General features: G+C 61.8%; 45 protein-coding genes (1 of these 45 running past the window's edge). 28 read left to right on the top strand and 17 right to left on the bottom strand.

Annotated features, from left to right (window positions below; genetic code table 11):
• Together HX805_RS10375 and HX805_RS10370 are read left to right on the top strand one after the other, a co-directional pair.
• Window positions 1-503: the end of a cytochrome c gene (locus tag HX805_RS10375; RefSeq protein ID WP_177116853.1), read on the top strand. It extends 940 nt beyond the left edge of the window; only the last 503 of its 1,443 coding nucleotides appear in the window; its start codon lies beyond the left edge, outside the window; the stop codon is at window positions 501-503.
• A 149-nt stretch (window positions 504-652) separates the two neighbouring features.
• Window positions 653-1,738, top strand: coding sequence for a pyridoxal phosphate-dependent aminotransferase (locus HX805_RS10370; protein WP_177116852.1), 1,086 nt, complete (start codon window positions 653-655; stop codon window positions 1,736-1,738).
• Between the two features lie 122 nt (window positions 1,739-1,860).
• Here the strand turns inward: HX805_RS10370 and HX805_RS10365 are convergent, their stop codons facing one another.
• The 4 genes from HX805_RS10365 to HX805_RS10350 all read right to left on the bottom strand — a co-directional run bounded on the left by HX805_RS10365 (window position 1,861) and on the right by HX805_RS10350 (window position 4,933).
• Entirely contained in the window at window positions 1,861-2,565 is a 705-nt protein-coding gene (locus HX805_RS10365) for a hypothetical protein (RefSeq protein WP_003216395.1), read from the bottom strand.
• 73 nt (window positions 2,566-2,638) lie between these two features.
• A complete protein-coding gene (locus tag HX805_RS10360; RefSeq protein ID WP_177116851.1) occupies window positions 2,639-3,136 on the bottom strand; it encodes a hypothetical protein in 498 nt (165 codons plus the stop codon).
• A gap of 69 nt (window positions 3,137-3,205) precedes the next feature.
• On the bottom strand, window positions 3,206-3,691 hold the full coding sequence (locus HX805_RS10355; protein ID WP_177066640.1) for an N-acetyltransferase: 486 nt from the start codon (window positions 3,689-3,691) through the stop codon (window positions 3,206-3,208).
• 39 nt (window positions 3,692-3,730) lie between these two features.
• Entirely contained in the window at window positions 3,731-4,933 is a 1,203-nt protein-coding gene (locus HX805_RS10350; protein ID WP_177116850.1) for a pyridoxal phosphate-dependent aminotransferase, read from the bottom strand.
• 223 nt (window positions 4,934-5,156) lie between these two features.
• On the opposite strand from HX805_RS10350, the gene HX805_RS10345 reads away from it, so the two are divergent.
• Entirely contained in the window at window positions 5,157-7,181 is a 2,025-nt protein-coding gene (locus HX805_RS10345) for a c-type cytochrome (protein WP_177116849.1), read from the top strand.
• Window positions 7,182-7,323: 142 nt separating this feature from the next.
• Here the strand turns inward: HX805_RS10345 and HX805_RS10340 are convergent, their stop codons facing one another.
• The gene (locus tag HX805_RS10340) at window positions 7,324-9,342 is read right to left on the bottom strand and encodes a TonB-dependent receptor (RefSeq protein WP_177116848.1); all 2,019 of its coding nucleotides are present in this window, start codon (window positions 9,340-9,342) and stop codon (window positions 7,324-7,326) included.
• Window positions 9,343-9,720: 378 nt separating this feature from the next.
• Here HX805_RS10340 and HX805_RS10335 point away from each other — a divergent pair, with 378 nt between their 5' ends.
• Together HX805_RS10335 and HX805_RS10330 are read left to right on the top strand one after the other, a co-directional pair.
• Complete coding sequence (locus HX805_RS10335) at window positions 9,721-9,957, top strand: VF530 family DNA-binding protein (protein WP_003216406.1); 237 nt, start codon at window positions 9,721-9,723, stop codon at window positions 9,955-9,957.
• A 1-nt stretch (window position 9,958) separates the two neighbouring features.
• Window positions 9,959-10,600: a Pr6Pr family membrane protein gene (locus HX805_RS10330; protein WP_177116847.1), complete on the top strand. Its 642-nt coding sequence runs from the start codon at window positions 9,959-9,961 to the stop codon at window positions 10,598-10,600.
• Window positions 10,601-10,671: 71 nt separating this feature from the next.
• Here HX805_RS10330 and HX805_RS10325 read toward each other — a convergent pair whose 3' ends face one another.
• Window positions 10,672-11,421: a siderophore-interacting protein gene (locus HX805_RS10325; RefSeq protein ID WP_003216410.1), complete on the bottom strand. Its 750-nt coding sequence runs from the start codon at window positions 11,419-11,421 to the stop codon at window positions 10,672-10,674.
• Window positions 11,418-11,966, bottom strand: coding sequence for a PadR family transcriptional regulator (locus HX805_RS10320; RefSeq protein ID WP_003216412.1), 549 nt, complete (start codon window positions 11,964-11,966; stop codon window positions 11,418-11,420). The genes HX805_RS10325 and HX805_RS10320 overlap by 4 nt, the downstream gene beginning before the upstream one ends.
• A gap of 540 nt (window positions 11,967-12,506) precedes the next feature.
• Between HX805_RS10320 and HX805_RS10315 the strand changes: the two genes are divergently transcribed.
• The 9 genes from HX805_RS10315 to HX805_RS10275 are packed head-to-tail and all read left to right on the top strand — an operon-like array spanning window position 12,507 to window position 20,176.
• Window positions 12,507-13,028: a fimbrial protein gene (locus tag HX805_RS10315; protein ID WP_023659208.1), complete on the top strand. Its 522-nt coding sequence runs from the start codon at window positions 12,507-12,509 to the stop codon at window positions 13,026-13,028.
• A gap of 51 nt (window positions 13,029-13,079) precedes the next feature.
• The gene (locus HX805_RS10310) at window positions 13,080-13,640 is read left to right on the top strand and encodes a fimbrial protein (protein WP_023659209.1); all 561 of its coding nucleotides are present in this window, start codon (window positions 13,080-13,082) and stop codon (window positions 13,638-13,640) included.
• A 16-nt stretch (window positions 13,641-13,656) separates the two neighbouring features.
• Window positions 13,657-16,269, top strand: a complete 2,613-nt coding sequence (locus HX805_RS10305) for an outer membrane usher protein (protein WP_158213531.1) — start codon at window positions 13,657-13,659, stop codon at window positions 16,267-16,269.
• Entirely contained in the window at window positions 16,266-17,018 is a 753-nt protein-coding gene (locus HX805_RS10300) for a fimbria/pilus periplasmic chaperone (RefSeq protein WP_003216420.1), read from the top strand. The genes HX805_RS10305 and HX805_RS10300 overlap by 4 nt, the downstream gene beginning before the upstream one ends.
• Window positions 17,019-17,039: 21 nt before the next feature.
• Window positions 17,040-17,621 (top strand): fimbrial protein, encoded by a 582-nt coding sequence (locus HX805_RS10295; protein WP_003216422.1) that lies wholly within the window; start codon window positions 17,040-17,042, stop codon window positions 17,619-17,621.
• Between the two features lie 10 nt (window positions 17,622-17,631).
• Entirely contained in the window at window positions 17,632-18,129 is a 498-nt protein-coding gene (locus tag HX805_RS10290) for a fimbrial protein (protein WP_177116846.1), read from the top strand.
• A 14-nt stretch (window positions 18,130-18,143) separates the two neighbouring features.
• Window positions 18,144-18,623, top strand: coding sequence for a fimbrial protein (locus HX805_RS10285; protein ID WP_003216426.1), 480 nt, complete (start codon window positions 18,144-18,146; stop codon window positions 18,621-18,623).
• Window positions 18,624-18,634: 11 nt separating this feature from the next.
• Complete coding sequence (locus tag HX805_RS10280) at window positions 18,635-19,168, top strand: fimbrial protein (RefSeq protein WP_087692798.1); 534 nt, start codon at window positions 18,635-18,637, stop codon at window positions 19,166-19,168.
• Window positions 19,169-19,204: 36 nt separating this feature from the next.
• Window positions 19,205-20,176, top strand: a complete 972-nt coding sequence (locus HX805_RS10275; protein ID WP_008435561.1) for a fimbrial protein — start codon at window positions 19,205-19,207, stop codon at window positions 20,174-20,176.
• 13 nt (window positions 20,177-20,189) lie between these two features.
• Here HX805_RS10275 and HX805_RS10270 read toward each other — a convergent pair whose 3' ends face one another.
• From HX805_RS10270 to HX805_RS10260, 3 genes are all read right to left on the bottom strand, one after another.
• Entirely contained in the window at window positions 20,190-25,295 is a 5,106-nt protein-coding gene (locus HX805_RS10270; protein ID WP_177080124.1) for an NEL-type E3 ubiquitin ligase domain-containing protein, read from the bottom strand.
• A 135-nt stretch (window positions 25,296-25,430) separates the two neighbouring features.
• Window positions 25,431-28,523 carry a biosynthetic peptidoglycan transglycosylase gene (locus HX805_RS10265; RefSeq protein ID WP_177080125.1) on the bottom strand — a complete coding sequence of 1,031 codons (3,093 nt, stop codon included), beginning with the start codon at window positions 28,521-28,523 and terminating at the stop codon, window positions 25,431-25,433.
• A 253-nt stretch (window positions 28,524-28,776) separates the two neighbouring features.
• Window positions 28,777-29,235: a transposase gene (locus tag HX805_RS10260; protein WP_032899435.1), complete on the bottom strand. Its 459-nt coding sequence runs from the start codon at window positions 29,233-29,235 to the stop codon at window positions 28,777-28,779.
• A 656-nt stretch (window positions 29,236-29,891) separates the two neighbouring features.
• On the opposite strand from HX805_RS10260, the gene HX805_RS10255 reads away from it, so the two are divergent.
• Window positions 29,892-31,304 carry an amino acid permease gene (locus tag HX805_RS10255; protein WP_003216436.1) on the top strand — a complete coding sequence of 471 codons (1,413 nt, stop codon included), beginning with the start codon at window positions 29,892-29,894 and terminating at the stop codon, window positions 31,302-31,304.
• Between the two features lie 45 nt (window positions 31,305-31,349).
• On the opposite strand, the gene HX805_RS10250 is transcribed toward HX805_RS10255, so the two are convergent.
• The 4 genes from HX805_RS10250 to HX805_RS10235 all read right to left on the bottom strand — a co-directional run bounded on the left by HX805_RS10250 (window position 31,350) and on the right by HX805_RS10235 (window position 35,509).
• The gene (locus HX805_RS10250; RefSeq protein ID WP_177116845.1) at window positions 31,350-32,474 is read right to left on the bottom strand and encodes an OpgC family protein; all 1,125 of its coding nucleotides are present in this window, start codon (window positions 32,472-32,474) and stop codon (window positions 31,350-31,352) included.
• A 143-nt stretch (window positions 32,475-32,617) separates the two neighbouring features.
• Window positions 32,618-32,914 carry a cupin domain-containing protein gene (locus tag HX805_RS10245; protein ID WP_003216439.1) on the bottom strand — a complete coding sequence of 99 codons (297 nt, stop codon included), beginning with the start codon at window positions 32,912-32,914 and terminating at the stop codon, window positions 32,618-32,620.
• Window positions 32,915-32,980: 66 nt separating this feature from the next.
• Entirely contained in the window at window positions 32,981-34,600 is a 1,620-nt protein-coding gene (locus HX805_RS10240; protein ID WP_003216444.1) for an FMN-binding glutamate synthase family protein, read from the bottom strand.
• A gap of 144 nt (window positions 34,601-34,744) precedes the next feature.
• Window positions 34,745-35,509 carry a LuxR C-terminal-related transcriptional regulator gene (locus HX805_RS10235; RefSeq protein ID WP_003216446.1) on the bottom strand — a complete coding sequence of 255 codons (765 nt, stop codon included), beginning with the start codon at window positions 35,507-35,509 and terminating at the stop codon, window positions 34,745-34,747.
• A gap of 93 nt (window positions 35,510-35,602) precedes the next feature.
• Between HX805_RS10235 and HX805_RS10230 the strand changes: the two genes are divergently transcribed.
• From HX805_RS10230 to HX805_RS10210, 5 genes are all read left to right on the top strand, one after another.
• Window positions 35,603-36,424, top strand: coding sequence for a carbon-nitrogen hydrolase family protein (locus HX805_RS10230; RefSeq protein WP_177116844.1), 822 nt, complete (start codon window positions 35,603-35,605; stop codon window positions 36,422-36,424).
• A 228-nt stretch (window positions 36,425-36,652) separates the two neighbouring features.
• Window positions 36,653-37,978, top strand: a complete 1,326-nt coding sequence (locus tag HX805_RS10225) for an APC family permease (RefSeq protein ID WP_177116843.1) — start codon at window positions 36,653-36,655, stop codon at window positions 37,976-37,978.
• Between the two features lie 100 nt (window positions 37,979-38,078).
• The gene (locus HX805_RS10220; protein WP_003216453.1) at window positions 38,079-38,351 is read left to right on the top strand and encodes a type B 50S ribosomal protein L31; all 273 of its coding nucleotides are present in this window, start codon (window positions 38,079-38,081) and stop codon (window positions 38,349-38,351) included.
• 182 nt (window positions 38,352-38,533) lie between these two features.
• Entirely contained in the window at window positions 38,534-39,880 is a 1,347-nt protein-coding gene (locus HX805_RS10215) for an HD domain-containing phosphohydrolase (RefSeq protein WP_177116842.1), read from the top strand.
• A 48-nt stretch (window positions 39,881-39,928) separates the two neighbouring features.
• Window positions 39,929-40,339 carry an NUDIX domain-containing protein gene (locus tag HX805_RS10210; protein WP_177116841.1) on the top strand — a complete coding sequence of 137 codons (411 nt, stop codon included), beginning with the start codon at window positions 39,929-39,931 and terminating at the stop codon, window positions 40,337-40,339.
• A 113-nt stretch (window positions 40,340-40,452) separates the two neighbouring features.
• Here HX805_RS10210 and metR read toward each other — a convergent pair whose 3' ends face one another.
• Together metR and HX805_RS10200 are read right to left on the bottom strand one after the other, a co-directional pair.
• On the bottom strand, window positions 40,453-41,370 hold the full coding sequence (metR, locus tag HX805_RS10205) for a transcriptional regulator MetR (protein WP_003216460.1): 918 nt from the start codon (window positions 41,368-41,370) through the stop codon (window positions 40,453-40,455).
• 96 nt (window positions 41,371-41,466) lie between these two features.
• A complete protein-coding gene (locus tag HX805_RS10200) occupies window positions 41,467-47,043 on the bottom strand; it encodes a dermonecrotic toxin domain-containing protein (protein ID WP_177116840.1) in 5,577 nt (1,858 codons plus the stop codon).
• A 203-nt stretch (window positions 47,044-47,246) separates the two neighbouring features.
• Here HX805_RS10200 and HX805_RS10195 point away from each other — a divergent pair, with 203 nt between their 5' ends.
• Together HX805_RS10195 and HX805_RS10190 are read left to right on the top strand one after the other, a co-directional pair.
• Window positions 47,247-48,266, top strand: coding sequence for an alpha/beta fold hydrolase (locus HX805_RS10195; RefSeq protein ID WP_032899419.1), 1,020 nt, complete (start codon window positions 47,247-47,249; stop codon window positions 48,264-48,266).
• Between the two features lie 62 nt (window positions 48,267-48,328).
• The gene (locus HX805_RS10190; protein WP_003216466.1) at window positions 48,329-48,982 is read left to right on the top strand and encodes a DsbA family oxidoreductase; all 654 of its coding nucleotides are present in this window, start codon (window positions 48,329-48,331) and stop codon (window positions 48,980-48,982) included.
• A 205-nt stretch (window positions 48,983-49,187) separates the two neighbouring features.
• Here the strand turns inward: HX805_RS10190 and HX805_RS10185 are convergent, their stop codons facing one another.
• Window positions 49,188-49,958 carry a MipA/OmpV family protein gene (locus HX805_RS10185; protein WP_177080127.1) on the bottom strand — a complete coding sequence of 257 codons (771 nt, stop codon included), beginning with the start codon at window positions 49,956-49,958 and terminating at the stop codon, window positions 49,188-49,190.
• 230 nt (window positions 49,959-50,188) lie between these two features.
• Between HX805_RS10185 and HX805_RS10180 the strand changes: the two genes are divergently transcribed.
• Genes HX805_RS10180 through HX805_RS10155 form a run of 6 tightly spaced genes read left to right on the top strand, consistent with a single transcriptional unit; the run spans window position 50,189 to window position 57,449 of the window.
• Window positions 50,189-50,893 (top strand): MtnX-like HAD-IB family phosphatase, encoded by a 705-nt coding sequence (locus tag HX805_RS10180; protein ID WP_008435530.1) that lies wholly within the window; start codon window positions 50,189-50,191, stop codon window positions 50,891-50,893.
• A complete protein-coding gene (locus tag HX805_RS10175; protein WP_003216473.1) occupies window positions 50,886-52,280 on the top strand; it encodes an aspartate aminotransferase family protein in 1,395 nt (464 codons plus the stop codon). Before HX805_RS10180 ends, HX805_RS10175 begins: the two co-directional genes overlap by 8 nt.
• Window positions 52,277-53,143 carry a carboxylesterase gene (locus HX805_RS10170; protein WP_003216475.1) on the top strand — a complete coding sequence of 289 codons (867 nt, stop codon included), beginning with the start codon at window positions 52,277-52,279 and terminating at the stop codon, window positions 53,141-53,143. The genes HX805_RS10175 and HX805_RS10170 overlap by 4 nt, the downstream gene beginning before the upstream one ends.
• Window positions 53,144-53,159: 16 nt before the next feature.
• Entirely contained in the window at window positions 53,160-54,284 is a 1,125-nt protein-coding gene (locus HX805_RS10165; RefSeq protein ID WP_177080128.1) for a GNAT family N-acetyltransferase, read from the top strand.
• Complete coding sequence (locus HX805_RS10160) at window positions 54,284-56,062, top strand: HAMP domain-containing sensor histidine kinase (RefSeq protein ID WP_177027747.1); 1,779 nt, start codon at window positions 54,284-54,286, stop codon at window positions 56,060-56,062. Before HX805_RS10165 ends, HX805_RS10160 begins: the two co-directional genes overlap by 1 nt.
• A complete protein-coding gene (locus HX805_RS10155) occupies window positions 56,052-57,449 on the top strand; it encodes a sigma-54 dependent transcriptional regulator (protein WP_003216481.1) in 1,398 nt (465 codons plus the stop codon). The genes HX805_RS10160 and HX805_RS10155 overlap by 11 nt, the downstream gene beginning before the upstream one ends.
• Window positions 57,450-57,671: the final 222 nt, after the last annotated feature.

Genomic DNA, 57,671 nt, shown 5'->3' with positions numbered 1-57,671 from the left:
CCTCACTGGCCGATGCCACTGGCCTGGATGGCGCACGCCTCTACAACTCGGCCTGCTCCAGCTGCCACGGCCGCGATGGCCAGGGCTCGGCTGACAAGTTCTACCCGTCCCTGAGCCTCAACACCGCGCTCAACGGCAACCAGGCCAACAACCTGGTGATGGCGATCATCGCGGGCATCGACCGCAAAGGTGCCGACGGCGCCGTGAGCATGCCGGCCCTGGGCGGTGACCTGAACGACGCGCAAATCGCCGCCATCGCCAACTACAGCCTGCACACCTTCGGCAACCCGGCGCTGAGCGTCAGTTCCGAAGAAGTCACCAGCCTGCGTCGCGGTGGGGATGCGCCGTTGTTGATCACGGCCATGCCGTACCTGCTGTGGGGCGGTGGCCTGGTGGTGCTGTTGCTGATCATCGTGCTGTTGCTGTGGCGCCGTCACCACCAACACCTGCGGGCAGTGGAGGCCAAGCGGATCGCGTTGAACCGGCGTTTTCATTCCAACTAGCCGGAAACGCAAAAGCCCCGCCTTCGGTATGAAGTGCGGGGCTTTTTGTTGGTTGGGTAAATCACCGGCTGTTTTCCTCGTCATACCCAATTGCAGGAACGGGGGCGAATCCCGCACCTGAAGCTGCGAGCCGACAAGGAGAGGTCTTCATGGTCAACGTGAGTCGTCGTTCCCTGATCGCACTGGGCGCGGCCTTGCCGTTGCTGGGTCGCCTGGACTGGGCTGAGGCAAGCCCCGCCGTGGCGGCGCCCGAGGTGCTGCTCAACTACAACGAAAGCCCCTACGGGCCCTCGCCGGCTGCGCGGCAGGCCATGCAGCGTGGTATTGCCGTTTCGGGGCGCTACCCGTACCCGGACATGTACGCGCTGGTCGAACAGTTTGCCAAACAGCAGGGCATTCTGGAGGAACAGGTGGCGGTGTTCGCCGGCTCCATGGCTGCGTTGCGCTACGCGGTGCTGGCGTTTACCAGCGAAACCCGCAGCCTGGTGATGGCCACGCCTTCCTACGAAGTTCCGCGCCAGGCAGCCGAGTCGTGCAAGGCCAGGGTGCATGAAGTGGACCTCACCGCCGATCACGCCCATGACCTTCCCGCCATGCTCACCGTGGACCGCCAGCCCGGCCTGATCTACCTCTGCAACCCGAACAATCCCACCGGCACCCTCACACCCGCCAAGGCCATCGAACAGGCACTGGCGCGCAAACCCCAGGGCAGCATTTTGCTGGTGGACGAGGCCTACATCGACTTCAGTGACGCACCCAGTTGTGTGGCGTGGGTCAAGGACCATGACGACTTGCTGGTGCTGCGCACGTTCTCGAAAATCTACGGCCTGGCCGGCGCACGCCTGGGGCTTGCGATCGGTCATCCGCAGCTGCTGGAACAACTGGCGGTGTTTGGCGGGGACAACGTGCCGGCGGCCGCCAGCCTGCTGGCCGCCCGCGCCAGCCTTGCGGATACGCAACTGGTGCCGGCGCGCAAGGCGCTCAATACCCGGTTGCGGGATGAGACGGTGGCCTGGCTAAAAAACCGCGGATTCACCTGCACGGCGTCTCACAGCAACTGCTTCATGATTGATGTGCGCCGTCCGGCGGAACAGGTCATCGAGCGGCTGGGCGAGCAGGGCGTGAAGATTGGGCGCGTGTGGCAAAACTGGCCGCAGTGGGTGCGGGTCACCGTGGGCAACGCTGATGAGATGCAGCGGTTTCGCGAGGTGTTTGCGGCTCAAGTCGTAGGCTGAATTCGCTGCGACGCAGGTCAAATGTGGGAGCGGGCTTGCTCGCGAAAGCGGAGTGTCAGTCAATGCATACGTGACTGACCCACCGTCTTCGCGAGCAAGCCCGCTCCCACATATAGATCGAGTTACTGCTGGGCGATGCTGTAGCCCTCAAACGCCGTCTGCTGCTGCAGCGCGGTGATGATGCTTTTACGCGTCAGTGGCTGCTCGGCGCCCGAGTTATCCACAAAGGTTTCAACTTCCAGTTCCGCCTCGTCACCTTCACCGACAAAGGTAAAGCCGAGGAATTCAAACGCCTCACGGTCCACGTTCGGCTTGGAGCGCGGCGAACGCAGCGGCAGGGTGACGCTGATGCCGTCCTTGCTGATGGCGAACACTTCCACTTCCTTCTTCGGGCGGGAAGCCTTGCCTTTGCCGGCGCTCGGGTTGCTGATGGCCTGGTGGGTCTGGTTCAGCACCTTGAGGGCCAGGCCGTAGACCAGCTCCTGGAACTCCGGGTCGTCCTTGAAGCTGGACAGGATGCGGCTGATGGAGAACTTGCTGTTCAGGTCTTCGAGGGCGGCGTTGTCGGCGGCTTCGGCGTCCTTGAGCTGCTTGAGCTCGCCCATCAGGTCGTAGGCCTTGTCGTCGTCGAAGGCGTCGTGGGCCTGGCGGATGGCCACGCGCAGCTCGCGGATCTGGTCGCTTTCCTTGGAGGTGTGGAACGCGTCCAGCACCATTTCACTGATGGTCTTGGCCGCCGGCACGTGCTGTGAAAGATTGATGGCGTTTTCGTATTCAGCTTTGGATTGCAAGGCGACTACGGATTCTTCGGTGCGGGAATCAGACATTGAAATTTCACTACTTCAGTAAACGGGGAGACGGGAAAAGCGTCGCGCATTTTCAGCGGGGAGGGGGATCAGGTCAAGGCAGCACAATGCCCTCATCCCGGTTGAATGACGCTAACGCCCGCTGCAGCTTGATCGCCCGCCCGCAAAACAGCCCAACGGTAAAACCCGAAGCCCCACCCGCCAGGGCCAGCATTGGCGCGGTGCTCGACAGCAACGGGTGCACGGCGTGCTGGTAACCGAGGTAGTACTTCACGCCGAAGAACAGTTGGGAGATCAGCAGGATTTTCCAGGTGCCGGGCAGCACCAGCGTGTGGCCATCGAGGCTTACACCCTTGGCGGTGAACATCGCCATCGCCAACAGGCAACCCACGGCGGCACCGCCCAGCCAGCAACCGATCGACAGCGTTGAATGCTCAATGGACAACAGCGACCAGATCACCAGCACCACCGGCAGGATAACCAGTGACCGGTGGTTTTCGCGGCTGCCGCCGATGGCTTTGATCCCGTACCAGCAGATCCACAGATAAACGGCGTACACCCAAAGGGGCGTGCCCTGAAGAATGTCGAGCATGGTCAGCGTCCGTGCCTGATGAAGTTGGGCGTCGATATTCGCCGGGCCGCGCGTGGCTTGTCCATCGATTTAACCGAGGCGCTTGCCCATTTCGAAGGCGCGTTTTTCGTAGCCCAATTCCTCGTACAGCCGCTGCGCCGGTTCGTTGAAGGCCCAGACGGTCAAGCGCAAATCCCGGGCGCCCTGGCGGATGGCCCAGCGTTCGGCGAGCGCCATCAGTTCACGGCCAATGCCCTGGCCGCGGTGCGCCTCCAGCACGCAGATCGAGCCGATCCTGGCAACACGCAGCGGCTGCAACAACGGGCTGGCGGTCTCGATGATTTGCGCGGTGATAAATCCAACACCAACGCCGTGCTGCTCGGCAAGAAACACCGCCTGAACCCGGCTGGTCAGGCAGGGCCGCCAATGGGACTGGTCGCGCTCCACCTGGTCGGTGGCGTCACGGTAGATATCGGGCCGTTCCTGGTGGTGCAGGCGGTTCAGCGGCTGGCCCAGTACGCACAGGGTGTGTAGGTCATCCTGGTGCGCCTGGCGATAGGTCAATCCTTGAGACATGGCAGTCCTTCGAACGGGGCAAAGGGCGTTTTATGCCCGTTATCGGCGATCACGTAAAGGCGCGGCGCTAGCCCCAAGCTCTTCGACGAAGCCGGCAATGCGCCGGCAAGCTTCCTTGAGGGTGTCATCGGCGACGGTAAACGAAACCCTTACAAACCCTTCGGCGCTGGCGCCAAAGGCCTGGGCATCAAGCACCGATACGCCGGTCTGGCGATACAGTTGCCAGGCGAATTCCCGGCCGCTGAGCCCGGTGCGGCGTACGTCCACCAGCATGAACATGCCCGCCTGGGGGACTCGGCAGTCCAGCTCGCTGATCGCACTCAACGCGTTCACCACCAGGTCACGCCGGCGCCGATACACCGCACGGGCATCGCTGACCACGGCCTCATCCAGTTCCAGTGCCTTGATCGCCGCCGCCTGGATAAACCCTGGCAGGCCGTAAATCATGCACAGCAGCAAGTTTTCCAGATGGTTGATCAATGTGGGCGGGCCGGCCACCCAGCCAACCCGCCAGCCGGTCATGGCGTGGCTTTTCGACAGGCTGTTGAGCACCACCGTACGCTCGGCCATGCCGGGTAATGCGCTGATGCTCAGGTGTTGATCGTCATAGATGAGCTGCCCATACACTTCATCGCAAATCACCCACAGGTCGTGGGCGCGTGCCACTTCGGCGACGGCTTCCAGCTCTTCGCGGCAGTAGACATTGCCGGTGGGGTTGCACGGTGTAGCGAGGGCGATGCCCCGGGTCTTGTCGGTAATCGCGGCTTGCAGCGCGGTACGGGTCAGGCGAAAGCCGTTGGCGGCCGGTTGTTCGACGGTTCTAATGCGTGCCCCCGAGGCTTGGACACAGGCCTCGTAGGTCAGGTACATCGGCTCTGGCACCAGCACTTCATCGCCGTGGCTGAACAGGCACAAGCAGGCCGCGAACAGGCCATTCTGCGCGCCGGCGACCAGGGCGATATTGTCGGCGTGCACCGCAATCCCTTGCAGCAGGCTCTGCCGGGCCGCGATGGCTTCCCGCAGTTTCGGGCGGCCGAGCACAGGGGTGTAGTGGGTGTCGCCGGCGCGCAGGGCGTCCACGGCGGTTTCACAGATCGCGCTGTGTGTGGCGAAATCCGGGTCGCCGACACTGAGCACAATCACGTCTTCGCCCCGCAGTTGGGCTTCGGCGGCGGCGTAGTGAATATCCCAGGCACTGACGGATTCGCCGCCAATGCGCCCCACAAAGGGTGAATAACGCATCCTTGCTCTCCTCGCCGACATCGATGCCCGCGTCAATTAGTCAATTTCAGTTCCACTGTAGAACATGCCGCCTGATCCACATCAAGGGCCGCGCGCAAAAAATCCGCTACAACGAAGCTGGGGCTGACCATGTCCCGGTTATCTGCCTGATGACCCAATAAAAACGATTGCAGACCTGCGCCGAGGGGACCGCCCCAGGCCGGGTTATTAAAGGAATAGTGCGATGATTTTTCCCCTGTCACGTCTGGGCCTTGTGGGGGTGGTGCTGTGCCTTTCCCTTCCCCTGCACGCCAACGAAGCCGACCCCACGCTGATCGAACAGGGCAAATACGTTGCCCAACTGGGCGACTGCATCGCCTGCCACACCGCCAGGCAAGGCGCGCAGATGGCCGGCGGGCTGGAACTGGGCACGCCGATGGGCACGATCTATTCGAGCAACATCACCCCGGACCGTGACACCGGCATCGGCCAGTACACCTTCGAGCAGTTCGACCGGGTGATGCGTGAAGGCGTGACGCCGGCCGGGCAGAACCTGTACCCGGCGATGCCTTACCCGTCCTACGCGAAGATGAGCGAAGGCGACATGCGCGCCTTGTTCGCCTACCTGATGCAGGGCGTGGAGGCGGTGAACAAACCCAACCTGGACGCCGAGATGGGCTTCCCGTTCAACCAGCGCTGGGGCCTGGCGTTGTGGAATTTGGCGTTTCTCGACAAGCAACCATTCGTGCCGGACCCGGCGAAGGATGACGTGCTTAACCGTGGCGCCTACCTCGTCCAGGGCCTGGGCCACTGCGGCTCGTGCCACACCCCGCGCGGCATCGCCTTCCAGGAAAAAGCCATGAGCGACGCGGGCCGCAGTGGCCGGCATTACCTGGCCGGTGAGACTGTCGAGCACTGGCGCGCCTTGAGCCTGCGCAACCTGTGGACGGTGGACGACACCGTGCAATTGCTCAAGACCGGGCAGAACCGCTTTGCCACGGTCGCGGGCAACATGGCGGATGTGATTCATCACAGTACCCAACACTTCACCGATGCCGATTTGACCGCCATCGCGACGTATCTCAAATCCCTGCCGCCGGGCAAGGACGACCTGCCGATGCCCGCCGTGGCCCACGAACCCGCCGCAGCGCCCAAGGACTTGTTCACCAGCCGTGGTGGCCTGGGTTACATGCAGTTTTGCAGTGACTGCCACCGCAGCGATGGCGGCGGGGTGAAAGGGCTGTTCCCGCCGTTGGCCGGCAACCCGAGCGTTGCCTCGAACAACCCGACGTCACTGCTGCACATCACCCTCACCGGTTGGGAAACCGCCGAGACCGCAGCCCATCCACGGGTCTACACCATGCCTGGGTTTGCGCGGTTGGCGGATCAGGAAATCGCTGAAATCCTCAGTTTCGTGCGCAGCAGTTGGGGCAACGAAGGCACGCCTGTCACGGCTGCCCAAGTGAAGAAAATGCGCGGCCAGCTCAACCCGGTCACCACCGATTCGTCAGCGTTTGAAACCCCACGCCTGGCCGAATTGTTGGCGGCGCCGAATGCCGATCAGGTGGTACGCGGCATGCGCCTGCACCTGCAGACCAAGGAACTGCTGCCCAATAACGTGGGCAACTCGCTGAACTGCACCAGCTGCCATCTCAACGCCGGCACCGTGGCGGATGGTTCGCCGTTTGTGGGCGTCTCGGCATTTTTCCCGAGCTATGCGCCGCGTGCGGGCAAGGTGGTGAGCCTGGAAGAGCGGATCAACGGCTGCTTCCGTCGCTCGATGAATGGCAAGCCGTTGCCAGCGGAATCGGCGGATATGCAAGCGATGGTGGCGTACTTCGACTGGATGAAAAACAACACCAGGCCCGAAGACAAAGTCGCCGGGCGCGGGGTGGGCAAGGTCGACCCGGCGATCAAGCCGGATATGCAGAATGGCAGGCAGGTCTACGCCAAGCAATGCGCGGTGTGCCATGGCGACAATGGCCAAGGGTTGACGCGGGCGGATGGCGAGTTGGTGTACCCGCCGTTGTGGGGCGAGCAGTCGTTCAATATCGGGGCGGGGATGGCGCGGCTGTACACGGCGGCGGCGTTCGTCAAACGCAACATGCCGATCGGTTTCCACGAGAAATTCCCGTTGGGGCAGGGCGGGTTGTCGGATCAGGAGGCGGTGGATGTGGCAGCGTACTTCTCCCAACAACCTCGTCCGGATTTCCCGGACAAGGTGAAGGACTGGCCGAAGGGGGGTAAGCCCGTGGATGCGCGGTACTAACCCCACCACCTGTTCGAAGTGGGCACAGTCAATGTGGGAGCGGGCTTGCTCGCGAAGACGGTGAGTCAGTCACCCATGTATTGACTGACACTCCGCTTTCGCGAGCAAGCCCGCTCCCACAGTTTTAACCGAGTGCAGTCAGTTAGAAGGTGGTGCGCAACCCAACCTGCACGCTTCGCCCCGGCGCCGGGGCGATGTCCCGCAGGATCGAGCTGGCATAGCGCACGGTCTGGTTTGTCAGGTTCTCGCCGTTGACGAACGCCAGCCACTGGCTGCCGCCGACATTGAAGCGGTAGCCGGCGCTGGCGCCCAACGTGGTGTAGCCGTCGGTACCGCTTTCGTTATCCGGCACCCGCCCCTGGCCCGCCGCGTGTTCAACGTCAATCCGCGCCTGCCAGCGATCCAGTTCCCACAAGAGGCCGCTGTTCAAACGCAACGGCGCAATGCGGGGCAACGCTTCACCCGTGTCCAGGTTGGTTGCACGGGTGTAGTCGCCCGACAGTTCCAGCGCAAACTTGCCGTAGGCACCTTCCCCCAGCTTGATGTGATCCTGGGCTTCAAAGCCTGCGAAACGCGCACGCACACTGGAATATTTGTACTCAGGGATGCCGCCGGCGTCTTCCTCGCCTTCGTCATTCAAGGTGCGACCGCTGCCCAGCAGGCCGATGTAATTGGAGAAGTGGCTGTAGAACACGCCGAAGCTGCCCTTGTGGGTGCCGTTGTCGAAGCGCAGCGCCAGGTCGCTGGACACGGCTTTTTCTTTCGACAGGTTGGCGTCGCCCAGTTCATAGGTGCCGGTGGCGACGTGAGCGCCGTTGGCATACAGCTCGTAGAAGGTCGGGGCACGTTCGGTGTAGCCGAGGGTGGCGGCCAGGGACCAGATCGGCGTGAGGGTGTACACCGCGCCGGACGATAGGCTGCCGGCGGTGAAGTCGGCGGATTTGTCGGCATTGGCGAAGCGTGCGTTGCCCTTGCCGTCCGGGTCGACGTTGGTGTGTTCCAGGCGCCCGCCGAGGCTCAGCTTGAGGCGCTCGGTGGCCTGCATTTCTTCGAGGATAAACAGCGCGCCGGCGTTGGTATCGGTCTGCGGCACGAAGGCTTCTTCACCCAGGGCCGAGAATTCATTACGACTGACTTGGGCGCCCACCACGCCGTTGAACGGCCCGATCGGCAAGTGTCGCGCTTCCACCCGGGCTTCGTAGCCCTTGTTCTTGAAGGTGGTGCCGGTCTCGCCGCCTTCGATTTCCATGTGCTTGTAGTCGGTATAGCCGGCGTCGAGTTTGACCGAGGTGAACGGGCCTTGCAGGTTGCGGATTTCGGACGCAAAGGCGTAGTGATCCTGCTTCATGCGGATGCGCACGTCCTGCTCGGCCGGGGAGCCGTAGTTGCTGTCGTAGTTGCTGTAGGACAGCCCGGCGTAGCCGTCGTCCCAAGTGTAGGAACCGCCGACTGCACCACCGTCCTGGCGTCCGTCGCTGTTGCCGAGGCGACCGTTCTTGCCTTCACCGTCGTCGCTTGGCGGTGCGTGACGGCTGCGGGCAAAACCGGGGATTTTCAGGTCGTTGAATTCCCGCGCGCTGGCGTCCAGGTGCAAGGCGAAGGTGCCGTTGCCGGCTTCCAGTTTGCCGGCGCTGCTGCGGGTGGTGTCGGCGCCGCCGTAGCGCAATTCACCAGCACCGTGAATGCCTTCGATGGCTTCGGTGGGGATGCGGTTGTCGAAGGTATTGACCACGCCGCCGATGGCGCTGCCGCCATAGAGCAGGGCGGCCGGGCCACGCACGATTTCGATGCGGTCGACGTTGACCGGGTCCAGCGGCACGGCGTGGTCATAGGACAACGACGAGGCATCCAGCGCGCCGACTCCGTTGCGCAGGAGGCGAATGCGGTCACCATCCTGGCCACGAATGATCGGCCGGCTGGCCCCCGGGCCGAAGTACGACGACGACACACCGGGCTGCTTGTTCAGGGTTTCACCCAGGCTGCCTTTTTGTTGCAGGGTCAGGTCATCGCCTTCCAGCACGGTGGTGGGAGAAGCGAGGGTTTCGCTGCCCAGCGGGTTGCCGGTGATGACTTGAGGTTGCAGTTCCAGGGCGTTGGCCTGGGAGGTGATCAACAGGGCGGCGGCCAGCGGGGTGAGGCGCCAGAGAGAAGAGAGGGACATCGGTCGTTCCTTGGCAAACGGCAAAAAGAGAAGGCTGAAAACGGTAAGGGATTCGATACCCTTTGATAGTTATAGTTACAATATAACATCACTTTTTTCCCTGCCAAGGGGAACTTTCCCAAACCCCGCTCGATCACTCCCACGCTGATCGTTCCCACGCTCTGCGTGGAAATGCATGCCGTGACGCTCTGCGTCACCATTGCGCAGGGTTAAAACTTGCGTCGACCGAGGGACGCAGAGCGTCCAATTCGGCATTCCCATGCAGGGCGTGGGAACGATCGAACAGTGGCCTATAGTGAAGGCAACGCTTCCACCCGCACGGCCCGTCCGCTAAGGTGCGCGGCTTCGTTTTCTTCTTTTCTGCACAAAAGGCCCGGCATGACCGCGACAAACAAAGACCCACTGCACGGCGTCACCCTGGAACAGGTCCTCACCGCGCTGGTGGCGCATTACCAATGGGAAGGCCTGGCCGAGCGCATCAACATCCGCTGTTTTTCCAGTGACCCGAGCATCAAGTCGAGCCTGTCGTTCCTGCGCAAGACCCCGTGGGCGCGGGAGAAGGTCGAAGGTTTGTACGTGAAGTTGATGCGCACCAAGCGACCGGTCGAGGATTGAGGTGAAACGTCACCTTATCGGCCTCGCAGCCCTCGGCGGTTGGGCCGGCCTGGCGCTGCAGCAGTACATCATTTTCTACTTCCGCTGGGTCGATGGCGCCAGCCTGTTGCCGGGCCTGGTGAATTTCTTCAGCTTCTTCACCGTGCTCACCAACACCCTGGTGGCGGTGGTGTTGACCCATGCGTGGGTGCAACGGCCAACTGCGGCGAGCCGGTTCTTCCTCGGGCCCGTAGTCAGCAGCGGGATTGCCGTGAGCATTGTCGTGGTCAGCCTCGCCTACAGCCTGTTGTTGCGCCACATGTGGCAGCCTGCGGGGGTGCAGTTTGTGGTGGACGAGTTGCTGCACGACGTGATGCCGTTGGTGTTTGTCGCGTATTGGTGGTGGTGCGTGCCCAAGGGCAGTCTGCGCCTCAAACACATCGGGCTGTGGGTGATTTACCCGGTGGTGTACTTCGCCTATGCGTTGTTGCGCGGGTATGTGTGGGGGCTGTATCAGTACCCGTTCATTAACGTGGACACTCTGGGTTATCCACAGGTGTTCATCAATGCCGGGGGGATTCTGGTGGGGTTTGTGCTGATTGCTCTGGGGGTGGTGGGGCTGGATAAAATCTGTAGGAGCGAGCTTGCTCGCGAAGAACGTTAACGATAACGCAGTGTGTCTGGTTTAACGCGGCGCTCTCAGGTTCTTCGCGAGCAAGCTCGCTCCTACAGGGATCACTGTTGCCAGTAACCCACGGCCTTGAGGAATGCCTCATTGACGTTGTGCGTGTCCAGCAGCACCCGCCGTACCTGGCGCGAGAGCTTGCTCTCGGTGGCGACAAAGCTGTACAGCGAACCGTCCGGCAGCGTCAGGTTGTGCACCGTCTCGAGCAGGTCATCCTGGCCGCGCACCACCCAGATCACTTCCACTTCGGCAGCGCTGGCCAGCGGCTGCTGTTCCGCCGCATTGGCGATCTCTATCACCGCCAATACCTTGCGCCCCGCCGGTAATTCGTCCAGGCGCCGGGCAATCGCCGGAATCGCGGTTTCATCGCCGATCAACAGGTAGCTGTCGAAGATATCCGGCACGATCATCGAGCCACGCGGCCCGCCGATGTGCAGGTGCTGACCGACCTTGGCCTGCTCGGCCCAGGTGGAGGCAGGGCCATCGCCATGCAGCACGAAGTCGATGTCCAGCTCGCCGATGTCCAGGTCGTACCGGCGTGGGGTGTAGTCGCGCATGGCGGGTTGCGGGCCGTCGCCGCGCAGGTTGAAGTCGGGGCTGTCCAGCGCCGCTTGTTCGGCGGCGTTCTGTGGGAACAGCAGCTTGATGTGATCGTCACTGCCCAGGCTGATAAAGCCCGCCAGTTCCGGCCCGCCCAGGGTGATGCGGCGCATGCGCGGGGTGATGTCGACCACCCGCAGGACTTCGAGGCGGCGGCGTTTGATTTCGTGGGTCACGCGGTGGATGGCTTGGGTATTCATTGAGCTTTCCCGTCGGCAATGGCTTGGGCGGTGCTGTTGAGCAGCGCCGCGACACGAACGATTTCTTCCGGGCTCCAGCGCCCGTGGTGCGAATGCAAGGCGTGGCGCAGGTTATGCACCGCCTCGTGGATTTCCGGCGGACGGTCCTGGCCCCGCAGCGAACGTTTGCTCACATCCATGCGCATGCGAATGCCTTCGAGGGCAACCGCCTGTTCGCTTAAGAAGAGACGACCGGCGTCGGTGATTGTGTAGCGTTTTTTTCCGTCTTCGGCGTCGCCGGTAATCAGTTCGCTTTCTTCGAGAAAGGTCAGCGTGGGGTAGATCACGCCGGGGCTGGGGCTGTAGGCGCCGTCGAACAGGGTCTCGATCCGGCGAATCAGGTCGTAGCCATGGCACGGCTGTTCGGCGATCAGCGCCGGCAGCAGCAGTTTCAGGTCGCCGGGGGCGAAGACCCGTGGGCCACGGCCGCCGCGCTCGCGGCCTGGACGTTTGTCGAAGCCGTCGCGGCTGTCACCGGGGTCGCGGTGTGAATGATGGTCTCTCATTTCGGGTGCTCTCGTTTGGTTTAGATACAACGTAAGATATATCTTATTGCCGCCACAACCCCGGCAGACGAACGGTCATCTCGCGTCTTGTGAGACGGGACTCGAAACGGGCCGATCAGCGCACTGACCCTTTCGACATATTCGCCAACTTGTTAGTTGGTGTGCCCCAGTAATTACTGTTGTTTTTTATAATATGTAATCCTATTCTTACGGACTTGTTCTGCACTAAATCATTCTCGTTAAGTTGATGTAGTCCGTTTCTTACGGTTGATTCAAAAGTTTTGGCAAAGTGCCATAATTTTCCTATGTGTCTTGGTGTGACAAGGCTACGTGAATAAGCGAATCGACCGGCTTTCATATTCAAAATCGAAATGGATAATTGCCCGGCCTCGAACGAACTCCTGAATTGCAATACAAGTAATTGGAAAGCATCCGATTTCCATTGCTTCAGGAAATTGTTCTGGCGCTGGGTTAATTAAGTCCTGTGCGCAACTAAGCCAGGATTTCGTTTTGATTTTTAATACATGTGAGCCTCTGCAAATGAAGACTAAAGTAAAAGCTGCGCTGTTGACTGTCGGCCTGTTGGCGGGTTCGATCTCTGTTGCTAATGCGGCGGACGGGACGATTACATTTACCGGTTCGGTCCATTCGGGTGCTTGCTCTATCAAGCCTGAGTCTGTGGATCAGTCAGTTGCACTTGGCGCTATTGCAAAGCATCAGTTGCAATCCGGCGGCAAGTCCACCGCCCGCCCCGTGGCGATCGAGCTTGAAGGTTGCGACCTGTCTGGCCTCACCGATAACACCGTGACCACTACCTTCACCGGTGCACCGTCCAGCGTTGTGCCTGGCGGCATCGGCACGGTCGGCAGCGCGGGCGGCATCGGCATCATGATGACCCACGGCGGCAAAGCGATTGAGCTGGGCGTGCCAACCACTCCGCAGGCCATTGTTGCCGGTAATAACACCCTGCAGTTCGGCGCCTACGTACAAGGCCAGGCGACAGGCGACATCGTTCCTGGTGATTTCAGCGCGGTCACCAACTTCACCTTGGCTTATCAGTAAGTGTTTCCCCCGCCACCACTGGTGGCGGGGGAAAACTGGCGGGAGATCAAGGTGAAAACATTCATAAGTCTCGCTATTGCCTCTTCATTGACGTTGTTCATCAGCCCTTGTGATGCCGCGCAGACGCGTGTGCAAGGCGATGGGCTCGTCACGCTGGGAGGCGAGATCATCGACTCGGCCTGCGGGCTGGAAGCGGTCACTGCCGATCAGACCATCGACATGCCTCCCGAACCCATCGGCCGCTTGTTGCGAGAGGGCGCGGGGCAAATGCAGCCGTTCCAGCTACGGCTGGTCAACTGCACCGTGACGCGTCCCGACCCGCTGCGCCCCGGCGAAACGCTGCCGGACTGGGAGCATCTTCGCGTGACGTTCGACGGGCCCAGCGATATGGGCGGGCGCACCTTTGCGGCCTTTGGGGCCTCGCAGGGGGTTGCTTTCCATATTGAGGACGCCGCTGGCCAGGTGAGTGTGCCGGGAGTGCCGATGGCGCTGCTGCCGGTGGTTGATGGCGACATGACACTTCATTACAGGCTCCGCCTGGTGGGCAACGGAGTGCCGCTGTTGGCAGGGGCTCACCGCGCGGCAGTGCGGTTCAAGTTGGAATACTTTTGAAGATTGAGTTGCGTGTATGTTGAATACGTCGAAAGTCATGAATACGCTGCGCCCCAGCCTCTTTGGCGGGTTGATATCACTGGCTGGAACTGCAATGGGCGCCGGGGATATTGAGTTTAATACCGACGTTCTTGATCTGATTGATCGCTCCAATATTGACCTGTCTCAGTTTGCACGCAGTGGGTTTATCTTGCCTGGCACCTACTCGATGGTGGTCCAGCTCAATACCCAACCTATATCTGAACAATCGGTGGCGTTCTTTGCCCCCGATGATGATCCCAAAGGCAGTGTGCCCTGTTTATCGCGCGAGCTTGTCGAGCAACTGGGCCTCAAGGCGTCCGGTGCTGACCAGTTGAAGTGGTGGAAGGGCGGGCAGTGCCTGGATGTCACGGGCTTGCCCGGCATGGAAGTCAGTGCCGACCTGGGCACGTCCACCCTGGACATCAACCTTCCCCAGGCCTACCTGGAATACAGCGCCATCAACTGGGACCCGCCGTCACGTTGGGACGAGGGGGTGCCGGGGCTGCTGGTCGACTACAACATGACGGCGCAGTCCAGCTACCGCAAAGGTGACGGTACGCGCAATGACCTCAGCGGTAACGGCACACTCGGGGCCAATGCCGGGGCCTGGCGCCTGCGGGCGGATTGGCAAGGGCGTGTCGAGAAAGACCGCGAGGCGCAGGCCAGCCGGCAAAAACTGGAGTGGAGTCGCTATTACGCATATCGCGCCATTCCTGCGCTGAAGGCACGCCTGGTGTTGGGCGAGGACTACCTGTATTCGGACCTGTTCGACAGCTTCCGCTTTACCGGTGCCGGGCTCAAGTCAGACGAAAGCCAGCTGCCGCCCAACCTGCGGGGCTATGCACCGGAAGTGGTCGGGGTGGCCAAGACCAATGCAAAGGTTGTCATCAGCCAGCAGGGGCGTGTGCTCTATGAGACGCTGGTGGCGGCAGGCCCTTTTCGGATCCAGGACCTTAACGACGCCGTGTCCGGCACGCTGGATGTGCGGGTCGAGGAGCAGGACGGTTCGGTACAGAAATTCCAGCTCGATACGGCAGGCGTTCCCTACCTGACGCGTCCCGGGCAGGTTCGTTACAAGCTGTCTGCCGGGCGACCGTCCAACCTGCAGTACCACTCCCACGGTGACTTTTTCGGCACCGGCGAGTTTTCCTGGGGAATCAGCAATGGTTGGTCGCTGCTGGGCGGTGCGATAACGGATAACAACTACCGTGCGCTGTCGGTGGGGGCGGGGCGGGATTTGCTGGCGTTCGGGGCCGTTTCCCTGGACGTCACCCAGTCTCGCGCCAGCCTGTGGAACCAGACACTTTCGGGCAAATCCTACCGCCTTCAATATTCCAAGAACTTTGAAGAGTACGACAGCCAGGTCACCTTCGCCGGTTACCGGTTCTCCGAGAAGAACTACTTGAGCATGAGCCAATACCTGGATGCTCGGCACTATGGGTTGAACGGTGAATTGGGTGGGCGCGGCGTGTTCGATGAAGACGGTAACTTCATTGAGCACTGGAAACCCATTGGCGGTAACAAGGCGCTGTATACGGTCACGGTGAACAAACAGTTCCGCGATCTGAACACCACGGTGTATGCCAGCTACAACAAACAAACCTATTGGAACCGGCCGGACACCCAGCGCTGGAACCTGTCGGCGTCTCGTTACTTCAACGTGGGCTCTGTCAGGAACATGAGCCTGTCGCTGAATTTATATCGCACCCATGAATACCAATATAAGGACAACGGAGCAGCGCTGACGGTCAGCCTGCCATTGGGACCCACCGGCACCCTGTCGATGGATGCCAACAGGGCCGGCGGCAAAAACAGCTTTACCACACGCTACGCCGATCGCCTGGATGAACGTAACAGCTACCAGGTCAGTGCCAGCGACACCTCGGCCAGCGGCTACCTGAGCCATATTGGTGACCAGGCCGACATCGACCTCAGCGCCACGACGCAACAAGGCAATAACCGCACCCTCAGCGCATCCGTGCGTGGCGGCGGCACGCTCACGCCTTACGGCGGGGCGCTGCATCGAACCACCAGTACCGGCGGAACCCGGCTGCTGGTCGATACCGCCGGTGTGCCCGATGTGCCCGTGCGGGGCTACGGCACGCCGACCCGCAGCAACGCGTTCGGCAAGGCGGTCATCTCCGACATCACCAGCTACCAGCGTACGGCGGCCAGTGTTGACCTGGAGAAATTGCCCAGCGATGTCGAGGCCACTCAATCCGTGACGCAACTGACCCTCACCGAGGGGGCCATTGGCTACCGATCCCTGGAAGTGATTTCCGGCCAGAAGGCCATGGCGGTTCTTCGCCTGCCGGATGGCAGCGCACCGCCCTTCGGCGCCACGGTGAAAAACCGCAAGCAGCAGGACACCGGGGTGGTGAATGACGGCGGGGATGTCTACCTGAGCGGCATTCAGGCCGGGGAGCAGATGATCGTCAGCTGGGGCGGCACCGAGCGTTGCGTCCTGACGCTGCCTGTCGAGTTGCCAACGGATGCGTTCACCGATGCCCTGCAACTGCGCTGCCAGAGGGTAGCCGTCGATCAAGCCTCACCCGAGCCAGCCAGCCTGACCGGCCAGCGAAACACTATGGAGAACCCATCCTCATGAAACACAGCACACGTTTTACCTATGCACTGCTGCTGGCGGTCTTGAGCCAGAGCGCCAACGCCGCTGTCGGCCTGGACCGTACCCGCGTGATTTTCGACGGTGGCAAAGACGCAACCAGCGTCAACATCACCAACAACAACCCCCAGTTGCCGTACCTGGCCCAGGGCTGGATCGAGGATGAAGAGGGCAACAAGATCACCTCGCCGTTGATCGTGCTGCCACCGGTCCAACGCCTGGAGCCCGGCAAGCAGAGCCAGGTAAAAGTCCAGGCGTTGCCGGCCGCCAAATCGCTGCCCCAGGATCGAGAGACGGTCTACTACTTCAACCTGCGGGAAATTCCGCCGCGCAGCGACAAGCCCAACACCCTGCAAATCGCCCTGCAAACCCGGATCAAATTGTTTTACCGGCCGCAGGCAATTACCCCCACCCAGCAGGACCTGTCCAACCCATGGCAGGAAAAGCTGACCCTTACCCGGCAAGGCGATCACTACCAGGTGAATAACCCCACGCCTTACTACGTGACCCTGGTGGATGCGCGCAGCAGCAAGGACGGCAAGACCATACCGGGCTTCGAGCCGGTGATGGTCCCGCCCAAAGGCACGCAGGCCCTGGGGCCGACTGCCAAGGAGCTCGGCACAACCCCCTATTTGTCCTACGTGAATGATTACGGTGGCCGTCCGCTGCTGGCGTTCACCTGCAGTGGCGAGACATGCAAGGTGAACACGCAACTGTCTGTGGCCAATCAGTAGTGCCTGCTGCCGGAGAACGTCATGAAGTTGCACACAGTGAAGGTCTTGGGCGGTCTGTTGCTGGCCCTGATGGGGCCGGCGCACGCCGCGGATGACGAGGATGTGGAGGGCATGGTCGGGATGCTCAACATTCTCGGGTCCATGCATGAAACCCCCTGCAGCCTGGAGATGGCATCCCTGCACCAGACGATCGACCTGGGCCCGGTATCGGCCAGCCAGTTGCAACGGCCGGGTGACCAGGCGACCTCCGTGGCCTTTCAACTGCTGTTCGAGGATTGTCGGCGCACCGCCGGCCGCATCGCCAGTGAGCGCACGGGGAACCTGACATGGAGTGCTTATCAACCGGTGCTCTCGGTGGCGTTCATCGCACCAGCCGATGCCGACGATTCACGGCTGGTCAAGGTGCAAGGCATCACCGGGATGGGCCTGCGCCTGACCGATTCCCAGGGGCGCGATGTACAGCTGGGTTCAAGGGGGGAGCCATTGTTCTTGCCCTTGGGCCGCAACACGCAGACCTGGAACGTCCAGCCCACGCGCACCCCGGCACCCCTGACCAGCGGTGCATTCCGGGCCGTGGTGGATTTCAGGCTCAATTATGAGTAAGGGCAGAACAATGACCAGGTTAACCGGCCCGTGGGCCATTTTTATCGGTGCGGGACTGCTGTGGGCGGTCAGCCAGGGCGTGCAGGCCGATACCAACCTGACGATCCGCGCGGTGATCATCGCGCCGCCGCCATGCGTGATCAACAGCGGCGGCACGCTGAATGTGCCGTTCGGCAATGACCTGCTGACGTCACGGATTGATGGCGTGAATTATCGACGGGACGTGCCGTATACAGTCACCTGCAGTCCTCCCGTTTACAGCAACGCGATGACCCTGGAACTCAAGGGCGCGGCAGCCGGGTTTGATAACAAAGTGCTCTCGACCCCCAAGACCGACCTGGGGGTCAAGCTCTTCGCCAATGGGGCGGACTGGCCGCTGAACACGCCGCTCAGGTTTACCCATCCGACCTTTCCGGCCGTGCAGGCGGTGCCGGTCAAGCGCGCAGGCAGCACGCTGACGGGCGGGGCATTTGCGACCGCCGCCACCCTCGTGATCGAGTACCAATAATGAGGAAACGATCAATGAAATGTTGGCCACAGCGAACGTTGCTCGGCTTGTGTTGCTTCGGCTTTTTCAGTGCTGCGTCGGCCAACCTGACGTTCAACGGAACGCTGAACGAGCCGCCGCCCTGCACGATTGATTCGGGCAGCACGATTGAAGTCGATTTCGGGGATGTCGGCACCAAGCGTGTCGATGGCGTGAAATATCGCAGGGCCGTCGGCTACACCATCCGCTGCGGCGCCTCCACGCTGCCGTGGCTGTTGAAGTTGAGCGTCAAGGGCGCAGAGACAAGCTTTGATAACGCGGCCCTGCAGACCACTGCGCCTGACTTGGGCATTCGGCTGTACCAGAACAACGCGCCGTTTCGCCTCAACACGCCGCTGGACATCAGCCTGGCGGCACCGCCGACCTTGGAAGTGGTGCCGGTCAAACGGCCGGGTTCGGTCCTGAAGGCCCAAGGGTTCACGGCGGTGGCCACGCTGTTGGCTGAATACCAGTAGGAGTCGAGTGTATGCGACACGCAATGATTCATAAGGGCCTGGTCCTGCTGCTGACCTTCGGCCTGGCGGCCACGGCGCAGGCGGTGGACAACCTGAGGTTCAAGGGCAACCTGGTGGAACAGGCCTGCACCATCCGCCCGGGCGATGAAGCCATCACCCTGGAGCTGTGGGACCTGACCAGCAAGCACCTCTACATCAACACACGCTCAGTGGGCAAACGTTTCACCCTGCACCTGGATGACTGCAATACCACCATCAGCGACTCGGTGACCATCCTGTTCAACGGTGCGGAAAACCGCGCGCTGCCCGGTTTGTTTGCGCTGGATGGTGGCAGCGGTGCCTCTGGCATCGGGCTGGGTTTGGAGACACTGAGCGATAAGCCGGTGCCGGTGAACAAGGTCGGCGACGAACAGAAATTGAGCCCCGGCAACAACGTCATCCTGCTCAAGGCCTATGTGCAGGGTGAGCCGGATGCCCTGCGGGACAAGACCATCGGGCACGGCAGCTACCGTGTGACTTCGACGTTTACGCTGGATTATCCGTAACGCTAAACCGTTATGCATGGGATGAAAGAGAACAACATGAAACGACTATTTGGAGCCGTTGTGCTGCTTGCCCTGGCTGGCGTCACGACGACCGTGAAAGCGGCTGATTGCCGGGTCAATGGCGGCAATTGGCAACGGGTGAGCATTGGCGGGACGTTGAACCTGCAGGTTCCGGTGAATGTGCGGCTGGAGGTGAATGAGCCGCGCATTCTCCTGTCCGGGGTGAGGATCGAATGCCGGTTTGAACCGGACAGCTATACCCCGGATGGACGGCAGGACTACTGGGCCACCGGGACGAGGATCGGCCCGGCCTGGTCGCCTGGTCCGAAGTTCGTCAGCCAGACGACCGGCTTGCGTATCAATGGCAGTTATTGGAACACGCCTATCCAGGCGGGTATCAGGATTGCGACCATGCCTAACAATACGTCTCCGATCCCGATCGATGTCATCCCTTATATATTGATCCGCAACAACCCGACCAACCCGATCGACATTCGAATAGGTGACACTCTGGGCGTGTTACGTCTCGACCAGACCAACAACTACGATTCCTTTTCCACGAGCCTGCAGCTTACGTACATCGCCAACAACGACTTCACCATCTCCCCGTCGTCGTGCACGATCAACAATAACCAACCGATCGAAATCAACTTCGGCAACGTGCACCAGAGGGCGATAGGCACCGACCCCGTATCAACCACCGTTCGTACCGATCGCACGCTCACCTACCGGTGCCCGGACCCGGGGATTACCACGCCGATCACCATTACCTACAAAGGCACGCCGTCCTCGTTCAACGCCAATGCGCTGGTGATGAGCAATCCGAACGTGGGCACGGCCCTTGTCCGTCAGGGGACTGCGGTTCGAGTCAATGGCTCGTTCCTGACCCGTATCACCAACAGTTCCGGGAGCGACGTTGTAACGTTCGCCCTGGTCAAGCAGGCGGGGTCCCTGCCTGTCGAGGGGCCGTTGAACGGCAGCGGCGTACTGGTAATGGGGGTGCCATGACACACCTATACGGTCAGACCTGGCGCGTGACGCGGTTACGTTGTTGGCTGTGGCGTTCCAAAGCCTGGTGGGTCAACTCGCGCATCCATTGTTTTTCGCGGTAGCCCAGTTCGTTGAGCAGCAGGTTGTAGCTGTCGTCCGTCATGGGTTGCCCGGTCAGCACTTGTGGGTGCGGCACACCCAGGGCGTCGGCGAGACCGATCAGCGTGAGCCTCAACGCTTCCTTCTGCTCGGCGGGTAAGCCGTTGGCCTGGGCCAGCCTGGCCTGGGCTTCCTGCAGTTCATCAAGGCGTGCGCATTGCTCGTCGAAATGCCGAGCATTGGCCTCAAGGGTGTTCGGGTGGTGGTCGTGCAGGTACTGTTCCCAATAGGGCTCCAGCAACATCTGGTTGACCAGGCCATCGCCTTCGCCCAGCTCCAGCACCGTGCTGTAGGCCTGTTCGATCTGCGTGGGTTTTACGTCGCCGGTGTCGCGGTACAGCATGTGTTCCGACAGCCAGGGCAGGTCGAGGCGCTTGGCCAGGGAGGTCTGGTAGCTCAGGTAGACCTCCACGTCGTCCACGTTACCCATCACGCCCTCCCGTCGTTGCGAACGCAGCCATTGGCCGAGGCCGCCTTCGGCTTCCGGTTTGAGCCGATGGGCAATGTCCTCGCTGGCGATGCGGTTCAATTGCTTGAGCCGTGCATTGCCCTTTGCCAGCGTCACCAGTTTGCCCTCGCGCTCGCTGGCCGAGGCGGAGTAACGCTGGGCTTCGCTGACCAGCACTTCGATGCCCAGGTCATTGAAAATCTGTGCACTGCCGTCGGCGCACAGGCCGGGAAAACTGGCCATCTTGAACAGCTTTTCACGCAGCGCCGTATCGTTGTGGGCCGCCTCCAGCAAACGCCAGACGCGCTCGCGCAACGTTTCAAGATTGTCCCAATAGGTGTCCATGTCCTGGGGCCGCTGGAAGAAGTCGGGCGCTTCAAGGGCCTTGATCACCTCGAACAAACCCTGGGAGCCGTGCTCGCGCTCCACCGCTTGCCACAGCTCCTGGCGCCTGCCCAGTAACGGCGGCCTGACCCGTTCCAGCCACGGGCCGCTCTCTCCACGGGGTTCATAGCTGCGGTTGGGGTCCAGGCCGGCCGCTTCGCGGTACTGCTCGTATAGCAGGCGCTGGTCGTTGAGCAGGGTGTTGCGGTCCAGGCGGGTATGGGCGACGGTCCGGGCCTCGGCGCTATCGGCCATGAGCGCTGGCACATGATCAATCCGGGTTTGGCTCAGGTCCAGCAGGAAACCCTCCTCCCGTGGGTGGGCAAACAGCCCGGTGGGCCATTGGGTGATGGGGGTGCGGCTCAGGAACAGGCGGCGCAGGTGCGGCATTTTCGAGATGTTCGGTGGCTGCGTCAGCGGGTTGCGGTACAGGTTCAGGTTGCGCAGGTGCTTGAGGTTTTTCAGGCGCGCAACGTCGCCGTTGAGCAGCGTGATCTGGTTTTCCCCCACGTTGAGGTCGCGCAGGTAGCGCATGTTGGCGATGGGCTCGGGCAGCCGCGTCAGTTCGTTCGCACTGACGTCCAGCTCTCGCAGGGACGGGAATGCCTGCAGAAAGGGCCACTGGCTGTCGTTGAACATGCAGTTGGCCAGTTTCAGTTGGGTGACGTGCTCGAAACCATTGCCCAGCAGCGGCAGGCTGCCGGGCAGGTCGAGGGCGCTGAGGTCCAGGCTCGCGCCGCTCTGCACCTGGCCCAAGTCGTCGCGGTGCTCGGCGAGGCGGTCTTCCCAGCAGCGATAGAGTTTGTGCGCAATGATATTTTTACGCAGTTTTTCCTCCCGGGCCATGCGGCTGTTTTTGGGATGGGGGCCGGGCAGGCGCTTCCATTGCTCCAGCTCCCGGTACAGGTTGTGCCGCTGCAGGACCAGGCGATTGAGGACATCGTTGTTCAGCCCCGGGCCGATCTCATTGAGGAACCGCTGCAGGCGTTCCTCCTCCAGGGTCGGGAACAGACTGGCCAGCACCTCCCGGGCGCGGGCCTGGCCCAAGTGCTCCTGGGCGCGGCGCAACCCGCCGAGGGCCGCGCCGCCGAGCAGGGTGGTGGTCTGCACATCTGCCGTACTGCGCAGCGGTGGCTCGGCCAGCACCCGGCGCCGTTCGGCCAGGGGTTCGAGGGTTTCCATCAGCCAATGCTTGAGCCCGGCGCCCTGGCCGGGCCGGTAGCCCAGTTCACGTTGCTGCGCTTCGGACAGCGCGCGCAACAGGCATTCATACAGGGTATCCGGCCCATGCAGGCGCTGGCCCTGCTGATCGAACAGTTCGTAGCCCACGTCGTTCTGGCGCACCAGCACCCGGCGCCGGCGGGCATCGGCCGGCCCGGCTTCACAACGCAGCGTACCGCTGACCAGGCGATCGCGGATTTGCAGGTGCAGGTCGCCAAAGCCATCGCTGTAGCGCTTGAGGGTATTGAGCACCAGGCGCTCGGTACCTTCGGTGATCGCCCAGGGCGGGAAGAACCCCGCGTAGGCCTGGACACTGTGCTGGGCGAAGCTCAGTTCCCTGGCCTGATTGAGCAGGCGCAGCGGTACGTGGTGGTCCAGGGTTTGCCGTTCGGCCGGGGTTGTGCCGGCCAGCAGGGTGTCGGCCAGCGGCCGGTCCAGCGGGCTGGCCTGTTCGCGCAAACGGCGTTCATGGGGATCGGCGCTGACCTGGCGGGCCTGATGGATGTAGTCGGCGATGTCACCGGTCTGGCGCGCCACCGAGTCCGCCAGTTGATCGCGCAAGGTTTGCACGCGCAGTGCTTGCGGCACGTCGCCGCCCAGCAGGTGCCTGATCGACGGCTCATCGAGAAACTCCAGCACCCGCGCCGGCAACTCGCCGGACATCACCTCGGCCAGGCTCAATTGCAGCGTGTCGGCCGGCGATGCCTGCGGGTTGGCGTACTTGTGGGAGTCACCGCTCTTGTCCGAGCGCACGAACACTTCCAGTGCCTTGGTTTGGGGCCAGCCCGGCAGCTCGGTGATGGTCTGCTCGAACCAGGCGGACGTCGCATCCAGCGGCAGCGGTGCGCCGGCGCGAATGGTGTGCACGGTCTGTGTGGCAGCGCGCTGGGCTTCATAGCGATTGAGGGTCGCTTCCAGCAGCGGCGGGGTCGGCCGGTTTTGCACGTAAAGGTTGCGCAGCACACCGTCGTCGGCACCGCTGATGCGTTGCATCTGCTGCAGTTGCTGGTTGCTGAAGGGCGCCGTGCGCGGCCCCAGGCGGCGCATCAGCGTGGCGCTGTCCCAGGTGCGCGGTTGCTCGGCTTCATGTACGAAGGCGCCGTCGCCGTTGAACCGCACCAGGGGTTGATAGGCGTTGGCGCGCTCCGGGTGAGCGATACGCGTGTCGCCGGTTTCAGGGTCTGCCTGCACTTCGAAGTGAGCACCTTGCAGCGCGAGGATCTGCTTGCCCTGATGGGTGTGCAGGCCGTCGACAATGGGCGGCTGGTCGAGGTTTTTCACAGCATAGGGCGCAATATCCGGGTGCCACAGGCGCGTGCTGCCGTCGGGCCGCACCACCGGGCGCAAGCCTTCGACGAAGGGGCTGAGCTTGAGCCGTGCGACATGGCCCAACTGGCTGGCAGCACCGAACAAGGCAAACTGGATCACGCTGTCGGCCACCGCGACCACTTGCTCCGCCGCCTCGGCACCACGCCCCTGGGCCCAATCGACAATCCCCTCGAACACCTCGTCGGTGATCTGGTACAGGCTGTAGGCGAGCATCGCTTCACCCAGCAGCGGCACGAAGGGCGTCAGCACCAGCAGCGCCGCATTGAAGATATCCCCGAGGATTTTTTCCAGGTTGTCCCACCAGGCCCAGCGCGCGTGGCGGTCGGCGGTGGCGGTGGGCACGGCGATGTCCAGGGCATCGTTGACGATCTTGTTCAACTTGAGGCGGTACTGGTAATTCCACAGGTCATTTTCGGCGGCGAGCGTTGAGCGATTGACGTGATCGTCACCGATAGCCTGCACGCTGAATTGCAGGTTTGGCTGGGTGATCGGAGTGTCGCGCCAGCTGGGGCGCGGGTCGGTGTGGGCGGTTTGATGCCAGCGCACACGGCTCAAGCGTGTATTGAGTCCGGCAAAGAATTCACCGCGCCTGGCGTGGTCGATGAACTGGCTGAAGAAGGTCTGGTAGCGCTGGCTGTCCCGCAGTTTTTCCGTGAGGTGGCTGAGGAAGGCCGCAGGCGAAGGGTATTGCTTCAGAGGGTGTTCGGGGTCTGCGGGGATGTACACCAGCACCTTGCCGACGGGCCGGGTGGGCTGCGGGACAAACAGCAACAGGATGCCGGTCAATGCCGTGTTCATCAGGCTCAGGGTATGGCATTCAAGCGCCTGACCGTCCAGCAGCGCGACGCGGCCGGCGATCAGGTCGAGCACGGCGCCGTGGGCATCGGCGTCGATGTCCCGGTTGATCAAGGCCAGGTGCGCCGCCGTACCCAGGGCAGTCTTCTGAGTGGCAATCATCTGCAGGCGCACGGCCCGGGTCACCGCCGGGTCATAGAATCCCAGGGCCTGGCGCAGGCTTTTCTGGTAGCGGGCGCCCAGGTCCAGGGTGCGGCAGATGTGCTTGAACTGTTCAGCGGTCAATACCGCGCCGGTGATGGAGTGGCGCAAGGTCAGTGTATCCCGCTGCCCGCGTGGGTCTTCGGCGGACAGGAAGGCGTAGTCGACGAAGGTGTCCGAGGCGGCAAAGTTGGCCAGCGCGACGTCCAGCAGCGACAGGGTTTTGCTTTGCTCCCCACGATTGAAATCGTGCACCCACCAGGCAACTTTGGCGCTGGCATACAGCCGCAGGCAGGTGGTTCTGACGTCGATCTCGCCATAGGCCTTCAAGGCATTTTTCAGCAGCGGTTCGGCGAAGGCATACACGTCGGTCAATGCCTGGAATCGCTGGTCCATCGCAGCCTGCTGCTGCCAGTGTGCGGCGATCGCGGGCTTGAGCGCTTGATGCTGGTTGGCGCTGGCATGGGGATAGTGGCGGATGCCTTGGCGGGCGACGTCGTTGAGTGCGCGCAAGCGGAGTGGCGAGGTGGTTTTCAGCCAGTGCGGCAGGGCGTTTTCGATAAACGCGTGGTGCAGGGACTGGTCGGGTATGTCGGCCATGGGGGCAACCTGTAGAGCTCAAAAAGAAGGCTTGAGTCTATGCACCGGCACGGCTGCGGATAAGTTTGAATAGTGGGTGGAAACCGCGGCGGATCCCTCAGTAATCCGCAAGTGAAAAGCGCAGGGATAGGCCCATCAGCGCACGCTGCATAAGCTGTTGTTGCCCGGTTGCAGATAGGGCGTAAGAATCGGCGCCATGCCCTTGAGTACCTGTACCGGCAACGCCGAAGTGAACTTGAAACCCTGGGCCGAAGCGCCGGGGACGAAGGCGGTCAGCGTGCCGAAATGATGCTCGCCGATGTAGAACACGAAGGTCGCCGTGCGGTTGATCGCCTTGGAGCTGAGAATCCGCCCGCCGGCGCCGATGGCTTCGATCCGGTTGTCGCCGGTACCGGTCTTGCCGCCCATGGCCAAAGGCGTACCGTCCGCCAGTTTGAAACTGCCGGACACGCGTCGTGCAGTGCCCGCGTCCACCACCTGGGACAGCGCCCCCTTGAGTGCCGTGGCCACCTCGGAAGGCATCACGCGCTTGCCGCGATTGGGGTCGTTGACCAAGCGGGTTTCGTACGGGGTGTCGGCGGCAAAGCGCAGGCTGTCGATACGCAGGGTGGGTTGGCGCACGCCATCGTTGAGGATGATCCCCACCAGTTCCGCCAGGGCCGCCGGGCGGTCGCCGGAGCTGCCGATGGCCGTGGCAAGCGACGGCACCAGATGGTCGAAGGGGTAGCCGACTTTCTGCCAGCGCTGGTGAATATCGAGGAACGCTTCGATCTCCAGCATGGTGCGGATGCGGCTGTCGCGGGCACTCTTGTGGCGGCTCTTGAACAGCCAGCTGTAAACCTCCTGGCGCTCGTGTTCACTGGCGGCGGTGGCCTGGGTGAAGGTGGCGTCGGGGTTGTTCAGCAGGTAGCCCATCAGCCACAGATCCAGCGGGTGAACCTTGGCGATATAGCCTTGGTCAGGCAGGTCGTAGGCGCCGGGGCCGTAATTCTGGTAGAGCTTTTCGAGGCGCTCGTCGGTGAGTTTTTCAGGGCTTTTGACGCTGCTCAAGTGCGAGCGGACGAAGCTGTTGAAACTCGCCTGGCTGGCGTTGGGCAGCAGGTAGCGGTGTACGGCGGCCAGGCGAATGGCGGTGGGGTGCATGCTGTCGAGGAAGGTGTCGAGGCGCGCCTGGGTGTTCTTGTTGCGGTATTTCTTCCAGAACTTGAGCAGGAAGGTGGTGCCTTCGCGGTCGGCGAATTTGGCCAGGTATTCCTGGCGCCTCGGGTCACTGTCGTCCTTGAGCAACTCGGCACTGTTGTTCGCACCGTGATAGGTGCTGTAGCGCACCAGGTCACGCATCAGGCGAATGAACGGCAAGTTGATCGACTCGCGCAGGGCTTCGATCAACGTGGGATTGCGACCGTTGTCCTGGCTGCGGAAGTTATGGAAGTGGTGCATGCCGCCGCCGGTGAAAAAACCTTCGCCGGTGTTGGCCGAGTATTGGCGATTGAGGGCGGCGTCGAGCATGGCCGGCAGGTTGCGGTCGCTGTTCTGGGCCAGGTAGTCGAGGGCCCAGCGGGTAATGCGGTCCGTGTCCTCGACCGGGACTTTGCGCAGCTCGGCGGCAGGTGTCGCAGCGTATTTATCATGCAGCTCGCTGACGATTTGCAGGTAGGTGGTCATCACCCGCAGCTTGGCGGTTGAACCCAGTTCCAGCTTGCTGCCTTCGTTGATGTCGAATGGCTGGTCGGTGCTGTCTGTTTGCACGCGCACGCGGGCACCGTCGGGTGTCATCTCGTAGAGGTTGAAACTGTAGCGAACCTGAGCGGTGCTGGCGGGCGTCAGCAGCGTGGGCCCGAGCAGGCCGATCTGCGCGGCGAAAGTGGGATCGGCGAGTTGCTTGAGGTACGTGCTGGCCTGGCTTTGCAGGTCGGCTTGCAAGGTGCTCGTGGCAGAGAGATCGAGTCGATCGAGGTCGTACAGCGGCTGGTTGAGCAGGGCGGCCAGGCGAGTGCGGGCGACGCTGATGCCCTTGTTGGTTTCGATTGGCTGGATCGTCGGTTGTTGCTGCCAGTCACGGTAGGTGACTTTGCTGGCGAGGGCTGCGCTGGCCAGCGCCGGGTCGATCACGTTGTTTTGTGCGAGCAGGCGGATGTGGCTGTCGGTGAGGTCCGCCAGTTCCTTGTGGCCCTTGGACAGATAGTGAGACGGGCGACGCTGGGCGATCATCAGCGACAGCACCTCGCGCAACGCCAGACCCTTTTGCGGCAGCTGTTTGGGGTCGGTGCCGATGAGCAGCGCGTTTGTCTGGTTGAAGTCGGCGCCGTACCACACGCGCAAGCCTTCGGCCATGCCGTGCACTTCGCCATGGCCGGGTACCGCCGACAGGGGCACGCTGTTGAGGTAGTCGCGCACGATGTCCTGGCGAGCGGCAAGGGTTTGCGGGCCGTCCTGATACGCGCGCACGCTGGCAGAAATCATCTGGCGGATTTTCTCGCCGCCGGACAGGGTCAGGCCGTCGGGCGAGTGGCGGTATTTTTCCAGCTGCGTGGCCAGGGTACTGCCGCCTGCCGTCTGGCCGGGCAGGTGCAAAAGCTTCGCCACCTGGGACCAGGCGGCCTTGGCAAAGCGCGGCCAATCCACGGCCGGGTTGAGTTGCGGGTTTTTCGGGTCCAGCAGGTCGCGGTCTTCGATAAACAGCAGGCTGCTGACCACCACCGGCGGGATCGCCGCAAAGCTTGGGTAGAACTGTTGTGGATACGTGAACTGATACAGCGGTGCGGCGCGGCAATCGGTGATGGTCAGGCCGGCCTGGATTTTTTCCGGGTAGGGCACGAACAGGCCGCGCTGGGCGTAGGTCATCAGGTCGGGGGAGAAGCGCGCTTGAGCCTGGATCAGGTAGTCACGCTTGATCAAGCGCGGCAGGAACTCGCCGAGGGCGCTGTAGCCCAGGCGCTTGTCAAAGGGCCCGGCGCCAGGGTAAACCCGCGCATCGCTGGGGCCCGAATGCATTTGGTAGGTGAGGGTTGAGGCAATGTCGGAGAAGGTTTTGGCCTGCAACCTTGAAGTGCGCATTTCCCGCAGGGCGGCAAAGCCCAGGGCGATCAGCGCAATCAGCAGCACCAGCCAGAACAGCCGCCACCACAACCGTCGGCGGGGAGGAGGGCTTTGTGGCAACGGCTGTTCATCCGGGCTATCGGTGGATACCGCAGCCTTGGTCGAAGCGTTTTGCCATAAAGCGCCCATAGTCGATTGATCCATTTACGCAGATTGATCGGACTTGGTTGAAGCTTAGACGGTGGTGGGCGAGTGGGAGGAATTTGTGAGGGTGATGCTGTTTGTGGCGAGGGGGCTTGTCCCCCGTTGGGCTGCGCAGCAGCCCCAAAACCTGCCATGAAGATCTTCCTGAAGAAATGCGGTGTGTTTACTGGGGCTGCTGCGCAGCCCAACGGGGGACAAGCCCCCTCGCCACAGACAAGCCCTCTCCACACAGGAAAAATCAGAGCCAGGCTGCGTCCCATAGTGGGTAGTCACCAATATGTTCGACCAGGCCCGCTCGCAGAGGATTGGCGATGATGTAGCGGGCAATTTTGCGAAGGTCTTCATCGCTACGCACTGCTCGGTCATGGTAGCCAAGTTGCCAGAATCGTTCTTTGCTGCCGCGTGCGCGATTAATGGTGAGGGTGCTGCGGGATTTGGTACGTCCCACAGCCTGCGACAACGTTGTGCCTTGCAGCTCAAATAGCCAATGAAAGTGATCAGGCATGACGACCCATGCCAGAGAGTCGACCATTCCCAATTCATGGGTCTTCCTGAATTCTGCTACCAGTAGTCTTCCCAAATGGAAGTCTTTGAACAGGGGTTGCCGGTTGTGAACCACGGCGGTAATCAGATAAGGACGGCCAGATTCTGAATGTCGACCACGGCGTAACAGATGAGAGTTGGGTTGATGAAGCATTCCTTTGCTCCTTGAGGGGAAGTAGTCAATTGACGTTAGCAGCTGCTGTGGAGTGCTCTCTTGCAGTTCAGTGTCGGCGTGTTTCTCGAAGGTAGATTTGTGGCGAGCGGGCTTGTCTGTGGCGAGGGGGCTTGTCCCCCGTTGGGCTGCGCAGCAGCCCCAGTAAAGACACCGCATTTTTCCGGATAGAACTTATGGCAGGTTTTGGGGCTGCTACGCAGCCCAACGGGGGACAAGCCCCCTCGCCACAGACAAGCCCCTCGCCACAGACAAGCCCGCTCGTCACAGATAACCCCGCCACATAACCCCAAACCGTCGAGCTAGAGCCTCCCCCACCCGTAAACCCGCCAAAGGTAGGGGCATGACGCTGCACCATTACCGTGCAATACTCGCCGCCGTTTGGTGGCGATGATTCCTACGCTAACCAGGTGATGCTCCTCCGCAAAAGGCGCCTTTACCGAGAGTTCCCGCTGAATCTTGCCGTTTATAGAGTGAAAACCCCTGGGTTTAGCTTTTTATACTGCACCCCCGCTGATCTGGCCCGGCCAGACCGTTTTACCCAAAAGGTGATCCGGCAACGGTACGCCATGGCAGACCCGCCATGACGCCCCGGACTCGGTGGCTCATATCCAATAACAAGACGAGGTTGTATCCCTATGCCAGCTGGCAATCATCTGCCCCACGGCGAGACCGCTCAGGGCGGTCCGCTGAAACGCGAACTCGGCGAACGGCATATTCGCCTGATGGCCCTCGGTGCATGCATCGGCGTCGGCCTGTTCCTAGGCTCGGCCAAGGCCATTGAAATGGCCGGCCCGGCGATCATGCTGTCGTACATCATCGGCGGCCTGGCGATCCTGGTGATCATGCGCGCCCTCGGCGAGATGGCTGTGCACAACCCGGTGGCCGGTTCGTTCAGCCGCTACGCCCAGGATTACCTCGGCCCGCTGGCGGGCTTTCTCACCGGCTGGAACTATTGGTTCCTGTGGCTGGTGACCTGCGTGGCAGAAATCACGGCCGTCGCCGTGTACATGGGCGTGTGGTTCCCCGATACACCCCGCTGGATCTGGGCCCTGGCAGCACTGATCAGCATGGGCACCATCAACCTGATCGCGGTCAAGGCCTTCGGTGAGTTCGAGTTCTGGTTCGCACTGATCAAGATCGTCACCATCATCGCCATGGTGATCGGCGGCGTCGGCATCATCGCGTTCGGCTTTGGCAACGATGGCGTGGCCCTGGGCATTTCCAACCTGTGGACCCACGGCGGCTTTATGCCCAATGGCGTGCAGGGTGTGTTGATGTCCCTGCAGATGGTGATGTTCGCCTACCTGGGCGTGGAGATGATCGGCCTCACCGCCGGTGAAGCGAAGAACCCGCAGAAGACCATCCCGAGTGCCATCGGCTCGGTGTTCTGGCGCATCCTGCTGTTCTACGTCGGTGCGTTGTTCGTGATCCTGTCGATCTACCCGTGGAACGAAATCGGCACCCAGGGTAGCCCGTTCGTGATGACCTTCGAGCGCCTGGGTATCAAGACCGCCGCCGGCATCATCAACTTCGTGGTGATCACCGCAGCGTTGTCGTCGTGCAACGGCGGTATCTTCAGCACCGGGCGCATGCTCTACAGCCTGGCGCAGAACGGCCAGGCCCCGGCCACGTTCGGTACCACCTCGAGCAACGGCGTGCCGCGCAAGGCGCTGCTGCTGTCGATCTTCGTGCTGTTGCTGGGCGTGCTGCTCAACTACATGGTCCCGGAAAAAGTCTTCGTCTGGGTCACTTCCATCGCTACCTTCGGCGCGATCTGGACCTGGCTGATGATCCTCCTGGCCCAGCTCAAGTTCCGCAAGAGCCTGACCCAGGCCGAACGTGACGGCCTTAAATACCGCATGTGGCTGTACCCGGTCAGCTCCTACCTGGCCTTGGCGTTCCTGGTGCTGGTGGTGGGCCTGATGGCGTACTTCCCGGACACCCGTGTGGCGCTCTACGTGGGGCCGGTGTTCCTGGTGCTGCTGACGGTGTTGTTCTACGTGTTCAAGTTGCAGCCGACTCAAGCGGCGGCACGCACCGCGAGCTGAGTTTCCTGCGCTCAACAAAAAGCCCCTTACGGGGCTTTTTGTTTTTCAGGCGGTGGCGGGAGGCGCCGGTTGGGTGAGCCGCTTGTTCAAATCCAGCCAGGCCCCCAGCAGCGCCATCAGCCCGGCGCCTACCAATGCGGTGAAGATTTGCATGGCGAAGGCATCGCCGGTGATCGCATTGATCATGTCCGCCAGCGGTGCCAGCAGCACCCCCAGGCAGAACACCTCCAGGGAGTAGCGGCCCATGCGGCAGGTTTGCTGCGCCAGCCAGTTTTGCGTCCAGGCGTGGCCAGGCAACAGCTTGGCGGTGACATAGGCCAGGGCCAGGAAGTGCAGCAAACGCACGGGCGACAGGTTGGTCTTGCTGATGGGGTACAGCAGGTCACTGAGCGCCGACGGCATCAGCGCGTCGTGGATTTCCGGCCAGCGCCACGAGAGCGTGAGAACCCCCGCCACCAGCGCATACACCGCCGCAGCGACGAACAATGGCTGACGCAACAGGCGCCGAGTCTCGACAGGGCGGGGTTGCCCGGCATGAATCGCCGCCGCGCCGCCCAGCACAAACAGCAACTGCCAGGTCACCGGATTGAAATACCACACGCCGTCGGCAATCGCCGCCAGGTTCCAGCCCAGGTGCGGGGCCAGCAAGTACACCGCCAGCGAAACAGCCACCACCGCCCAGGTCTTGCGCAACAGCAACGGCAACACCAGCGGCAGGCAACCCAGCAGCACGATGTACAGCGGCAGCGGGTCCATCAGGTTGGGTTTGAAGCGCAACAGCAGTTCATCCACCAGGGCTTGCTGGGGATGAGTGACGAAGTGCGTCAGGCCCATCTCTTCAACGAGGTCGCGGGTTTCCACATGGCTGTTGGCGAAGAACACGATGCCCATCAGCATCGCCAGCAGGAAGATGTGCACCACGTACAGCACCCAGGTGCGCCGCCAGATCTTCACGCAGGCGATCAGATAACCGTCGCGCTGCAGGATCTTGCCGTAGGCCAGCACGGCCGCATAACCGGCCAGGAACACGAAGACTTCCGCCGCGTCGCTGAAACCGAAGTTGCGCAAGGTGATCTGGCCCAGAGGGTTGTGGGGCACGTGATCCCAGAAAATAAAGATCAACGCCAGGCCCCGAAAAAAATCGATGCGCGGGTCGCGTCCGTTCAACATGGCAGCGGGCTCTTGAACAAGGGGTTTAGTAATGACAAGTGGACGACGGCTTCAGTCGAGCCGTACGTCGGGCGGGCGCAGGTTGGCGGTATTTGTAAGCAATTGCAAAGCTGAGTTTTTTGCTGAATGTCTCATCGCTTTGTTTAAACGTCGATGATCACCAGCGTGCCTTGGCTGCCGGCGAGTACCGCGTGGGCGATGCCGGCTTCAACCAGGTACATCTGACCGGCGCCGACGTCGATGGCCTCCTCGCCAATAGACAGGCGCAAAAGACCGTCGATCACCAACAGCCCTTCGTTGTAGTCGTGGGTTTCTTCTTCATAAGCCTGTGCATCCATGCGCAGCACCTTGATCCGCGCCGGGCCGACCTGGCCCACGCGCGTGGATTTCCAGGTGTCCGGCAGTTGGGCGGCAAGGGCGGTGAAGTCGAGTAACGGCATGGTGAAGCTCCTTGTTTCAACGATGCCGTTCGGTGGTCCGGTTCAGCGGGGTTGTTCAATGCGGGCTCAGGCCGCGGCGATTTCATTCGGCTCAAAACTATCGGCCCGCGCCATCTGCCACATGCGCGAATAAAACTCGCCGTTCACTTCGCCGGTGAGCAATTCGCCAGGTTTCAGGAACACATGCAACTGCGAGAACAGCTTGATCTCGGTGGCCGACATGCGCCGCACCAGGTGCTTGGCCGACAGTTGCGAAGGGTGGTCGAGACCGGCGGCAGCGAGCATTTCTGCCAGGGCCTTCAACGTGTTGCGGTGGAAGTTGAACACGCGCTGGGCCTTGTCCGGCACCACCAGTGCGCGCTGGCGCAACGGGTCCTGGGTGGCCACCCCGGTGGGGCATTTGTTGGTGTGGCAGCTTTGCGACTGGATACAGCCGATGGCGAACATGAAGCCCCGCGCCGAGTTGGCCCAGTCGGCACCGATGGCCAGGACGCTGGCGATGTCGAACGCGCTGACGATCTTGCCGCTGGCGCCGAGCTTGATCTTGTCCCGCAGGTTCAAGCCCACCAGGGTGTTGTGCACGAACAACAAGCCTTCACGCAGCGGCACGCCGATGTGGTCGGTGAACTCCACCGGCGCGGCGCCGGTGCCGCCTTCCTTGCCGTCCACCACGATAAAGTCCGGGAGGATGCCGGTTTCGAGCATGGCCTTGGCGATGCCCATGAATTCCCACGGGTGGCCCAGGCAGAACTTGAAGCCCACCGGTTTGCCGCCCGACAGTTCACGCAGCTGGGCGATGAAGTGCATCATTTCGATGGGAGTGGAAAACGCGCTGTGGCGCGACGGCGAGATGCAGTCCTCGCCCATCATGATGCCGCGGGTGTCGGCGATTTCCTGGGTGACCTTGTGCTTGGGCAGGATCCCGCCGTGGCCCGGTTTGGCGCCCTGGCTCATCTTGATTTCGATCATCCGCACTTGCGGGTTCTGCGCCTGCACGGCGAAGCGTTCCGGGTCGAAAAGGCCGGCGCTGGTGCGGCAGCCGAAGTAGCCGCTGCCGAGCTCCCAGGTCAGGTCGCCGCCGTTTTCCCGGTGATAGGGGCTGATGCTGCCTTCACCGGTGTCATGGGCGAAGTTGCCGAGCTTGGCCCCCTGGTTGAGCGCGCGAATCGCGTTGGCGCTCAGCGAACCGAAGCTCATGGCCGAGATGTTGAACACCGAGGCCGAGTAGGGCTGCTTGCATTGCGGGCCGCCGACGATCACGCGAAACGCGCTGGGGTCGCTCAGCGGCGCGGGGCGCATGGAGTGGCCAATAAACTCAAAGCCCGACTGGTACACGTCGATCAGCGTGCCGAAGGGTTTGTCGGCACTTTCATTCTTGGCGCGGGAGTAGACCAGCGAGCGCTGGGCCCGGGAGAAGGGCAGGGCGTCGCTGTCGGATTCCAGCAGGTACTGGCGGATTTCCGGACGGATGCCTTCCACCAGGTAACGGATATTGCCCAGGATCGGGTAGTTGCGGCGCACCGCGTGGGGGCTTTGCAGCAGGTCGAAAATGCCGATCAGGCTAAGGATGCCGGTGACCACGGCGATCGGCCACAGCCATTCGTGTTCGATAAACGGCATGCTGGCGAGGGTGAAAATGACGCAGACGGCAAAGAACGCGTAACGGCTTAACAAGGACAGGCTCATACAGGGTTCCTTAGTTTTTATCCTGTAGGAGCGAGGGGGACGCCTAGTTCTTGCTCGCGAAGGTCGTTAACGATAGCGCGGTTGTCTGGATGACCGCGGTGCATTGACGTTTTTCGCGAGCAAGCTCGCTCCTACAGGGCTCGATCAGGCGTTTTGCGCCTGTAGAAAAATCGAGAACAGCTCCGACTGGGATTTGATCCCCAGCTTGCTGTACATGTGTTTCTTATGGACTTTCACGGTTTCAACAGAGATTTCCAGCTTACGAGCGATTTCCTTGCTGGAGCAACCACTGAGCATCAAACGGCCCACATCCAGCTCCCGCGCGGTGAGTTGCGCGCCCCAGCCATCGTTGTGGATCGGCTGCTCCGGAGCGCTCACCTGGTTGAGTTCATGGGGCAGGCGCTGGCGCAGCAAGCCCAGTACCCACGGTTGAATCAGCGACAGCAGGGCAATCTGCTGTGGGTCAAAGCGCTGTTTGGAGCCCAGGGACAGGCACAGGGTTCGCCCGTCCGGTTGCTGGCAGTTGAACTGGATTTCATCGGCCACCACGTTCAACCGGAAGTAGCGCTGGTAATACTCGGTCAGCTCGAAATGCTCCGGGGCCACTTCGGCCAGGCGAAACAGTCCGGTGCGCGAGTGTTCGCGGCTGGCGATGTAGAAGGGATCGAGCAGGTATAAACCGTTGAGGTAATCCTGGAACAGATGGTCGGGTTCGCCGTCCTGGCCGGGGCATTCGGCGAACACCAGGGGTTTGTGCTCGCTGCTGAACAGCAACACCACCCAACTGTCGAACGGCACATATTGGTCCAGCAACCGGACCAGCTGCGTCCAGAAATTCGGCTGGTCCAGGGCGTCTATCATCTGCCCCACCGAACGGTGCCAGGCGATGTCTTCCAGCGACAATGTCATGCATCTACCCCCATAGGGTTAACCCGGCTGCGTGATTTCCCGAGTGTTCGCGGCTGCGCATACTGCGCCACAGATAAAGAACAAGGAATAACCATGAAGGTCGAATTTGCCCAGCTGGCAGGCCGCGATAACGGCACAGCTTACAACCTTGAGCGCGCGTTGGCGGCAATTGCTGCGTGTGCGGCGGATACCCAATTGGTCGTATTCCCGGAAACCCACCTGATGGGCTTCCCGACTGCCGGCACCGTGGCCGAGGTGGCCGAGCCGGTGGACGGCCCGACCGTGCAGGCGATTATCCAGGCCGCCCGTGCGCGCAATATCGCCGTGGTGATCGGCATGGCCGAGAGCGACGCGGGCCAATTCTATAACACCACCTTGATGATCACCCCGGACGGCATCGCCCTGCGCTATCGCAAGACCCACCTGTGGGCCTCGGACCGCGGCGTCTTCACCCCGGGTGACCGCTACGCCACCTGCGTGTGGAACGGCGTGCGAGTTGGCCTGTTGATCTGCTACGACATCGAATTCCCGGAAACCGCCCGGGCCCTGGCGCAGTTGGGCGCTGAAGTGTTGATCGTCACCAACGGCAACATGGACCCGTACGGCCCCACCCACCGCACTGCGATCATGGCCCGCGCCCAGGAAAACCAGGCGTTCGCGCTGATGGTCAACCGAGTGGAAGAGGGCGACGACGGCCTGATGTTCGCCGGTGGCAGTGCGCTGGTCGACCCGTTCGGCAGCTTGCTGTTTGAAGCCGGGCGCGAGGAAGGGCAGTTCAGGGTTGAACTGGACCTGGGGCAACTGGCGGCGGCGCGACAGGACTATCGCTACCTGGATGACCAGCGCTTGAAATTGCCGGGGGAGGTGATTGAGCGCGAGGACGGGACGCGGGAATTGTTGATCCCCAAGCCCTGACACGGGTCTCGTGGCAAGGATGCTGTTGTGGCGAGGGGGCTTGTCCCCCGTTGGAGTGCGAAGCGCTCCCGCTTTTTCTGGGGCCGCTTCGCAGCCCAACGGGGGACAAGCCCCCTCGCCACAGAAGCTGCATTTCACCAAAAAGCTGCTTCAACCATAAAAATTATTGCGTTCGCTGCACCGACTTCAGTTCTGCCATAAATCTAATAATTGCGCGGAGAATCGCTCATGGCTCGTTTGCAACGCACCCTGTCGTTAGGGTCGGTGGTGCTGTTTGGCATCGCCTATATGACACCGAACATTGTCCTGGGCACCTTCGGTATCCTGGCGCAATCCACCGCCGGCATGGTCCCGGCCGCTTACCTGGCCGCCCTGGTGGCGATGTTCTTCACCGCCATGAGCTACGGCCGCATGGCCTCGGCGTTCCCGGTGGCCGGGTCCGCCTACAGCTATGTGCGCAAGGCCATCAGCCCCAAGCTCGGGTTTATCGCCGGTTGGGCGGTGTTGCTCGACTACCTGTTCCTGCCCATGGCCATCTGGCTGATCGGCGCGGCCTACCTGCATTCGGCCTTCCCGGCCGTGCCGCAATGGGTCTGGGTACTGGCGTTTATCGGGGTCACCAGTGTGATCAACATCATCGGCCTGAAACTCGCCAACGGCATCAACGCCTTGCTGATGCTGGTGCAGTTCCTGGTGCTGGTCGCCTTCGTCGCGCTGTGCATCCACTACATCGGCGGTGATGCGAGCAAGCCGCTGTGGACCATCACCCCGTTCTTCAACGGCCAGATGCAAATGCCGTTGATCATGAGCGGCGCGGCGATCGCCTGCTATTCGTTCCTGGGCTTTGACGCGGTCAGCACCCTGACCGAAGAAACCCGCGACCCGCGCCGCACGATTCCCCGGGCGATCATGCTGATCACCCTGATCGGCGGGCTGATCTTCGTCGGTGTGTCGTACTTCGTGCAGATCGCCCACCCATCGTTTGAGTTCACCGACGTGGATTCTGCCGCCTACGAGATTGCCCGCAACATTGGCGGCGACCTGTTTGTGTCGATCTTCCTGATCGGCCTGATCGTCGGCCAGTTCGCCTCGGGGCTGTCGGCGCAGGCCAGCGGTTCGCGGTTGCTGTTTGCGATGGGGCGCGACGGGGTGTTGCCCAAGTCGTTCTTCGGTACCTTGCACGCGCGCTTCGGTACGCCGGTCAACAGCATCCTGCTGTGCGCGGTGGTTGCGTTACTGGCGTTGAGACTGGACGTCACCACCTCCACCTCGTTCATCAACTTCGGTGCGTTCCTGGCTTTCAGCCTGGTGAACCTGTCGGTGATCTTCCACTACTGGATCGGTGCCAAGCAGCGCGGTTTGCGGGAGTTGGTGCTGTTCCTGGTGTTCCCGACCATCGGCCTGGTGGCGGATTTGTGGTTGATGGTCAGCCTTGATCACCTGGCGATTTACCTGGGCCTGAGCTGGTTGGCGATTGGCCTGCTGTACCTGGGTTTCCTGACGCGGGGCTTCTCCCGGCAGCCCCCGGAAATGGACTTCCAGGAAGCCGCATAGAAGCTCGGGGTCTATTCTTATTGCAATCGGTTCTCGTTTGGGTGCATCATTTGTGTTACTGTATAACACTTGATGTTCACCCAGACGCCCCGGAGGCCTTATGAAACCTGGTATCCACCCCGACTACCGCACCGTGTTGTTCCATGACACCGCCGCCGACGTTTTCTTCCTGATCGGTTCCACCGTGGAAACCGACCGTACGCAACAACACAGCGACGGCAATACCTATCCCTACGTGCTCCTGGACGTGTCCAGCGCCTCGCACCCGGTGTACACCGGCCAACAGCGCAAGACCCAGTCCGAAGGCCGCATCGCCGGCTTCAACAAGCGATTTGCGTCGTTTGGTTCGGCCGGTAAAACCGCCGAGGCGTGATGCACCGCGCGTTACCTCAGGGCCGCTTCATTCAATGAAGTGGCCCTTTTTTATGCCCATCTGACGAAGTGATGTCGCAAGGCCATCACTGCAAAGAAAAACCGACTAAACTGCTGGGTAATGGCCAGGAGGCTGTTACCTTGACCGTAGGACACGCACATCGACGCTATACGAGGTGCCCCATGGGAGAGTCAGTGACCTTCGCAAATCCCGACCGCCCGGTAGTGCTGTTGATTGACGCACACCCGGACGTGCTGGACCGCCTGACGCAGTTGCTGCGCCTGGAACCCTTTGAATTATGCAGCGCCACCGACGCCGCTCACGCGCTGGCGATTCTGGCGCAGCAACCCGTCGACCTGGTGATGAGTGCCGCGCGCCTGCCGGACATGGACGGCGCCACCCTGCTTGCGCAGATCCACCATGATTACCCGCACACCGTGCGCATCCTGCTGACCGGTGAAACCGACCTGACGCTGATCATCAAGGCCATCAACGAAGGGCAGATCTACCGCTACCTGAGCAAACCCTGGAAAGACGAAGAACTGCTGCTGGCGTTGCGGCAATCCCTGGCCCATCAACACTCCGAGCGTGAGCGCCTGCGCCTGGAGCAATTGACCCGCCAGCAGAACGACGAACTCAAGCAACTCAACGCCAGCCTGGAAAAACGCGTGGCCTCACGCACCAGCGAGCTGCAGCAAACCGCTGACATGCTCGACCTGGCCTACGAAGAACTCAAACACAGCTACGCCACCGGCACCGAAGTGTTCTCGCTGCTGGCCAACCTGCGCTTGCCCCGAGCCAAGCAAACCAACCGGCAGATCATCGAGCTGGTGCGCACCTGGTGCCACGGCCGCGGCCTGGATGAGGCCAGCAATCGCGACCTGACCATGGCCGCCGCGCTCTACAACATCGGCAAGTTGAGTTGGAGCGACAACATGATGGTCTCTCCCAGCGACCTGCTGCACAGCACCTACCGTGAGCGGTACCGGGCGTATCCGGCCCAGAGCGAATCGTTGCTGATGACCCTGGAACCGATGAAAGACGCGGCACGCTTGATCCGCCATCACCAGGAACGCTGGGACGGCAGCGGCTTTCCCGACCACCTCAAGGGCGAAGCAATACCTGTAGGTTCGCGCCTGTTGAAACTGGCGGTGGACTTCATCGAATTGCAACGCGGCTTGATCCTTGAGCGGCAGATGAACAGCGACGAAGCGCTGCTCTACATCCGCAAATACGCCGGGCGCCTTTACGACCCGGACATGGTCGAGGACTTCGTCCAGGCCTGCGCCGCGTTCCTCAGCGACGTGACCCTGGGCGACCCGTCGGTCAAGGTCCTGAGCACCCGCGAACTCGCCGAAGGCATGGTGCTGGCGCGCAACCTCAACGCCGACAACGGCATGCTGCTGCTCAACGCCGGCAAGGTGTTGAACCTACCGCTGGTGGACAAGCTGATTGCGTTCGAGGCCATGGAAGGGGCGAAGTACAGCGTGTTCATCAAGGAGCCGGATGAGGCACTGCTTTCGGGGTGAGACCGGTTCATGGGATCCTTGCGCCTTTGTATTCAAGGCGACCTTTTCATGACCTCCACCATTCGCATCGCCGCCGCCCTGCTGATCGGCAGCGACGGCCAGACCCTGCTGGTACGCAAGCGCGGCACCCAGGCCTTCATGCAGCCGGGCGGCAAGATCGATGCCGGCGAGCAACCCGCAGAGGCTTTGGCCCGTGAGCTGCACGAAGAACTGGGCCTGCGGATTGATCCGGCGGCGGCTGTGTACCTTGGGCAGTTCTCTGCGCCGGCGGCGAATGAGCCGGGGTTCGTGGTGCAGGCCGATTTGTTCCAGGTGCACATCGACGTGGCGGTGATGCCGGCTGCCGAGATTGAAGAGGTGTGCTGGATCGACCCGGCGGGCGACGGCGGTTTGCAGCTTGCGCCGCTGACCCGGGATTTGGTTCTGCCGTTCTATCGCGCGTCGCTGATCCCTGCCTGATCTTGTGGCGAGGGAGCTTGCTCCCGCTGGGGCGCGAAGCGGCCCCAGGATTTTTGGGTCTGCTGCGCAGCCCGGCGGGAGCAAGCTCCCTCGCCACAGGTATCCGCTACAGGTCAGCGAACGGCGCTGACGCCGTCCAGGGTCGAAAACGAGGTGTCCTTGGCCGTCAGCAGAAAATCACGCATGTACGGCGCGTCCAGCATGTCGGCGCGAATCCCGGCGTACAGCGTGGCAAACAAACCTTTCTCCCCCAGCCGCTTGGCCTTCACATACCCCCGGGAGCTGTATTCATGCAGCGCCCAATGGGGCATGCCGCACACGCCGCGACCGCTGGCCACCAACTGCATCATCATCACCGTCAGTTCCGAGGTGCGCACCTGGGCCGGTTCTACATCCGCCGGTTCCAGGAAGCGGGTGAAGATGTCCAGGCGATCCCGCTCCACCGGGTAGGTGATCAGGGTTTCGCTGATCAGGTCTTCGGGCACGATGTACGGCTTGTTCGCCAGCGGGTGCTGGTTGGCCACGGCGAGCATGGCTTCGTAGGTGAACAGCGGTACATAGGTGATGCCCGGCAGCTCCAGCGGGTCCGAGGTCACCACCAGGTCCAGGTCGCCACGGGCCAGGGCCGGCAGCGGCGCGAAGGCGAAGCCGGAGGCCAGGTCCAGCTCGACTTCCGGCCAGGCATCGCGGAACTGGTCGATGGTCGGCATCAACCACTGGAAGCAACTGTGGCACTCGATGGCCATGTGCAAACGCCCGGCCGTGCCGCCGGCCAGGCGCGCGATGTCGCGTTCGGCACCGCGCAGCAAGGGCAGGGTGGCGTCCGCCAGTTGCAGCAGGCGCAGGCCGGCGCTGGTGAAGCGCAGCGGCTTGGTCTTGCGCACGAATAACTGCATGCCCATGCGCTCTTCCAGTTCCTTGAACTGGTGGGAGAGTGCTGATTGCGTCAGGTGCAGGCGCTCAGCGGCCTCCACCAGGCTGTCGGCTTCGCGCAAGGCGTGCAGGGTCTTGAGATGGCGGATTTCGAGCACGGGGTCTCCATGAATATAACTTGTGACAAATTCGGATCGGTTGAGTTTGTCTCATGTTGATAGGCCTGTCGACCGTCGTGCTCAAGTCCCGCCGCCTCACACCCCGGCAAAGTGCCGGGTGGCCAGCGCTCGCCCGATATTGCCGCGCCAGATAGGGTCCACCGCGGCCCCGGCTTGCGCCTGGGCGACTTGCCATTGCAGGCCCAGGTTGCGCTGCTCGGGAATCTTCAAGTGGGCCTTGATGAACTCGTCGAACTGCGCCCCGGCCTTGTCGTAATGAAAGTGCGCGTACCACAGGGTGGCGGGCGGCGTTTGTGTCAGGTCCTGAACCACGTATTCCTGAAGATAATCCGCCCGTCCTTTCTTGCCTTCATTGAGGTTGCGGGCCGGTTCGCCCTTGCGAATCTCCACCACCCGTTGTTCGCGAAGGTAGTCCAGATAGCCTTCGGTGGGGGTTTTGCTGGCGAGGGTTTGGCGGATTCGCAGGTTGCGGCCCTTGATGGTCAGCTCCATGGCCTTGGCCCGCAGTTGGCGCACGAGGTCCTCGGTAGGGTCCAGGCGTTCCAGGCGATTGGCCCGCAGGTTCAACTCGGCCGCTTCGCTGACCAGCAGGTGCTCCAGGTCCACCGGCAGCATTTTTTGCTCGGTGTAGGCGGTGGCGCGGCTTTCGTACAGCGCGACGTTGTCCAGGCGAGCCCTGGCTTCGCTCACCACGAACGGCTTGACGTTGGACTCCGGCGGCGCGGGTTCCGAGGCGGCATTGTCCTTGAGCCGGGACTTGCCGCCGGGGCCCTTCACCCAGGTCTCGACGCGCCCGCTGGCGCTCTCAACCTGGTAAGTGGTGGCTTGGGTTTGTGGGTCGATGCTCTCGGTGCCCACCAGGGAAATATTGTCCTCGGTGTCGAATACCCGCCGTACAGGTTGCCCGGCCGGTGGGCGGCTTGCCGGCGACTCCTTGATGGCCCGGCGGGCGAGTTCGATCATCTGGTCAATGTCGACGAAAAACGCACTGAGTTGCGCCTGGTCGAAATGCTGGGGGTAACCGAGGTTCCAGGTGCGGATGGTCAGCCGGAATTGTTCATAGGCCTGTATGCAGTCTTCCAGCACCTTGCGCCGCTGTGTGATGTTGGCGCTGGCGTTGGGCAGTTCAAAATGCGAAGCCCATGCCCGGTTGACTTTGGCGTAGCTGTCCCGGGCCTGGGCCCGCAAGTAGAACCAAGACAGCTCGGCAACTTCGGGGTAAGTCTCAAGGGTATCGAAGCGGTGTAAGAATTTCAGGTGCGTGCGGTAGCTGTCATTGAGCGTACGTCGGAATTGCTCCAGCATCGGGCTTAGCCGGGTACGGTGGGCGGCATCGGTAACCTGATCGAACCAGCGGTTGAACTGGGAAAAGTCGGCATCGATCCGGTCCAGGTCACGCAGAATCTCGCTGCTGATCCTTTTACGCTGCCGCAGGATCTCCAGCATGGCGGGAACGATTGCCAAGGTGTCGAAAACCTCGGGGGAGATAGCGGTCATGTTATGGGTTCCAAGCTCCAGGATCCGTGCCTCGATCTGCTTGAAGTGATAGCGCGCCCGGTTCAGGGTGGTCAGGGTCAGGCGCGCCGCATTGCGGCTCATGTCCTCTCTGATCGCGCGCTGGCGGTTGCCGCTGGTAAAGGGCACGAACTCCGTCAGTTCCTGATACTGGCGGCTGTACAGTTCGATGTCCTGCTCGAAGGATCTGCGGATCGCCGGGCCTGCGCTGTCGGTGCGGGCCATCAGTTCTTCGGTTCGGTTAATGGAGAGCGCAATCAGGTCTTCGCGGCTGTTGATACTGTTGGCCAGCGCCTGTTGGCGGCGCAGGGCGCGGTCGGTCCACCAGCGTGGCAAGTAATCACGGATCGACTGGGGCCAGATCGGATCAAGCACTTCGGCCATATGCCCGAGCACGCTGCCGCCACCCGCCAGGCCGCCCTTGAATGCGCTGCCGTAGACGCCGTAGTGAGTGTCCCATTCGCCGTTTTCATCCAGGGCAATCGGCTGCTTGTAGGTTTTGCTGCGGGTCGGGCTCAGGCGCCAGTCCAGGGGATCGCCGGCCAGCTCAACCTGATAGATGCGCCCGCGCCGCATGATGAAGTCGCCTTCGGTATGCCGGTACACATTGCGATAAAAACCGTGGGTCTGCGGTTGCAGCCCGGCCAGCGAGATCACTCCTTCATATTCATAACCGGCGAAACGCTGTGCCGCCCGCCGAGCCTGGGTGACCGAGGGCAGGTGCAGGCTGGCGGCGCTGCTGGCCAGATGGCGCAATTGACGCTGGCGCGTGGCGGCGCGGGCGTTGACCGGCAGGACGAGGCTGCCCGGCAGAATGTCCATGGCGCAGTCGATCAGCGACAACAGCACCGCCTCGACCTCGGCCAGGCCATGGCCGACGTTCCCGCGCAGGAACGCAGCAGTGGCCAGGTTGGCACTGGACCAGGCGTCATACAACGCGACGACCGAACCCACGAAAGGCACCAGCCCCAGGGCGATTTTCAGGTAGTTGAAGATCAGCCCGGCGCGCAGCGCATTCTGCTCCAGCAACAAGGCCGCGTTGGAGCGCGAGGTCGCGCGGTGCGCTTCTATGACGCGGCCCATATGGGCGTTCAGCAAATGGGCGGCCAGCGAGGTGGTGGCCGGCCACGGGGTTCCGACGGCAAAGACCGGATCAAAATTCCGTTGCTGGGCCTGGGCGATCCGGGTTAGGTGGGCGGCGGTGTCGCCCTTGATGGCCAGGCCGGCCAGGTAGGCGCTCATGCCGCTGACCAGGCTGAGGTCGTAGAGCGCCTTGCGGGCCAGTTCCAGGCTCGCGTAGCGCCGCAGGTCCTGGTTGTCCGGGCTGTTTGGCAGGTACAGCAGGGTTGTGCCGGAGATTTGTTCCTGGATGAAGGTGACCCCTGACAGGGTGGTCGGACCGAAGTCGGTATCTTCACCGCCCGCACTCAGGGTGGCCGGCAGTAGCACGATTTTCTTGTCTTCCACCTGCCAGGCATCCGCGTTGTCGGCGTCGATGGCGATGTTCAGCAGCCGCAGATCGTTGTCGTCGAATCGCCCCAGGGCCCGCGCGCGTTTGCCTAGCAGCATGAGCATCAGGCGCAGCGGCTCGGCCAGGCATTCGCGACGGTGCTGCGTGGTGAAAGGCGCCGCCGCGGGATCACCGAGGAAGGTGCGGGTGATCAAGCTTTCGTAGGCCCCGGCGAGGTCCAGCTCCTTGACTAGGGTCTTCAGGTATTCCAGGGACAGGCCGGTGGTCAGCCGGGTGGTTTCAGGGGCATTGGGGCCGGAGACATCGAGCTTCATGTAGGTCAGGCGCTGGGCCAGCGTCGGGTCGATGTTTTGCTGGGCCAGTTGCAACAATGACAGGGTGCTGCGGCGGGCACTGGGCACCGTCACATACTTGAACGGTGTACCCGGGCCCGCGTATTCGGACAGGTATTCGCGCTCCTGGCTTACCGTGTCGGGCAGGTCCAGTTGCACCGACCAGGTGTGTTCAAGCTGGAAGTCTTCGCGCAGGCGTTGGTCCAGGCGGCGCTGGCCGAAATCGTCGAAAGGTTCCAGCTCGCGTTCGAGCAATTGCTGCGAGCGATGCAGGGCGCTGATCTGCGCTTGAATCAGGTGCTTGAGTGCCAGGCGTTCATCTGCCGGCAACTGGCTCAACTCCCCAGGCAGTGCCCCGGCCAGGGTGCTGCTGCGTTGTTGCTCGAGCAGTTGTCCATACGCCAGTTCCCGCGCCGGGCACACCGGGGTTTGCAGGGTAAACAGGGTTTGCTCTTTGAGTTTGTCCAGGCCTTCGGTTCGCTCCTGGCCGAACGGAGGCACCGGGAAGAGGGAAATCAGCGCATACGCCTGTTGTTCGCTGGCGTACAGCTGCTGTTGCAACGAGTATTCAATCGGGTCGCCGGTCAGCAGCGACAATTGCAGGGTGACGTCCTGCGCTTCGCTCGACAGCTTGAACAGCGAGTGTTCCAGGGCTTGGCGGGATTCGAAACGCTGCAGGCCCCCTGCATTGCCTGGCCAGTACAGCAACAGGCTGTGGGGCACCGAAGAGGTCAGCGCGCTGGTCTGGGTGATGAGCAACAGGCCTGTCAGCTCCTCGGAACCTTCCCTTGGGTCACGGCTGGAGAGGATCAGGCGGGTCACCGCGACAGCCGGGCGGCGTTCCGGGGCCGCTGGGTGTTCCGTGACGGCCAGGAGCAGGCCGTGTTCTTCATCGCTGATCTGCTGGAGCGCATGCTGGATGGCGCCCTCGGCGCGCAGGGCGGCGAGCCGCGCTTGGTAGAGCGCGTCATAGTCCGGATTGGGTTTTTGCCGCAGCTCAAGTTGATCGAAGGCGGCTTTTTTTGCCAGCAGGCCGCTGGCGGCATCATTGCCGGCCTGCTCTGCGTCTTTCAGCGCCTGCATCAAACCCTTCAACTGCGCCAGCCGGGCGGTTTGCTCAGGGCCATCGCCCAGGAAGCGCTCCAGTGCGCTGCGTTGCAGCCTGATCGCGGCCCAGCGTTGGCCCAGGGCAATGTCGGCGCTGAGGTGGCCGAAGGGCAGGGCAGGAGGCAGGTCGTCAGCGTCCGGGCCGGGCGTATCTGCCGGTTGATGCGGTGCGATAAGCATCGGGATTTCCCGGCGCTGGCTGTCCAGGCGGTCGGCATCATCCAGGGCATGGCTGGCGTAACGGGCCAGGTCACTGCCATTGCGATGACGGTTGCGCAGGCTTTCCAGCTGAGCCGCGTGCAGGTGCGACAGCAGGTCCAGAATGCCGTGCTCCAGGGGTTCGGTGCGCGAGCTGTATTCGACGGTGACAGCGTCAGCCGCGACGTCCGGCGGGATCAGTTGCTGATGCGCTGCGACCAGCCACTGCTCCATGTCGCGGCGTTGGCTGAAGACCATCACGCCGGGTTGCCGGCAGGGCAGGTACAGGGTTTGTGTCAACAGCGGCTCCTGGCCCACGGAGATGACCCAGGCGCCAGCCAATTTGACCTTGCTCTGGTCGGGCAGCAGCAACGCCAGCTGGCAGGTCTCGACGGGGCGTACGCCATTGGGGGTGGTGACCGGGTTGAGCACTGTCTGCAACGAGATCAGTTGTTGGGCACCCAGCCTTCCCTGGGCATAGGCCGATTGCCCGCAGGCCTCGAAATGCTGGCAGTACAGTTGTGCCGCCCGCTCGCGACGGGACAACGGCGTACCCGGCGCCCGGGTACTCCAATAGTTTTCCCAGCGGGCGCTGAGCAGTTTCCCCAGGCCCAGTGCCTGGAGCCGCTTGAGCAATTGCACGGGCGTGAGGGCTGACAGGCGGTGGGACGCCAGGCCGACCACGGTGCTGCGGGCATCCAGGGTGGGGGAGATGTCTGGAAACTGGCAGATAAATCCCCAGGCATCCGCCAGGCTGACGAAGTGCTCGTCGTGATCTTCGGTCTTGAGAAATCCCAGGCCGACCGGTGCGGCGCCCAGTTGCCAATGCTCTGTGAGCAGTTGTTCGATGGAGTCGCGCACGCCGGGTGCCTGGGCAATCAGTTGATGCAGCTCCTGTTGGCTTTCGCGCCAGCGCGCTGAGGCTTGCAGGGACAGGCTCTGGTCCTGGAGGCGGGCCTGGCCTGGAAGCGACGGTGAGGCGAAGTCGCTCAGGGTGGCAGACGGGGGAAGTAGGGTGAGGTCACTCATGATGGTGTGTTCATGCTCTGGTGAGACCGGGCTTGCCGGTGAATGCACCATTAAAAAGGCGGGGCCAGGGCGTGAGGTGATAGATAGATACGCGGATGACCGTTGGGCGCCCTTCATCAAACTGTCACTGAACTGTGGCAGCGCGCTTGTACAAAGTTCATCAGACTCGCGCTCTACTGGGGTTCTGCGTTTCGGTGTTTTTCATGCGCGTGTTGTTTTTCATGGCCGCTCTGTTATTCGGCCTGCCGTCCTTTGCGGCTTCTCGATGTGATGTGAATGTCCCGACTGAACGGGTTGATCTGGAACAGGTGAGCCTGGCCTACCAGAGCATTGGTCGTGCCTCCGACCCGGCCTTGCTGCTGGTGATGGGCCTGGGCGGGCAGTTGATCCACTGGCCGGACGAAGTGGTGGTGGCCCTGTGTGAGCAGGGCTTTCGGGTGATTCGTTATGACAACCGTGATGTTGGGCTGTCCACCTGGCGCCAGGCACCGGCCAGCGCCAACCTGACCTTTGAAGTGCTGCGCTACAAGCTCGGCCTGCCGGTGGCGGCGCCCTACACCCTGACCGACATGGCGGACGACGCACTGGGCTTGATGGACGGCTTGCACATCCAGCAATTCCACGTGCTGGGCGCGAGCATGGGCGGCATGATCGCCCAGCACCTGGCGGCCATGGCGCCGCAACGAGTGGAAAGCCTCACGCTGATCATGACCAGCTCCGGCGCCGAAGGCCTGCCGGCACCGAGTGCGGCGCTGGTGCAACTGTTGTCGCGCCGCAGCGCGCCCAATCGTGAAGTGGCCCTGGAACAACAGGCCGACCTGCTGGCGGCGCTGGGCAGTCCTTATGTGAAGGATGATCGCAAGGTGCTGTTGCAGCAGGCGGCGCAGTCGTACGACCGGGCGTTCAACCCTGACGGTGTGAAGCGCCAGATCATGGCAATCCTTGCCGAACCGAGCCGGGTGCCGTTGCTCAATCAACTGCGGGTGCCGACGCTGGTGGTGCATGGCACGGCCGATCCGTTGTTGCCGGTGATGCATGGGGTGCACCTGGCGGCGCATATCCAGGGCAGCCAGTTGCGGCTGATTCCGGGGCTGGCCCATCGTTTCCAGGAGGCGTTCAAGGCGCCGTTGCTGGCGGCGGTCTTGCCCTACTTGCAAGCGCATCGGCAGGATGCGGCGCATTGGGCGCAGATCGACCCGGTGGTGCCTGCGAAGGTTTTGTAAGGGCTTGACGGGGTGTATCGTGGGACCTTTCCGGCGTTTAATGCCAGCGAGGTTGCCTAGTCATGAGTACTCCCCTGAAAATCGATTTCGTCAGCGACGTGTCGTGTCCCTGGTGCATCATTGGCCTGCGTGGCTTGACCGAGGCCCTGGACCAACTGGGTCCGGAGGTGCAGGCCGAGATTCATTTCCAGCCGTTTGAGCTGAACCCCAACATGGCTGCCGAAGGGCAGAACATTACCGAGCACATCACTGAAAAGTACGGTTCCACGGCTGAGCAGTCCCAGGCTAACCGGGCGCGGATTCGTGATATGGGGGCGGAGTTGGGTTTTGCGTTTCGTACGGACGGGCAGAGTCGTATCTACAACACGTTTGATGCCCATCGTCTGTTGCATTGGGCGGGGCTTGAGGGGTTGCAGTACAACCTCAAGGAAGCATTGTTCAAGGCGTATTTCACTGACCAGCAGGATCCGTCTGATCACGGGACGTTGGCGGGGATTGCCGAGGGTGTTGGGCTGGATCGTGTGCGGGCAGAGGAAATTCTGGCTTCGGACGAATATGCCGCCGAGGTGCGGGAGCAGGAGCAGTTGTGGGTGTCTCGCGGGGTGACTTCTGTGCCTACCATCGTGTTCAACGATCAGTACGCGGTGAGTGGTGGGCAGCCGGCTGAGGCGTTTGTCGGGGCGATTCGGCAGATTATCAGTGAGGCCAAGGGCTGAATGGGGGCTGTCAGATAAAAATTAAAAAGCAGCCGACCTGAGTGTTAGAAGCAAAAGCAGAGCCGCTTTATGTGGGAGCGGGCTTGCTCGCGAAGAACCAGAGGGCGCCGCGTTGAATCAGGAGGCCCAAGTCATCGTTAACGACCTTCGCGAGCAAGCCCGCTCCCACATTTGGAGCGTGCCCGCCTTTGATTTTGCTGTTGCTTCAATCAAACTTATAGCTGATGGCCGTCTGCACCTGCCCCTGATTCACATCCCCGGTCTCCTTGACGATGCTGCTATTGGCCGCTGACCCCACCAGGTGTATCCAACTGGCACTGGTCAACAGCGACCACTTCGCATCCAAAGGAAACTCAAAACTCTGCGTCAACGTCAGGTTCTGAAACCCGGCACTGGCGTTATACGGCCGAAACCCGGAGGCCGCAGCCTCATTGGCATCCACCCCGAAAAACGTCTGCGCCTGGCGGGCATCGGCAAAGTGCGCCATCAGGCCGGTGCTGCCGATAATGCCGCTCCCCAACGGATAACCCAACTCGCCGCCGAGCTTGCCCACCACGCCGCTTTGATCACGCGCCCCGCCCACGGCCTGACCCACCTGCGCATACACCCGCCAGAACTCAGCCGGAGCGTATTGGATGAAGCCGCCGATCTCGGCCATATCCGAAACATCACGCAAGCCCCGCAGCGACCCATTGGCCGTCCGCCCCGGCAAGTAGTTGATGTAAGGCCCGGCAGTAAAGCCATGGGTATTCAGGGCACTCCAGGTCAGCCCATCGTCGGTACCCAGGCTGACACTCCCCCAATCCAGGTCGAAATACGGGATCGGCCGCGTTTCGTAGCGGCTGCCCGTCGGATCGTGGGGCTGATAGCTGACGCCTGCGCCGACCTCGCCGGTAATTCCGTCCGCCAGCGCAGCGCCGCAAACGCCCCACAGCCCCAGCAAACCGGTGAATACAGCAAAAGTAACCCTGAACATGGAGCCATTTCCTTTTGTGAACATGCGCGCATGAACGCGCAAACACCCGACCTTAGGCAAGCACTCATCTAGGTTGTAGCAAGCTACAAAAATTGTAGCCAGTTCCGACACAACCAAATGCAAATACCCGCCAAACCCTTTGAAAACAGGGGGTGCGAGCACTTGGCACAGTCCATGCTCTAGCACTCTGCAAGCGCAACAGCGCGCTCCTACTTCATAGGTAAATGCAGATGATCCACTGGCATATCGTGTGTGACTTCGACGGGACTATCACCCCTACCGACGTCATCGACAACGTCCTCCAACGCTTCGCCGGCCCCGAGTGGGAAACCATCGAGCAGGAATGGCTGGATGGGCACATCGGTTCGCGCGAATGCCTGAGCCGTCAACTGGCGCTGATCAAGGCGACCCCGGCCGAGTTGCTGGCGTATTTCGACAGCGTCGAGATCGACCCGGACTTCCCGGACTTCGTCGATCACGTCATGGGCCTGGGCGCTTCCATTGAAGTGGTCAGCGATGGCATCGAACAAGGCATCGCGCGGATTCTCTCGCGCAACTACGTGACCTTGCTGCCGATCCTCGCCAACCGCCTGCGCCAGGTCGACCAGAACAGCTGGCGCATCGACTTCCCGTATGCCAGCGACGCCTGCCGTGCCGCCTCCGGCAACTGCAAGTGCAAGTCCACGCCGCGCAACAAGCGCGTGCTGGTGATCGGCGACGGCAAGTCCGACATGTGCGTGGCCTCCACCGCCGACTTCGTCTTCGCCAAGGCCAGCCTGGCCGACTACTGCGAAACCAACAACATCCCTTACGCGCGGTTCGACACCTTCGCCGAACTGCCGGCATTGCTGGCCAAGCTGCCTCAGGGCATCGCCGCCAACGCCACCTCCTTCAGCACCTCTTCCGACAATCAGGAACTCTTCCACCATGTCTGATATCCGCATCGCTACCGCAGAAGACCAGGTTCTTCTGGATAAAGAAGCCAAGTACTGCTCCTACGGCGACACCGTTCACTACATCGACCCGCCGCGCATTTTCAGCCGCTGCGAAGGCTCCTACGTGTGGGACACCGAAGACCAGGCTTACCTCGACCTGCAAATGTGGTACTCGGCCGTTAACTTCGGTTACGCCAACCCGCGCCTGAACAACGCGCTGAAACAGCAGATCGACACCCTCCCGCAAATCGCCAGCCAGTACCTGCACAAAGGCAAGATCGAGCTGTCGGAAATGATCGCAGTCGACGCCAAGAAAAAATTCGGCCTCGACGGTCGTGTGCACTTCAACGTGGGCGGTTCGCAGTCCATCGAAGACTCCCTGAAGGTGGTGCGTAACGCCACTAACGGCAAGAGCCTGATGTTCGCCTTCGAAGGCGGCTACCACGGCCGTACCCTTGGCGCTTCGTCGATCACTTCGAGCTACCGCTACCGTCGTCGCTATGGCCACTTCGGCGAGCGCGCCAACTTCATCCCGTTCCCGTACCACTTCCGCGGCCCTAAAGGCATGACCAAGGAAGAATACGGCAGCCACTGCGTGCAGCAGTTCGCCCGTCTGTTCGAAACCGAATACAACGGTGTGTGGGACCCGAAAGTCGGCCAGAGCGAATACGCCGCCTTCTACGTCGAGCCGATCCAGGGCACCGGCGGCTACGTGATCCCGCCGATGAACTTCTACAGCGAGCTCAAGCAGGTCCTCGACCAGCACGGCATCCTGATGGTTGTCGACGAAATCCAGATGGGCTTCTGGCGTACCGGCAAGCTGTGGTCGATCGAACACTTCGACGTCAAGCCGGACGTGATCGTCTTCGGCAAGGCATTGACCAACGGCCTGAACCCGCTGGGCGGCATCTGGGCCAAGGAAGAGTTGATCAACCCTAAGATCTTCCCGCCAGGCTCCACTCACTCCACCTTCGCGTCCAACCCGTTGGGCACCGCGGTAGGCCTGGAAATGTTCAAGATGACCAGCGAAGTCGATTACGGCGCAATGGTCATGGCCAAGGGCAAATACTTCCTGGCCGGCCTGCAAGAGCTGCAAAAGCGCTTCCCGATCATCGGCGACGTCGATGGCCTGGGCCTGGCCCTGCGCTGCGAAATCTGCGGCCCGGACGGCTTCACTCCGGACAAGGCGACCCTGGACTACATGGTCGAGGAAGGCATGAAGGGCGACATGGTGGTTGACGGTCAGAAACTCGGCCTGATCCTCGACGTGGGCGGCTACTACAAGAACGTGATCACCCTGGCACCGTCGCTGGAAATCAGCTACCCGGAAATCGACCTGGGCCTGAAGCTGCTCGAGCAACTGCTTGTGCGAGCGACCAAACGGTGAGCAGCCACGAGATCGACCTCGGTGAAGGTGATGCCGGCTTCGTTCTCGGTAGCGGTCCGATTGGGATCCTGTTGATCCACGGCCTGACGGGCACCCCGACGGAACTCCGTCGGGTGGCCCAGGGGTTGGCCAAGGTCGGTAACTGCACCGTGTACGTGCCGACCCTGGCCGGCCACTGCGGGGACAACAGCGACCTGCAAGCCACTGGCTGGCAGGACTGGTACGAAGGCGTGCGCAAGACCTTCGTCGCGGTGAAACAGCGCCACGAGCAGGTATTCGTCGGCGGCTTGTCGATGGGCGCGGTGATGTCGATGTACGTGGCGTCGCAGTTCCCCGGCCAGGTTGCCGGCTTGCTGATGTACTCCACGACGTTGAAGTACGACGGCTGGAGCATCAACAAGATGGCGTTCATCACGCCCTTGCTGATCCGTATTCCCTTCGGTGTGCGCCTGTTCCGCTTTACTGAAAAGCCGCCCTACGGCATCAAGAACGAGCGCCTGCGGGCGATCGTCGAGCGGCAGATGAAGGAAGGGGAGAGCAGCGAGGCGGGTCTCTTGACCATGGAGGGCGTCACGGTGCGCGAGTTGCACTGGATGAATGCCGTGGTGAAGAAGCTCATGCCATCGATCAAGACCCCGGCCCTGGTGCTGCATTCCATCGAGGATGACATCACCAGCCGTTGGAACGCCGATTACGTGGAACGCCATCTCGGCGGCCCCGTGACCAAGATCCTGCTGGACAACTGCTACCACATGATCACCGTCGACCTGCAATACCGTCGGGTGATCGAGTTGAGTGCCGAGTTTGTCGGGCAGCACGCACACGCCACAGAGGCACCTGAAGATTATCGACAGCTGGCTTGAACCCTAAGGATTTGACGTGATCACCGCCCAAGCCTTTTCGACCATTCGGGCCATCGAACGCAGTGCCTGGAACGACTGTTTTCCCGATGCCCTGGAGGATTGGGACTATTACGTGGCCGTGGAAAACGCCGCTATTGATGATTTCCAGTGGCGCTACCTCGCGGTGTTTGACGAGGCAACGCTGGTAGCGGTCGCGCCGGCGTTCATTACGCGTTATCGCCTCGACACCACCATGTCAGGCGTAGGCAAGCGCTTTACCGAGCGCCTGGAGCGACTGTGGCCGGGTGTTTTGAAGCTGGGCCTGTATGCCATCGGCTCGCCGGTGGCGGAACAGTGCAATGCGGGTGTCGCCAGTCATGTTGCCGAATCCGGGCGCGAGGCGTTGCTTGCGCAGTTACTCGCCGCCGCACGCCGGGATGCCGATGCGTTCGGCGTCGGGCTGGTGGCGGTCAAGGATGCACCGACCAGGGACGAAGGCTGGTCAAACAGCTGCCTAGGCGCGGGTTTCCAGAGCATGCCCAGCCTGCCAACGGCCTTGTTGCCGATCCCTTTTGGTTCAGTGGACGCCTACCTCGGTTCCCTGGACAAAGCCACCCGCAAGGACCTGCGCCGCAAACTGCGTGCGCCGGGGCCGCGTGTCGAGTGGCGACGCAACATCGACGACGTACTGCCGCGCATCATGGCGCTGTATGAGGCCACCCTGGAACGCTCCGACCTGCAGTTCGAGCGACTGCCGGCGGGCTATTTCACCGGTATCCTTGAACAGCTGCAGGAACGTGCGGTCTGTGTGCTTTATTGGGTGGACGAGCAACTGGTGGCGTTCAACCTGATCCTGTTTAACCAGGATCGCCTGATTGACAAGTTTTTCGGCGAAGACAGTGACTACAGTCGCGAATACAGCCTGGCGGTGCGCAGTTGGTTAACCAACATCGACTACTGTATTCGCAACGATATTGCGTTATATGAATGTGGTCAGGCCGGCTATGCCAGCAAGTTGCTGCTGGGCTGCGAGTTCCAGGGCAACAGCATGTTTTTCCGCCACCGTAACTGGCTGGTCAACCGTGCGCTGTTCGTTGCAAAAGTGTTTCTCCGACCGGATCGATCCGACCCTGCCATGGCTGCTGCGATAAGCGAAACCTGATGATCAACAAGACCCGCCAAAAAGCCCGCCCCTTTGCCATTTCGCGTTGGAGCGTCCAGCGCAAGCTGGTGTTGGCGTTCTGGCTGGTGACGGTAATTCCGACGATGATCGCGGCGGAGCTGGCCGCCACGACGTTGTCGCAGATCTTCGACAGCAACGTGCGCATCTGGCTGCAGGAGTCGACCAAGATCGTCAAGGACGAGATCGGCGACATCCTCCACGACAACGCCCGGGTTGCCCAACTGTTCCTGCGCTACACCAAGCCGCCGTCGTCGCGCCAGGCCGAGAAACACGACAAGCTGACCGCTGATATTGCCGCCGCCACCGACATCGACGTGGTCGCGCTGATCCGCAGCAGTGACCACAAAATCGTGTTTACCACCGCCGCCGACGACATCGTCAAGCAAATCAACCTGGCCAGTAATGCGGTGTTGCAGACGGTCGAAGTGGGTGGCGTGACCACCGGGGTTGTGGTGTCCACCTTCGAGACCAGCGAGGACGGCGTTGATTATCAACTGCTGGTGGCCACTTATCTGGACAGCAGTTTCCTGACCAGCGTGGCCGATGTGCATTCCCTCGACCTGCGCTTGTACCTGGCCAACCCCACCGGGTTTTCGGAGATTTTCTCCACCCAGCGCTTCGTCGATCACCCCACGCGGATTCCTTCGAGTATCGAATCCGCGCTGCGCAGCACCAAGCAACCCAGCGAACAATTCACCAACAACTACAGCGGTTTGTACTGGCCGATCTTCAACGATGCCGGCGAGCTGCAAGGGGTGATCTTCAGTGGCTTGCTGCGCCATACCAGCCTGGTGGGCCTGGTGAACCAGAGCAATCTGTTCGTGTTGATCTTCCTGCTCAGCTCGGCGTTGTCCCTTGGTGCGGGCATGCTGGTGTCCCAGCGCCTGACCCGGCCATTGCGGGATCTGTCCGAAGGCGTCAGCGCGGTGATCTCGGGTAACTATCAGCACCGTGTGGCGGTCAGCGGCGGCGACGAGCTGGCGCAACTGAGCAGCACCTTCAACCACATGACCGAGCGCCTCGGTGAGTTGCATCACCTGGAAGCGCAACTGCGCCGCCGCGACCGCCTGCATGCACTGGGCGAAGTGGCCATGGGCCTGGCTCACGAAATTCGCAACCCGCTGGGCATTATCAAGACGGCCACCCAGTTGCTGCATCGCCGCGCCGATTTGCCGGAAACCGACAAGCGTCACCTCGAATACGTGATCAGCGAAGTCAGCCGGATCAACGACCTGATCACCGAATTCCTCGACTTCGCCAAACCCAGTGCACCGCTGCGCACCGTGCAGGCGGCACGCCCGGTGGTGGAGGAGATCCTCGGCTTCTGCGGGCCTGAGCTTGCGACCCATAACATCGACGCGCAAATTGATGATGCGGCTCCCGGCGCGACGATTTATGCCGATGCCAAGCAGCTCAAGCAGGCGTGCCTGAACCTGATTCTCAACGCCATCGACGCCATGCCCGGAGGCGGGCGCCTGACCCTGGGCATCCACAGCGTGGGCGGCAACACGGTGATCAGCATCGGCGATACCGGCGAGGGCATTGCGCCGGACATGATCGAGCGGATCTTCACACCATTCGTCACCACCAAGGCCTCGGGCACGGGCTTGGGTCTGGCCAAAGTGTTCTCGATCATGGAAAGTCATGACGGCAGCATCGAATGTGTCAGCGAGACAGATGCCGGCGCCACCTTCAGCCTGTACATTCCGGCCCAGGGTGCAGACGACGGCGATGATGAGGATGGTGATGACGCATAACGTATTGGTAGTTGACGACGAACCCAAGCTCTGTGACTTGCTTTCGTCGGCCTTGAGCCAGAGTGGGATCCAGGTGTTTACCGCCGGCAACGGCCTGCACGCGCTCAAGGTGCTGGAGCAGGAAGACATCGACCTGGTGATCAGCGACTGGCGCATGCCCGGCATGGACGGGCCGGCGCTGCTGGCGGAAATCAAGGTGCGCTACCCGCAACTGCCGGTGATCGTGATGACCGCCTACAGCACCGTGAAGAACGCGGTGCAGTCGATGCGCAACGGCGCCTACGACTATATCGCCAAGCCCTTCGATATCGACGAGCTGGACATCACGGTGGCGAAGGCCCTGCAGTTTCGCGACATCATGCGCGACAACGCGCGCATGCGTGCCGAGTTGGATGAACATGCGCAGTTCGACAGCCTGGTGGGTGACAGCCCGGCGTTCCGCCGCGTGCTGCACGCCGTGGACTCGGTGCGCGACAGCAACGCTACGGTGCTGCTGACGGGCGAAAGCGGCACCGGCAAGGAGATGGTCGCCCGTGCCATCCACAAACACGGCAACCGCGCCGACAAGCCGTTTGTGGCGGTCAACTGCGCGGCAATCCCCGAAGGCTTGCTGGAAAGCGAGATGTTCGGCCACCGCAAGGGCGCCTTCACTGGCGCCGTGGCGGATCGGGTCGGGCGCTTCATGCAGGCCGACAAGGGCACGTTGTTTCTCGATGAGGTGGGTGACATGCCGTTGGCGTTGCAGGCGAAAATCCTGCGGGCCTTGCAGGAGCGGGTGATCGAGCCGGTGGGTGACCCGCGCGAGCGCAAGGTGGATGTGCGAGTGATCGCTGCCACCAACAAGAATTTGCTGGATGCGGTGGCGAACAAAGAGTTTCGTGAAGACCTTTACTACCGCTTGAACGTATTTCCGATTCCGCTGCCGGCCTTGCGTGAGCGGGTGGAAGATATCGCGCCGCTGGCCCGGCACTTTGCCCAGACCTTGAGTGCCACGGCGGGCAAACGCATCACCGGTTTCAGCCCCGAGGCGTTGCAGGCCATGGCGGCGTATTCCTGGCCGGGCAATATTCGTGAGCTGCAGAACTGTGTGGAGCGGGCGACCATTGTCGCGGCGACGCCGGTGATCGAGGATATTGATTTGCCTGCGTATTTGTTTGCTTCGACGCCTGCTGAGGATGGGGTGGGCGCGATACTCAGCAACGGGCCGGGTGTGCCGCAGGATCTGGATGCGGCGCTGGCTGAGGTGGAGAAGGCTTACATCATGGCTGCGTTGCAGGAGAGCAACGGGGTGCAGGCTGCTGCGGCGCAGAAGATCGGGATTTCCGAGCGCAGTTTTTGGTATCGGTTGAAGAAGCTGGGGATTCAGGTGGACAAGATTGTTCGCTAGGGGGCGCTGAGCGGTTGCTTGGGGGCATATCCGTTATTTAGGTAACGGCGACTTATGGTTCCGCTCTTACAGCGGCTCACTTTTGGCAAACGCCCGGAATGCCGGCCCAGCCAAAAGTAAAAGGTCTTTGCCCCGCCACTCGGTGCCTCGCTTAGGCTCGGCATGCCCGCACTCCGGCCATCGTGGTTGACGGGGTGCCTAAGATCAAAAGCAAAAGCACAG

Origin of the sequence: Pseudomonas sp. G5001, assembly GCF_013385475.1 — a bacterium.
Lineage (GTDB): Bacteria > Pseudomonadota > Gammaproteobacteria > Pseudomonadales > Pseudomonadaceae > Aquipseudomonas.
This window is presented reverse-complemented; position numbering and strand designations above follow the sequence as displayed.

Excerpts from the sequence above, each read along its gene's own strand:
- HX805_RS10285 (WP_003216426.1), top strand. The coding sequence starts at position 18,144 with ATGAAATGTTGGCCACAGCGAACGTTGCTCGGCTTGTGTTGCTTCGGC.
- HX805_RS10200 (WP_177116840.1), bottom strand. The coding sequence starts at position 47,043 with ATGAGTGACCTCACCCTACTTCCCCCGTCTGCCACCCTGAGCGACTTC.
- HX805_RS10195 (WP_032899419.1), top strand. The coding sequence starts at position 47,247 with ATGCGCGTGTTGTTTTTCATGGCCGCTCTGTTATTCGGCCTGCCGTCC.
- HX805_RS10270 (WP_177080124.1), bottom strand. The coding sequence starts at position 25,295 with ATGGCCGACATACCCGACCAGTCCCTGCACCACGCGTTTATCGAAAAC.
- HX805_RS10240 (WP_003216444.1), bottom strand. The coding sequence starts at position 34,600 with ATGAGCCTGTCCTTGTTAAGCCGTTACGCGTTCTTTGCCGTCTGCGTC.
- HX805_RS10275 (WP_008435561.1), top strand. The coding sequence starts at position 19,205 with ATGAAACGACTATTTGGAGCCGTTGTGCTGCTTGCCCTGGCTGGCGTC.
- HX805_RS10370 (WP_177116852.1), top strand. The coding sequence starts at position 653 with ATGGTCAACGTGAGTCGTCGTTCCCTGATCGCACTGGGCGCGGCCTTG.
- HX805_RS10230 (WP_177116844.1), top strand. The coding sequence starts at position 35,603 with ATGAAGGTCGAATTTGCCCAGCTGGCAGGCCGCGATAACGGCACAGCT.
- HX805_RS10180 (WP_008435530.1), top strand. The coding sequence starts at position 50,189 with ATGATCCACTGGCATATCGTGTGTGACTTCGACGGGACTATCACCCCT.
- HX805_RS10295 (WP_003216422.1), top strand. The coding sequence starts at position 17,040 with ATGAAGTTGCACACAGTGAAGGTCTTGGGCGGTCTGTTGCTGGCCCTG.
- HX805_RS10280 (WP_087692798.1), top strand. The coding sequence starts at position 18,635 with ATGCGACACGCAATGATTCATAAGGGCCTGGTCCTGCTGCTGACCTTC.
- HX805_RS10315 (WP_023659208.1), top strand. The coding sequence starts at position 12,507 with ATGAAGACTAAAGTAAAAGCTGCGCTGTTGACTGTCGGCCTGTTGGCG.
- HX805_RS10260 (WP_032899435.1), bottom strand. The coding sequence starts at position 29,235 with ATGCTTCATCAACCCAACTCTCATCTGTTACGCCGTGGTCGACATTCA.
- HX805_RS10350 (WP_177116850.1), bottom strand. The coding sequence starts at position 4,933 with ATGCGTTATTCACCCTTTGTGGGGCGCATTGGCGGCGAATCCGTCAGT.
- HX805_RS10300 (WP_003216420.1), top strand. The coding sequence starts at position 16,266 with ATGAAACACAGCACACGTTTTACCTATGCACTGCTGCTGGCGGTCTTG.
- HX805_RS10355 (WP_177066640.1), bottom strand. The coding sequence starts at position 3,691 with ATGTCTCAAGGATTGACCTATCGCCAGGCGCACCAGGATGACCTACAC.
- HX805_RS10305 (WP_158213531.1), top strand. The coding sequence starts at position 13,657 with ATGTTGAATACGTCGAAAGTCATGAATACGCTGCGCCCCAGCCTCTTT.
- HX805_RS10345 (WP_177116849.1), top strand. The coding sequence starts at position 5,157 with ATGATTTTTCCCCTGTCACGTCTGGGCCTTGTGGGGGTGGTGCTGTGC.
- HX805_RS10220 (WP_003216453.1), top strand. The coding sequence starts at position 38,079 with ATGAAACCTGGTATCCACCCCGACTACCGCACCGTGTTGTTCCATGAC.
- HX805_RS10255 (WP_003216436.1), top strand. The coding sequence starts at position 29,892 with ATGCCAGCTGGCAATCATCTGCCCCACGGCGAGACCGCTCAGGGCGGT.
- HX805_RS10335 (WP_003216406.1), top strand. The coding sequence starts at position 9,721 with ATGACCGCGACAAACAAAGACCCACTGCACGGCGTCACCCTGGAACAG.
- HX805_RS10365 (WP_003216395.1), bottom strand. The coding sequence starts at position 2,565 with ATGTCTGATTCCCGCACCGAAGAATCCGTAGTCGCCTTGCAATCCAAA.
- HX805_RS10225 (WP_177116843.1), top strand. The coding sequence starts at position 36,653 with ATGGCTCGTTTGCAACGCACCCTGTCGTTAGGGTCGGTGGTGCTGTTT.
- HX805_RS10190 (WP_003216466.1), top strand. The coding sequence starts at position 48,329 with ATGAGTACTCCCCTGAAAATCGATTTCGTCAGCGACGTGTCGTGTCCC.
- HX805_RS10155 (WP_003216481.1), top strand. The coding sequence starts at position 56,052 with ATGACGCATAACGTATTGGTAGTTGACGACGAACCCAAGCTCTGTGAC.
- HX805_RS10340 (WP_177116848.1), bottom strand. The coding sequence starts at position 9,342 with ATGTCCCTCTCTTCTCTCTGGCGCCTCACCCCGCTGGCCGCCGCCCTG.
- HX805_RS10160 (WP_177027747.1), top strand. The coding sequence starts at position 54,284 with ATGATCAACAAGACCCGCCAAAAAGCCCGCCCCTTTGCCATTTCGCGT.
- HX805_RS10245 (WP_003216439.1), bottom strand. The coding sequence starts at position 32,914 with ATGCCGTTACTCGACTTCACCGCCCTTGCCGCCCAACTGCCGGACACC.
- HX805_RS10175 (WP_003216473.1), top strand. The coding sequence starts at position 50,886 with ATGTCTGATATCCGCATCGCTACCGCAGAAGACCAGGTTCTTCTGGAT.
- HX805_RS10235 (WP_003216446.1), bottom strand. The coding sequence starts at position 35,509 with ATGACATTGTCGCTGGAAGACATCGCCTGGCACCGTTCGGTGGGGCAG.
- HX805_RS10265 (WP_177080125.1), bottom strand. The coding sequence starts at position 28,523 with ATGGGCGCTTTATGGCAAAACGCTTCGACCAAGGCTGCGGTATCCACC.
- HX805_RS10215 (WP_177116842.1), top strand. The coding sequence starts at position 38,534 with ATGGGAGAGTCAGTGACCTTCGCAAATCCCGACCGCCCGGTAGTGCTG.
- HX805_RS10290 (WP_177116846.1), top strand. The coding sequence starts at position 17,632 with ATGACCAGGTTAACCGGCCCGTGGGCCATTTTTATCGGTGCGGGACTG.
- HX805_RS10185 (WP_177080127.1), bottom strand. The coding sequence starts at position 49,958 with ATGTTCAGGGTTACTTTTGCTGTATTCACCGGTTTGCTGGGGCTGTGG.
- HX805_RS10210 (WP_177116841.1), top strand. The coding sequence starts at position 39,929 with ATGACCTCCACCATTCGCATCGCCGCCGCCCTGCTGATCGGCAGCGAC.
- HX805_RS10360 (WP_177116851.1), bottom strand. The coding sequence starts at position 3,136 with ATGCTCGACATTCTTCAGGGCACGCCCCTTTGGGTGTACGCCGTTTAT.
- HX805_RS10250 (WP_177116845.1), bottom strand. The coding sequence starts at position 32,474 with ATGTTGAACGGACGCGACCCGCGCATCGATTTTTTTCGGGGCCTGGCG.
- HX805_RS10320 (WP_003216412.1), bottom strand. The coding sequence starts at position 11,966 with ATGAGAGACCATCATTCACACCGCGACCCCGGTGACAGCCGCGACGGC.
- HX805_RS10325 (WP_003216410.1), bottom strand. The coding sequence starts at position 11,421 with ATGAATACCCAAGCCATCCACCGCGTGACCCACGAAATCAAACGCCGC.